This window comes from Ferrovibrio sp. (assembly GCF_017994015.1).
Lineage (GTDB): Bacteria > Pseudomonadota > Alphaproteobacteria > Ferrovibrionales > Ferrovibrionaceae > Ferrovibrio.
Window position 1 is genome coordinate 55,049 of record NZ_JAGOLP010000003.1, and the last position, 57,671, is coordinate 112,719.

Sequence of the window (57,671 nt, forward strand, 5' to 3'; positions counted from 1 at the left end):
ATCAGCAGCCATTTCAGTGCAGCCGGCGGATTAAAACGCTCGTCTCGCGGGCGCAATAGCAGCAGGGCCAGATTATATTGTGATGTTGCCAGGCCCCGGTCAGCCGCCATGTTATACCATTTACAAGCCGCCTTGAAATCCTGCGGCACTCTTGCATCGTTGTGATAATGCTGCCCAAGAAAATGCTGAGCATCGGCAATGCCGTTTTCGGCCGCATCCATCATCAGGGCCATGCCGCGCTCGCGCTCGGCCACCGCATCGCCATCGTGAATGTATAATGCACCCAGATTCGCCTTGGCTTCAGGCAATCCTTGTGCGGCGGCGGTTTCAAACCAGGTGATGGCGCTTTCCCTGTCACGGGCAACGCCATTGCCAATAAGCATCAATTGCGCCAGGGCATTCTGCGCTCGGGCATGGCCTGTCCCCGCTGCGCGCTGAAACAGATGAACTGCCTTCTTCCTGTCTTGCGGAATCAGAGCGCCATGTTGATACAACATGCCCAGCACAAAACATGCGCCAGGGTGATTCTGCATCGCCGCTGCGGAAAGCAGCAGGCGGCATTTTTTCCGCCCAGTAGGACCCAGCTTCCCGACCAGGCCCAATACGCCCAGCCGGTATTGTGCTTCCGCATCGCCGTTATTGGCAGCGCGGATCAAATCCTCCAGATCGTTGAGCGGAAGCGGCGGCATTGTTGCCACGCTACGCTGTGGTGGCGCAGACTGGGCCATGGCACCGAAGCTGCGCCGCGCAATGGCATACATCACCATAGCCAGCATCCAGCGCCCATTCATTGCCGATCCTCCCGCAACCGTCGCCATGGTTCACCTTACGGCTGATTGTTGCTGTTCTTTTGCAGCGCCGTGATCGAGTTATCAATCTTGGTCTTGGTGTCGGCGACTGAATCCTGGTTTCCGGCGCTAGTCTGATCGGCAGTCTGGCCGACACTCGCAGTGGAGCCACCGGTCACGGTCTGGTTGACCTGATTCATATTGGCGATCGAGGTCGAGCTCGAACTGTATTGGGTGACATACTGGTTGAGCGCGCCCATGCCACCGGCCGAGGCAGCACTGTTGCTATCCATACGGCCCTGGAAATCGAATTGAGCAGCCATGCTGGGAGCACGGGCGGGGAAATTGTAACCCTCGCGGCCCATCTGCTGGGCCGTGGCGGATTGACTGATGATCGTTAGTCCGGCCAGTGCGGCAAAGGAAAAGAGCTTTGTCCAAAACATTTGAGCCTCCATTGATGGAATTTGAAAAGTGGCAATGGGAAAGAGAGCAAGAGTGGGGAACATCGCCCTCTTTCCCAAAGCCAAAGGTTGGTTACGGGGTCGCAACCACCGGAGTCTTGACCGTGATGGAGGCATTGTTGCCCACCGCGGTGGCAACCGAGCTCACGACCGGGCGAGTCAAGCTGCCCAGACCGCTGTAGTTGCTCAGCGTCACGCCAGTCACCTTCGAATTCGCCTTCACATCGGCGTAAGCGAACTGAACGACATCGCCGATCAGCAGGCCATCAGCCGCCGTAGCCGGAGCAACGGCAACAGTCAGGTTATTGCCAACCGCCGTGGCCGAGCTATCAACCGAGGCATTGAGAATGTCGCTGACAGTCGACTTGGCTTCGATCTTGGCCTTGGTCAGGCTGCCGTTCAGCGCCAGGGAAGCAAGGGCGCCGGCAACAGTCATGTGGGAGTTGTTGGTGCCGAAATTCGGAATCGCACCAAGCTCGCCACTGCCATCGCCGATGGCAAACTGGCCGATATGCAGTTCAGTCGCCACATCCGACGCGATGCTCATGTTATTGGCAACCGCAGTGGCGGTGCTGAGAACAGAAGCCAGATCGGTAGCAGCCGAGAGCACGGCAGTGGCCGGCACTTCAACCGTGCCAAGCGCCAGCGTGCCAACCACGGTGCCGTTGACATTGGGCATCTCATCGCCCTCATCCACGGTGCCGCTCAGCACATTCGCGCTCTTGAAGCTGTCTTCCAGCACCACCACGCCGGTCCCGCCGAGACCATAATGGAACTGGAAATCGACATTGCCGAGATCCACGGTGCCAGCGGAAGCCGGCTGGGTGTTGGTGGCGCCTTCGACGATCGAGGTCGCTGTCACATCACCAATACTGCCCTGGAGACCTTCAATCATGGTCATGCCGGTCGGCGCGATATTGATATTGACATTGACATTCTTGACCACGGTCTCAGTCACCGTCGCATCCCAGGTCCAATCGACACTGTCGAAAGCGCGAACCGGGGCAGTCGACATCAGCGAGATGGCAACCACAGATACGCTAGCCAGCAGGCCAGCCTTGATAATGCTGTTCATTTCTTCGTTCCTTTGGGTTTCGAGAGGGATTCTTCAGCATAGGTGGTCCGTTCGAGCTGGCACTCGGCCGAACTCGGCAGACCCATGTATTCCGTCATGATTTGGTAAACAGCCATCTCGACGACGGACCTCACACCGAGCTGAAGTGGTTCGTTTTGAATACGCCCCGCATCAAACTCGACGAGCCTTGAGCCGAAGAAACGGAATACGTTTGCTTCGACCTCATAACCAAAAATCTGTTTTTGCAGTGAGCTGACAAAGCGCACATCGAAGCTCTGCGAATTGACCACCCGGACATCCAGCCCAACATTGATCACCACCGTGCGCGCACCACCACCGATGCCGCCAACCGAAAGCCGCGCACCTTCGCTGACAATATTGTAATTCAGTTCCGTCAGCGCCCCCATGACAACAAAGTTGCTGGCACGAATGGGCGCCGCTGTTTGCGCCGGCGCCTGCGCCAGCTTTTGCTCGACCATACGGGCTTCAGCCAATGGAATACGCAGATCAAAGCGTTCCACCAGATTGACGCGCCGTGTCTTGTAGAAGGCGCTCATCATCATTTCCGTGATGCCTTGCGACAGCACCGCGCCGTTATTCGAGCGATCAACCTGGCCGGTCTTGTCTGCCACTTCGCCGATGGTGAATACAGGCAGATTATTGCCTGGCAGTCTGGCCAGCATGGTCAGGCATTGCGAATAAGGTGTGTCATTGTTGGTGACAGGGAGGCCGTAGGTTGGGCGAACGCCCTGGCTTGGATAGACGTCTTGTCCGGAGCATGCGCTCAACGACAAGGCCGCCATGGCTATCATGGGCAAACTGCGCACCGAACTCTCCCGTCTGTTATGGCGTGGGGTGTTTGACCGAATTTGCAATTCCAGGCCTTGCACCAACACCGTGATCTTCTGCCGCCACAATACGGATTGCTGACGAATACAGAAGGAAACAGGTGGTCGGATTTCCGCGCAAAGGGAGTAGGCGTTTTCGCGCCGTTATCTTTAGTGAGTGAAGCGCCCTACCTCTTATGCTTTGCATCCAATGCTGTAGTCGGCAGACGAAGTGACTACAGTGCGGAAGCAGTTTCTGCGTAGAAATACGGGCAGCAATAATGTCCTTGCGGATAGCCTGATGACAAAAATGGGAAAGCAATGTTCACCAGTCGGCGCGTATTGATTGCTTCAAGGAAATCCGATCTTGCCTGGGCCTTGCACCACGAGGTGATGCGTCTGACACAATGGAAATTGATCGGCATCATCGATCCGCGCGTCGGCGATTCATTCGATCACGCCTGCGCCATGGCTGATCTGGTATTGATCGAAGCCGACGATCTGATCTGGCTGTGGGATAACAGATTGGATGAAACGCAGAATACTTTATCAACCGTGCATGCGGTGGTGATCCTGTCTGATCAACAGATGCTGGATATCGTCAGTCGGGCACAGAGGAATTGCGGCCTGTTGCTGCGGCAGAAGTTTGGCGACGTACCGATTGATCTGCTGGAACTGGCGATCAAAGGATATATGTCTATATCGGGTGCGCTATTGCATCGCCTGATTGCCAATCGCCTGCGCCTCGATATCGTGGGCAGCCTGTCGCCGGAAGAGTTGCGTGTGCTGGCCTATATTGGCGCGGCCTTGTCGAACCGGCACATCGCGCAAAGAAGCGGCCTGGCGGAAAGCCGTGTGAAGACACTGGTGCATTTGGTAACGCATAAATTGCGCATGCAGAATCGCACCGCCGTGGCTGTGTTTGCATCTGAGAATGGCCTGGTGCCGACCAAATCCGAGGTAGCCATACCACTTTCTTGAAACCTGCCGATCTGCAATTTCAGCCTATTGCCGACGCAAATGGATGGGGCGGCACTGACTGCCTTCCTGGCTGCAATAAATGCACTAGTTTAAAATCTCATTGATGGGAGAGATATCATGATGCCGATCCTCACCACCCCCCCACTATTGGCCCGCTCAGTATTGGCCCGCCCAGTATTCGCCCGTGCGCTATTGGCTGGAGCCATTCTGATAGCGTCGGCTGTCCTCTACGATGGCGCGGCGCATGCTCAGGCAGGCAATCTGCCCTATCAGGCCGGCGGCGCCGGGATCAGCACTGGAGCACGCCAAGCGATCCTGAATGCCCGCCTGCTCGGCAATCGGCCGGCTAATCTGGTGCGTGATGGTGCTGGCGGGCTGCTGGATGTCTCACGTCGTGGCAATCAGGCCTTTCTGTCATCGCCGGGTAATGGCGCCTTCCTGCCGGGCGCGCGGCCCGGGCGCGGCTGGGCTGCTGGCCTGGGTACTGGCCTGGGCTGGGGGCTGTTTCCCGCCAATGCCAGCCTGGCCAGCTATTACGGCCGCAGCAACCATCCGGCCGAAAGCATGATGCAGTGGATCTCCTTGCTCGGCCCCGGCATCAGCCGAATGTCGGCTGAAGGCATGTCGCCCTTGAGCGACGCTGCCTCACCACTTGATGCCTGGATATTCCAAGCCGATCTGAGTTAGACCTCGAAGCCTAAGCCTGCCGTAATATCCTTGCCGCAGGCTGCTCGGCGGTCACATCCGCGATAATGCCATTCTGCAACGCCCATATGGCTGCCTGGGTACGATTGCTGGCGTGGGTTTTCTTCAAAACGCCCTTCAAATGCACCTTTACTGTGCCTTCGGTGATTTGTAGCTGATTGGCAATTGCCTTGTTGGAATGGCCATTCACCAGGCAGGCTAGAATCTCTGTCTCACGATCCGACAACGCGCCACTGCGCTCGGTTGGCCCACTATTCTGTGCCACAAAGCGATTATTGATAAGCAGATGCGCAAGATCGGTGGGAAACACCTTCTCACCCATCAACACCAGGCGCAGTGACTGTTTCAGCGCATCCGCCGACATGTCCTTCAGCAAATAGCCATCCACACCAGCACTCAACGCTGTGGCGAGGCGTGGAATACCAACCGTATCGGTCAGCACCACCACGCGCGGCGGCACTGCCACAGAGCGCGCACAGAGCATCAGCTCGGGCAACACTTCGCCATAGCCATTGGTATCAATGATCACAATCCCTGGCTTTTGCGCTATTACCTGACTAGCGCCATCCGAGAAAGATGAGGCCTCATAAGAAACATAAAAGGGTGAATCATCCAGGATGCGCCGAAGGCCCTCCCGAAATAGCTGGTTGCGATCTATGTGCAACACCGAAGTTCCGTCCATGCGGCTTCCCCTTTGGGAATGGAAGTAGGAATGGATATGCAAATTCGTGATTGAGCGAGTGGAAATGAACGTAAGGGAATCTCGTTAGATAGCCTAGGGAGCGTTTGGCAGCGGCCTTGTGCATTCGCGCTGTCATTCAGGGCAGCGCCGTCGTGATGAGTACTCCCTTTGGCTGGCATCTCCCTGTTGTCGTCATGATCTACTCTGTTTTATGCATGATGAGAGACCGCGCTGCTGCTTCGCTCTGGGCAAGAAGCAAAAGCTGGATTGTCGATCAGCGACGGCCTGGTGGTTTTGATCGTTTATCGAACCGTGATCAGAAGTACCTCTACCTGATTCTCGCGCCGTAAATCCGGATCGCCAAAGGCGCCGACCTGGATTTTGAAAGCAGGTATACCGGCTTGGATGAGTGCGTCGCGCACAACCTCGACACGACGCTCCCTCAGAACCAAGCTACGCCATTCCGCACTCTTCATATTGGATGAACCGTCAATAGCGAGACGCGCGGTTGGATTTTCGGTCAGATGGGCCGTGATATCAGCGGCCAATTGTGCGGCGGACGGCCGAAGCTCGGCACTATTCTCGTCAAATTCGAAATGCCGATATGGTGTCCAGTTATTAAAAGCACCACTCGGGCTCAGCACATCTTCCAGTCCCGCATATTGTCGCGGCCATATCGGGTCGGAGAAATCACCCGCCGTATTTAGGTTTGGCACAAGCCTCAGCACGGCATCCAGTTGGCTGCCGGCGCCTGCTGCGCTTGGCGCATCGGGCCCAGCTATATTGATTCTGAGCTTTGTCCAATCCCCGGCGCCGTGAACATTGCTGATGCTGTTCACGCTTCCAGTATATCGATCATGCTGATTTTTTATGGTGACAATTGCCAAGGCGACGGCAGCCAAGCATAAAGCGGCTTTCATTGCGCCTGCCCTGCGTTCAATCGTGTTGAAGCGCCGAGTTCAGCCGCATCGATCATCAAATCTGCTACAGCCATATGTCCCATGATTGAACATATGCCTTTATGATAGGCAAAAAAGGTAGGGACGGAAAATACGCAAGGCGCAGCTTTACTTTTGCGACCACTCTACAACAACCTCACCAATGGTTGAGTCAAAGTTCACTGCACTTTGCATTGCCTGGAAGAATACATTTTTTAACGTGATGTTCGAATAGCTGCGAGGCGTCACTGGGAAGCAAGGCCGCTCGCATATTGGATTGATACTTTGCGCTTGCCTGGTTGCGGAATCTACTCATTTTGCATGATGCCATGTCGCTATACCGTGCGAGGGAATGGTAAGCTGCGCGATGTCTGAAAAAACACCAACTGAAACCACGCCGCAACCGCCGCTCAGCCCCTCTCTCTCGCGTTGGGAGGATGAAGGCGGCGCGCCGAGCGAGCCTTGGGTGTTCAATGCCTTGAGCAACAAGGATCGACGCATTCTCGAATCGCTGGGTGCCGCTATTGTCAGCATCTGGAATGATTTGCCCACGGCTATTCAACGCAAAGTTTTCCAACACGCCATTGCCGAGGCCGCCTTCGATCCGACCCTGCTGGCAGAGCATATTGCGCGTTTCCTGCATGACCATAAGGACGATACAGGTGCGGCTTAGAGCCCGCCGGTCATGAACGAGAGCCAGGCCCGCCTGCCCCGGGAGCCGGCTGACTTTTTCACCAAGCCTTTTGCACGTTTCCTACAGATCGAAACCGCCAGTGCCGGTGCCTTGCTGGCCGTCACCCTCTGCGCCGTTATTCTGGCCAACTCGCCCTGGTCAACGCCATTCCTGGATTTTTGGCAGATGCCGCTTGGCGTCAGTATAGGCTACATCGAATTCACCCGATCACTTCAGCATTGGGTCAATGATGCTTTGATGACGCTTTTCTTTTTCATCGTTGCGCTGGAGCTGAAGCGCGAGATGGTGGTGGGGGAATTGCGCAACCCACGCATGGCGGCACTTTCGCTGGCTGCCGCGCTGGGCGGCATGATTGTTCCGGCCACATTGTATTATATTCTGGCGCGTGGCACGCAGGGTGCGCATGGCTGGGGCACAGTAATGGCCACCGACACCGCCTTCGTGATCGGCTGTCTGGCCGTGCTTGGTGCGCGAATTCCGCTCAGCCTGCGGCTGTTTCTGCTGTCGCTTGCGATTTTCGATGATATCGGTGCCATTCTGGTGGTTGCCATTGGCTATGGCGAAACACTGAATTGGCAGGCCCTGGGCCTCACAGCCGCAGGCATCGCCCTGGTGCCGGCAATGACCTGGATGGGCATTCGCAGTATTCCCGTGTATTTCATCGTCGGCGGGCTGATCTGGCTTGCACTTGATGCTTCTGGCATTCATCCAACGCTTGCCGGCGTTATTCTCGGCCTGCTGACGCCGGCGCGCGGCTGGGTCAGCGACAGCCGATTACATGCGATTCTGCATCGGGTTGTAGCACATCCACCAAGCAAAGATTGGAGCGGCGATACCAGCGACCGTCATGATTTGCAGCGCGCCAATATTGCCACGCGCGAAGCATTCTCACCGGTGGAGCGATTGGAAATTCTGCTGCACCCCTGGGTGGCTTTCATCATCATGCCACTCTTTGCGCTAGCCAATGCCGGCATACCGATTTCCCTGGAGAAACTGGATACCGCCCTGGCATCGGCGATTATTGCCGGCCTGGTGGTTGGCAAGCCTGTTGGTGTGGTTCTGTTCAGTTTCCTGGCTGTCAAACTGCACCTGGCGCAGCGGCCGCCGGATATGAACTGGGGTCTGCTCGTCGGCGGCGGCCTGCTTACTGGCATCGGCTTCACAATGTCGCTGTTCATCGCCGGTTTGGCCTATGGGCCTGCCCTGCTGAATTCAGCCAAGATCGGCATCCTGGTGGCATCGAGCTTGGCAGGTATCTGCGGGCTGTTGTTATTGCTATGGCAGACGCGCCATTTTTCACTTCATGTGAAAGGCTAGGGCAGCATGACAACCCGCATAACGGAAACCAGGATCACGTTCACACATCCCTTCAGCCTCAGTTGCTTCAAACAAGCACAGCCTGCCGGCACCTATCTTCTGGTGGTCGAGGAGGAGGAGCTGCTCGGCCTGTCATTTTCAGCCTACAGAAAAACTGCGACAACATTGCATGTGCCGGCACTTTCCGTCATCAGCGGCTCGCGTGCGGCCTATGCGGTAGATGCTACTGAACTTGAAGCGGCCTTGGCCGCAGATACACGCTCGCATCCCGATCCAGTTTAGGATTTGGGGCGCCTGATGCAGAAACAGGGATAGCCATCGACATCATGTCCTGGATAGCCCCGGGAAAGGCGTCCATGCATTCGCTATTTCATAAAATCCTGCAGCACCGCAGGCCGTCGCCGCCCTGGAACAGCACAGCGCCTGTGCGTGAAGAGCTCTTTGGGATTGAGCGGCTGGAGCAACATGCCGCAAGCCTGGCCAATACACAGCCCATAACCAACACACCAATTCGCGTATTCTCGCTGCACAAGCGCCTTGATGACAATGCGGCGGTTCTGCTGGCGGCCTATCTGTCCAGTGCCCGCGAACTGGAAAGTGGCCGCGATGTAGTGCCGGCATCCGAATGGCTGCTCGACAATTACCATCTTGTGGAAGAGCAGATCCGTGAAATTCGCGACGATCTGCCGCCAGGCTATTATCGCCAATTGCCCAAGCTGGCGGATGGCCCCTTCGCCGGCTATCCACGGGTTTTCGGTATTGCCTGGGCCTTCATTGCGCATACCGACAGCCATTTTGATCCCGAAATCCTGCGCCGCTTCATTGTTGCTTATCAGCGCGTACAACCCCTTACGATCGGCGAATTATGGGCGGTGGCCATCACACTGCGTATTGTGTTGATCGAAAATTTGCGCCGGCTGACGGATCAGATCACGTCCGGCCGCGAAGCTCGCGCCGATGCCGATGCATTGGCCGACCGGTTGCTGGTGCCCGGAAACGCCCGCACTGCATTAGAGGCCGATATTGCCTCGCGTGACGCCTCGCCACTATCGGAGCGCTTTGCGGCCCAGCTGGCCAAACGCCTACGTGACCAGGACCCGCATGAAATGCCGGCGCTTGCCTGGCTGGAAGAGCGCCTGAAGCGCCAGGGCGAGACCATAGACGACGCAGTGCAGCACGCACAGCAGCGCCAAGGAGCATCCAATGTAACTGTGCGTAATGTCATCACCAGCATGCGCCTGATATCCGACATCGACTGGGCAGCCTTATTTGAAAGCGTCAGCCTAGTAGACGAGCGGCTTTGTGCTTCCGGTGGCTTCGCTGCTATGGATTTTCCGACCCGCAATCTCTACCGCAGTGCCATTGAGCAGCTTTCGCGCGGATCCCAGGCAACTGAGCTTGAGATTACCGATCAGGCATTGGAAGCGGCACAAGCTAAACCAATCCCTGTTGCTGGCGGTGTAGAAGCCGAGCGCAGCGCTGACCCCGGCTATCATTTGATTGCCGGGGGAAGGCGGGCATTTGAGAAAAAGGTGGGGTTCAAACCGGCACTCCATTTACGTCTGAAACGCTGCATAGCAGATCCTGGAATCAAAGGTTATGTTGCGGCGATATTGCTGGTGACAAGCCTGATTCTTGCTGCTGCGTTATGGCTGCTCTGGTCAGATGGGATTGGTCTTGGCTGGCTTGTCGCGTTTACCTTCGCGGGAATAATCCCGGCGACAGAGCTGGCCGTAGCCCTGGTCAATCGCAGCATGGCCTGGTGTTTCGGCCCTGCGATGCTGCCAGGCCTGGACCTTGCCACTGGCGTGCCATCTGCATTCCGCACATTGGTGGTGGTGCCCACTTTGCTGACGAGCGAAGCCGACCTGATCGAACAGATTGAGCGGCTGGAGGTTCATCATCTTTCCGGTGTCGATGGCGATCTCAGCTTTGCGTTGCTGACGGACGGGATAGATGCCGATCAAGAAATAATGCCTGCCGATACGCCATTGCTCGCCGTGGCCGCAGCAGCCATCGCACAGCTAAACCAACGCCATGCGGCAGCCCCTGGAGGAGAGCGATTCCTGCTGCTGCATCGTCGGCGCTTATTCAATGCCGGCGAGAACAAATGGATGGGCTGGGAACGCAAGCGTGGCAAACTGCATGAGCTGAACCGCCTGTTGCGTGGCGCGACAGATACCAGCTTTGTTGCCATCAATGGCCAAGAGCCAACAGTGCCGGCTGATGTGCGCTATGTCATCACCCTGGATGCCGATACGCGCCTGCCGCGAGATGCCGCGCGCCGGCTGGTTGGAAAAATGGCACATCCGTTAAACCGACCCCGCTTCAACATGGCTGAGCAGCGCGTGGTGGATGGTTATGCCATCCTGCAGCCGCGCGTCACGCCATCACTGCCGATTGGCCGGGATGGCTCGCTTTATCAGCGCATATTCTCCGGCCCCAGCGGCATGGACCCCTACGCAGCCGCAGTTTCGGATGTTTATCAGGATCTGTTGGGCGAAGGCACGTTTACCGGCAAAGGCATCTACGATGTGGATGCCTTTGCCGCCGCGCTGGCCGGCCGGGTGCCCGAGAATACCATGCTGAGCCACGATCTCTTCGAGGGGGTGTTTGCACGTGCCGGTCTGGTCTCCGATATCGAAGTGGTGGAGGATTTCCCATCCCGCTATGATGTAGCCGCCAAGCGCCGCCACCGCTGGAGCCGGGGTGATTGGCAGCTCCTGCCCTGGATTTTTGGGCGTCAGCCGCTGCCGGCTATCGGCCGTTGGAAAATGCTCGACAACCTGCGGCGCTCATTGCAGGCGCCCTGCATGCTGCTGGCGCTCGGCATTTGCAGCCTGCTGCCGCAATCAGTCGGCCTCACCGGCATGCTTCTTGTGTTATCAACAATAGCTATCCCCATTTTCCTGCCGACCGCCTTCGCCATCCTGCCACACCGTACCGGGATGCGACTGCGCAACCATGTTGATATGCTCGCTGGCGATCTGCATGATGCAGTTTTGCAGGCTTTTTTCTCCATCAGCTTTCTGGCTGATCAAGCTTGGCGTATGGGCGATGCGATCATCCGCACGCTGTTTCGGCTGTTCCTCAGCAAACGCCATCTGCTGGAATGGACCACCGCCGCACAGACGGCCGTGGCGCCACGCCTGAATGGGCTTGGCTTCTATCGCGCCATGGCCGGCGGCGTCTTTCTGGCCATATTGGCCTTACTTACCGCCACACCTGTCTTCTGGCCGCTTATACTGCTGTGGCTGGCCGCACCTGCCCTGGCGCTATGGGCCAGCCTGCCACCCAAACCTGCGGCGCATCGGGCCTTGTCAGCAGACGATGCGCGCGACTTGCGCCTTATAGCGCGGCTCACTTGGCGCTACTTCGAAATTTTCGTGACCCCTGCGGATAACATGTTGCCGCCGGATAATTTCCAGGAAGACCCGAAGCCGGTGGTGGCGCATCGCACATCACCCACCAATATCGGGCTTTATCTGCTGTCTGCCATCACCGCCCGCGATTTCGGCTGGGCCGGCATGGTGGAAACCGTGGAGCGGCTGGAAGCAAGCTTCATCACAATGCGGAAAATGCCGCGTTTCAAGGGGCATTTCTTCAATTGGTATGGCACCCGGGATCTGGCCGTGCTGAGCCCCGCCTATGTCTCGTCGGTTGATAGCGGCAACCTGGCCGGCCATCTCATCGTGGTGGCGAATAGCTGCGAGGAATGGGCAAACCTAACCCCCAGCAACAATCTCAAACAAGGTTTTTTGGATACTCTCCAGCTGGCGCGGGAGGCTCTTGATGTTTTGCCAAATCGCGGCGGCGAAGTTCACTGGCATCTGGCCGCCACACTGATGAAAATAGAAACCCTTTTAAACAATGATCAAGCTTTCGACGGGCAATTGGCGCAACTGCACCAGTTGGTGACAGAGGCGGTTGCGGCCAGCATGACAGTGGCACCGGACCATGCCGATCTGGTTTTCTGGGTCGCGGCGTTGCAACACAGATTAGCCGAGCATGAGCGCGACCGGCTGCAACACACCAGCGCCACGGACAATCTGGCCGGTCGCCTACAGGCATTGGCTGATTCGGCGCGGGAAATGGCATTGGCGATGGATTTTGCCTTTCTGCTTGATCCCGAACGAAAGTTATTGTCGATCGGCTTTTCCCACGCCGACTACGCACTCGACCCAAGCTGTTACGACCTGCTGGCTTCGGAAGCGCGCCTTGCTAGCCTGTTCGCCATCGCCAAGGGTGATGCGGCAACAAAGCATTGGTTCAGGCTGGGCCGAGCTGCAACTCCGCTTGGCATCGGCTCGGCGCTGATCTCCTGGTCAGGATCAATGTTTGAATACCTGATGCCGTCGCTGGTGATGCGGGCGCCAATTGGCAGCCTGCTGGAACAAACCAGCTGCCTGGTAGTGCAGCGCCAGAAAGAATATGGCCTGAAACATGGCATGCCCTGGGGTATCTCTGAATCAGCCTATAATGCCCGCGACCTGGAATACACCTACCAGTATTCCAATTTTGGCGTTCCCGGCCTCGGGTTAAAGCGTGGTTTGGCCGACAATATGGTGATCGCGCCTTATGCCACCGGCTTGGCTGCAATGGTGGCGCCAAAAGCAGCGCGGCAGAATTACGCGCGGCTGGCCAGCATCGGCGCGCGCGGCCGCTACGGCTTTTACGAGGCGCTCGATTTTACCCGTAGCCGGCTGCCTGACAACACTGACTTTGCCATTGTGCGCAGCTTCATGGCACATCACCAAGGCATGACCATCGTTGCGATAGCCAATGCGTTGCAGGATGGGCTGATGCGTAGCCGATTCCATCGTGAACCGATGATCCAGGCCGCCGAATTGCTGCTGCAAGAGCGCATGCCGCGGAATGTAGCACTGGCACATCCACGTGCAGAGGAGGTGAAGGGTACGGTCGTTGTGCTGGATAGCGCAACCACGACGCAGCGGCACTTGACTACACCCATGAACGGGCCGCCGGTATCGCATCTGCTGTCGAATGGCCGCTACACCGTGATGCTGACTGCCACCGGGGCGGGTTATAGCCACTGGAATGATATCGCCGTAACCCGCTGGCGCGAGGATGCCAGCCGCGATAATTGCGGGTCATTCATCTTCCTGCGCGACACACAAAGCGGTCAGATATGGTCGGCCAGCGGGCAGCCCATCGGCAGCGCCGCAGATCATTCAGAGGTTATCTTCGCGGAGGATCATGCCGAATTTATTCGCTCGGATGGTCAGCTGACCACAATCCTGGAAATACTGGTATCCGGCGAAGATGATGGCGAGGTGCGCCGTGTCTCATTGACCAATAACAGTCGCCAGGCGCGCAATATTGAACTCACCTCCTATGCCGAATTGGTATTGGCGCCGCCTGCCGCCGATGCTGCTCACCCGGCTTTCTCCAAACTGTTTGTGCAAACCGATTATCTGGCCGAATTTGGCGCGGTGACAGCAACACGCCGGCCACGGTCGCAAGACGAACCGGCAATCTGGGCGGCGCATTTTGCCGTGGTGGAAGGCACAATCATTGCCGAACCACAATATGAATCCGACCGCAGCCGGTTTCTTGAACGCGGACGTGACATCGGCAATGCCGCCGCAATCATGCAGTCCAGGCCCCTGTCAGGTAGCATTGGCACCGTACTCGATCCGATCTTCTCGCTGCGTTATCAGCTGACCGTGCCGCCAGGCGGCATCACGCGCATTGCCTTCTGGACTGTTGCTGCGGCCTCGCAAGCCGAGTTGCTGGCGCAGATTGACAAGCACCAGGACCGCAATGCCTTCGAGCGGGCCAAAACCCTGGCCTGGACTCAGGCTCAGGTGCAATTGCGCCATCTTGACATTGAGCCTGAGGAGGCTGCCGACTTCCAGCGCCTAGCTGCGCCGATCCTCTATGCCGATGCCCGCTTCCGCGCCGCATCAGATACAATCCAACGCGGTGCCGGGCTGCAATCAGCGCTGTGGCGACATGGCATTTCGGGCGATATGCCCATCGTGTTGCTGCGCATCGACGAGATTGAGGATATTGCCCAGGTGCGGCAATTGCTTCGTGCGCATGAATACTGGCGCATGAAAGGCCTGGGGGTTGATCTGGTCATCATCAATGAGCGCGCCTCCTCCTATACGCAGGATTTGCAGATCGCGATTGAGACAGCGGTACGCAGTGGTCAATCACAGCCGCATTTCAGCAAGGCCTATGGAAAAGGTGCGGTTTTTGCTTTGCGTGCCGATCTGATCAGTGCCGAGACACGTGCCCTGTTGCAATCCGTAGCCCGCATAGCCTTTAAGGCACGCCATGGTCCCATCGCCAGCCAGTTGAGCCGCATTCCGCCAGCCACAACCAAACCGGTGCGGTTTCGCCCAGCCCGGCCATTGCCACCGCCATCGCCGCCGGCCCAGCCTAGCGGATTGGAATTCTTCAACGGGTTGGGTGGTTTTGACCAGGAAGGCCGCGAATATGTGATCATTCTCAATGCGGGCCAAACAACGCCGGCACCCTGGATCAATGTAATCGCCAATCCTGGTTTCGGCTTTCAGGTATCAGCGGAAGGTAGCGGCTATAGTTGGGCAGAAAATAGCCGCGAGAACCAGCTTAGCCCATGGTCGAATGATCCGGTCAGCGACCCCAGCGGCGAGACGATCTATATTCGCGACGAAATTTCGGCTGATCTGTGGTGTGCCACGGCACGACCGATTCAGGATGGCGGCAGCTTTGTCATCCGCCATGGCTATGGCTATAGCCGTTTTGAGCATCAGGCCCACGGCATCGCAACAGAGCTGTTGCAGTATGTGCCGCTTGCCGATCCAGTGAAGATATCGCGCCTCACTTTGCGCAATCTTTCTGGCAGGCCGCGCCGTTTATCGGTTACAGCCTATGCTGAATGGGTGCTGGGAACTGCGCGCGGCGCATCCGGCCCTTTCATCATCACCGGGATGGATGAAGCCACTGGCGCAATGCTGGCACATAATCCCTGGAACATAGCTTTTCCTGGCCGCACCGGCTTTGCTGACCTTGGCGGCCAGCAAAGCGCCTGGACGGCAGATCGCACCGAATTCCTCGGCCGCAATGGCAATGCCGCAGCGCCCGCCGCCTTGCTGGGCAAAACCGTGCTTTCAGGGCAAACTGGTGCCGGGCTGGATCCCTGCGCAGCCTTGCAGCAGATGATCGAGCTTGGCGTGGGCGAGACGATCGAGGTTGTCTTTCTGCTTGGGCAAGGTGGATCAGCCGAGCAGGCGCGAACCCTGATCACACGCTATCGCGCTGCCAATCTAGATACCGTTCTCACCGAGGTGACTGAATATTGGCAGGCCCTGGTTGGCTGCATACAGGTCAAGACGCCGGATCGCGCCATGGACATCATGCTGAACGGCTGGCTGCTTTATCAAACCCTGGCCTGCCGCATCTGGGCCCGCGCCGCCTTCTATCAGGCCAGCGGTGCCTATGGCTTCCGCGACCAGCTTCAGGATGGCATGGCGCTGACCTTCACGATGCCGCAGGAGACACGACACCATATCCTGCGCGCTGCGGCGCGGCAGTTTATTGCGGGTGACGTGCAGCATTGGTGGCTGCCACATTCCGGCCAGGGCGTGCGGACGCATATTTCGGATGATCGCGTCTGGCTCGCCTTTGCCACCGCCACCTATATAAATGCCACCAACGACAGCGCCATCCTGGATGAATGCGTGCCGTTTCTTGATGGCCCCGCATTACATGCCGATGAACATGATGCTTTTTTTCAGCCCATGACGGCCGATGTCTCTGCCACATTGTTCGAGCATTGCGCCCGCGCCCTGGATCAATGCCTTGATCTTACCGGCGCGCAGGGCTTGCCGCTGATCGGCACCGGCGATTGGAATGACGGCATGAACCGTGTGGGGGCCGGCGGCAAGGGTGAAAGTGTATGGCTGGGCTGGCTTCTGTTACGCACCATTGCCCTGTTTGCCCCATTCGCCGCTGATCGCGATGCCGCACGCATGGCACGCTGGCAGGCACACGCCACGGCCTTGCAGCAGGCAATTGAACGGGAAGCTTGGGATGGTGCCTGGTATCGCCGGGCCACCTATGACGACGGCTCCTGGCTCGGCTCGCAGCATAGCGAGGCATGCCGGATTGATTCCATAGCGCAATCCTGGGCCGTGCTGTCTGGCGCCGCCGATCCTGCCCGCGCCGCCATGGCAATGGTGTCTTTAGACAAACATCTGGTGCGCCATGCAGATGGCCTGGCATTGCTGTTCACGCCAGCTTTTGAGCAGAACAGCCTGCATGATCCAGGCTATATCAAGGGCTATCCGCCAGGCCTGCGCGAGAATGGCGGCCAATACAGCCATGCCGCTATGTGGGCAATTCTGGCTTTTGCCAAGCTTGGCAACGGCGACAGGGCAGCAGAATTATTCGCGCTGATCAACCCGATCAACCATGCCCGCACCGCCACCGAAGCGGCGCGCTACAAGGTGGAGCCATATGTGGTGGCCGCCGATGTCTATTCAGAAGCGCCGCATGTCGGGCGTGGCGGCTGGACATGGTATACCGGTTCGGCAGGCTGGATGTATCGCGCCGGGATCGAAGGTATCCTGGGTATTCGCCGCGAAGGCGATAGCCTGATTGTGGCCCCATGCCTGCCGCAGGCATGGCCCGGCTTCACGGCTGTGGTGAACCTGGCATCAACCCGCTGCTCGATCACAGTGACGGCCAGCGGGCAGGATCGCGGCAGTATGCAGGCCACGCTTGACGGGCTGCCGCTGACCGGCATCGCGGCCGGCGCCCGCATTCCGCTGGATGGGCGCGTCCATGAACTGCGGATAACGTTTTGATCCTGGCAGCCAAATAAAAAAAATCCCCTCGCGCGGGGGGCGCGCAAGGGGATTCTCTCCTAACAGGAAGCCGGTGGACCCCCGTCAGCTTGTACACTGCCCTAACGGACAGTGATAAGCAGCACTTCAATCTGGTTATCACGCTGAAATTGCGGGGCGCCGAAAGCGCCAATCTGAATCTTGTCGGCAGCTATACCGGCCTGGATCAGCGCCGCACGGACTATGCTGATCCGACGCTCGCCAAGAGCCTGGCTCGGCGCATCTGTGCCCTGCATCGGAGATGAGCCATCCAGGCCCAGACGAGCCGTTGGATTCGCCTTCATGTAGCTGGCAATATCGGCAGCCTGGCGCATGTCGGAAGCGCGAATATCCGCACCGCCTGGTTCAAAGCGGAAACGCTGATAGGGCACCCACTCGTTGACTATGCCACTTGGTCCCTCAACGCTGATGAGGCCGACATGGCGTTGCGCCACAGCTTTGCCTGAAAGGCCTGACCTGTCACTGGCACCAAAAGCAGGGCGAGGCAAACGCGCTGCAGCTCCCGAGCCACCCGCCCTTTTTGCTGCATCAAGCAGTGAAAGCGGCGGGCCGATTTGTTGCTGGTCTGAATGCGTCTCGGCTGCATAGGCAGCGCCAGACGAGGGCGGGCCATGGCCAACGGATAACACTGCGGCAATGGTCAAGAAGAGCTTCATTTTCATGGCAAGGGTTCCTGCAATTTTTTGGCTCGGCTACTGCCGGCCAAGACCTTTCGGCATGGGCGGAAACCGCATGTTAGGATGATGCAGGTTAGTTCAAAGCCGGCAAAGGCGGCAGCATCGGAATATACTCAGAGCATTGGGTTTCTCTGTGTTCGACGCCGCAAGCCGAAGCTGCTATGCTGAAAGCTTCCCGCCAGTTAGCGCGCTGCGCCAGGGTGGGGCTGAAAGACAACATGACCAAACGCCGGCCACTACCGGATGACACCGTTGGGCTGCAACAGCTCCAGCATACCTTGCCGTTGCCCGTTGACCCCGCCATTCCGGTGATAGGCCTGGGCGCTTCTGCCGGCGGCCTCGATGCCTTCCAGAAATTTTTTGGCACCATGCCGCCGGATAGTGGCGCAGCCTTTATCCTGGTGCAGCATCTCGACCCGACACATCCCAGCATGATGGTTGAGCTGCTTTCAGAACATATCGCGATGAAGGTTTGCCATGCCGCCGAAGGCATGCTGGTGGAAAGTGACTGCGTTTATATCATTCCACCCGGCGTTTATATTGCCCTGCAAAGCGGCGCCCTGCGCCTGACCAAGCCGCGTGAGCGTCATGGCACACGCATGCCATTTGATTTTTTGCTGCAATCTCTGGCGATTGAAACCGGCAATAACGCGATGTGTGTGATTCTATCTGGCACAGGCACCGATGGCAGCCTTGGCATAAAGATGGTGAAGCAGCATGGCGGCCTGGTAATTGCCCAGAATCCGGAAGAGGCCAACTATGACGGGATGCCGCAGAATGCGATAGCCACCGGTAGCGTGGATATGGTGCTGCCGGTGGCCGAGATGCCGGCAGCATTGATCAAGCATATGCAATCACTGCCGCAACCCGGCAATCTGAATCATCGAGAATTGCCTAAATCAACGCCGGCCTGGATGGCGAAGGTGATCGATGTTCTGCGCACCGGGACTGCGCATGACTTCACGCTTTATAAACCCGGGACCTTGCAGCGCCGTATCGAGCAGCGCATGGCCATGGTTGGCATAGAGATCAGTGATGTTGAGCAATATATTGATACCTTGCGGCATGACAGCCTGGAAGCCGATGTGCTGGCCAAAGACCTGCTGATCAATGTCACCGGCTTTTTTCGTGACCCGAAAGTGTTTGACATGCTGGAAACCAAGATCATCCCTGATCTTGTCAACAACCGGCTGCTTGATCATCATCTGCGCATCTGGATCGTCGGTTGCAGCACGGGCGAGGAAGCCTATTCGCTTGCCATGCTGTTTCGCGAGCGGATCGCGGCATCCAAACGGAACATAAAACTTCAGGTCTTCGCTTCCGATGTTGATCCCGATGCCATTGCCACGGCGCGCGAAGGACTCTATCCGGAAACTATTACAGTGGATGTTTCACCCGCCCGGCTTGCGCGCTTCTTCGCCAAGGAAACCCATGGCTACAGAGTCTTGCCGGAATTGCGTGCTGCGGTGATCTTCACTGTGCAGGATGTGCTGATCGACCCGCCATTCTCGCGCCTTGATCTTGTTTCCTGCCGCAACCTGCTGATCTACCTGCAACCTGAGGCACAGGCCAAGGTGATCTCATTGTTTCATTTTGCCCTGCGCGAGGGTGGCCTGCTGCTGCTCGGCAACGCGGAAACCATCGGCAGCAATGCCGGCCGCTTCGACATAGTCTCCAAGATCAACCGCATCTACCGGCATATCGGGCCAAGCCGCCCCGGTGATTTTGGCGTGCCGATCAATGCTGGTGGCATGCGCCTTGCCTTGCGGCAGTCACCCGGCTCGGCGCCATCGCAACAGGCTGCATTGGCCGAACTGTGCCGCAAGCTGGTGCTGGATACTTACGCGCCGGCTTCAGTGCTGATCAATCGCAAACGTGAGGTGGTCTATTCGCTTGGGCCGACTGATCTCTACCTGCATATAGTGCCGGGGCATCCAAGCCACGACCTGCTAGCCATGGCGCGCGACGGGCTGCGCACCAAACTCCGCTCGGCGATCCAGCGTGCTGAACAGGAGAATGCTCCGATCAGCCTGATCGGTGGAAGAGTGGGGCATTCTGGTGAGGCAATCGCATTCCGCATCTTGGTGCAGCCGGTTATGCATGAGGCTGAGGCATTCCAGCTGGTTTCCTTCATCGACCAACCAAAGCCGGCAGAGCGCCACAAGCGCGCTATGCTGCCACAGGAGGTTTCGCGCGTCACCGAACTTGAACACGATCTCAAAGCGACGCGCACCGAATTGCAGGGCGCCATTCGCAGCCTGGAAATCTCGATTGAAGCCGAGAAAGAGATAAATGAGGAAGCGCTTTCGGTTAATGAGGAATATCAGGCTGCAAACGAGGAATTGCTGACCTCTAAGGAGGAGTTGCAAACCCTCAACGAGGAACTGACCACCCTCAATACCCAGCTTCAGGAAACCCTGGAGCGGCAGCGCACAACATCGAATGATTTGCAGAATGTGCTGTACAGCACCGATGTGGCAACGATTTTCCTGGATACCAAGCTTAATATTCGTTTCTTCACCCCGACAACACGCGCCTTGTTTGACTTGGTGCAGAGTGATGTTGGGCGGCCGCTGGCAACCTTCAATTCACTATCAGATGACGGCACCTCGCTGGCCGATGCCAAAGCTGTGCTGGATAGCCTGCTGCCCCTGGAACGTGAAGTGGAAACCCAGTCCGGCACCTGGTTTGTCCGCCGCACTCTGCCCTATCGCACCCAGGATAGCGGTGTTGAAGGTGTGGTCATAACCTTCACCGATATCACCGAGCGTAAACGGGCGGGCAATGCACTGGAAGCGGCAAAACTGCAAGCACAACTGGCCAATGCAGCAAAATCCCGCTTCCTGGCAGCGGCCAGCCATGATCTGCGTCAACCGCTCCAGACCTTGTCCTTGTTGCAGGGATTGCTGGCAAAGGTTGTGGTGGGCGAGGCTGCGCCAAAACTGGTTACACGGCTAGGCGAGACCCTCGCCACCATGTCTGGCATGCTCAATGCGTTGCTCGACATCAATCAGATTGAAGCTGGCACGATCCGGGCAGAAATAGAACAATTTCCACTCAACAGTTTGTTCGACCGGCTGCGCGAGGAATTCACCTATTATGCCCAGGTACAGGGCCTGGAATTGCGGGTGCTGCCTTGCAAACAATCAATCCGCAGTGATCCACGCTTGCTGGAGCAGATGATCCGTAATCTGCTCTCGAATGGGTTGAAGTATACGACAAGCGGCAAGGTGTTGCTGGGTTGCCGCCATCATCATGGCGCACTGCATATCGAAGTCTGGGATACCGGCATTGGCATTGCCAAGGAGGAATTGCAGGCCATTTTTGAGGAATACCACCAGATTGACAATCCGGCGCGCGAGCGCAGCCGCGGCCTTGGCCTTGGCCTTTCCATTGTACAGCGCCTGGGCAACCTGCTAGGCCATGCGATCAGCGTGCATTCGGAGCCTGGTAAAGGCTCGGTTTTTGCCATTGAAGTGGCGTTGCCTGCCAATGAACCGGCGTCACGCCGCATTGAGGAGAAACGCACCACACCAGCACCAGCACCAGCACCAGCACCAGCACCAGCAATTATCCCGGCGCTTCGCAAAGGCAATATCCTGGTGATCGAGGATGATCCGGAATTGCGCGACTTGCTGGAAATCATCCTCAGGGATGAAGGCCATGACGTAAGCACCGCCGCCGACGGTGTGATCGCCTTGAAACTGGTTGCCGAAAACAGGCTGCGGCCAGACCTGATTTTGGCGGATTATAATCTGCCGAATGGCCTGAACGGCCTGGAAGTGGCTGTAAAGCTGAGAGAACGACTATTGCACCATATTCCGGTGATTATCCTGACCGGCGATATCTCGACCGAGACGCAAAGCGAAATCACCCGGCAGGCCTGCCTCAAACTCAATAAACCCGTGTTGATGGCGGAGTTGACACAGAGCATCCAGCATCTGCTTGTTGCCCTGCCAACTGAATCAAAATCTACCACGCCGGCAAAGCCTTTGGCTGGGCAGGCCGTGGTGTTTGTTGTTGATGACGACCGCCAGGTGCGCGACAGCATTCGCACTGTGCTGGAAGCAAATGGCCGAGTGGTTGAAACATATGCTTCAGGCGCGGCCTTCCTTGCCGCCTATAAGCCTGGCCGTGAAGCCTGCTTACTGGTTGACGCTTACATGCCCAATATGAGTGGAGTTGATTTACTGCATCATTTGGGCAATGCCGGAGATCGGATTCCTTCGATCATGATCACCGGATACAGCGATGTGCCGATGGCCGTTCAGGCGATGAAGGCCGGCGCCCTGGATTTCATCGAGAAGCCGGTAGGCGAAAACGAGCTGCTGTCCAGTATCGAACGGGCGCTTGAACAGGCCCGTGACTCCACCAAGCTCTCGGCCTGGCAGAATGAGGCGGCCGGCCGCGTCTCCAGTCTCACGCCGCGCCAGCGTCAGATCATGGACCTGGTGCTGGCCGGCCATCCAAGCAAGAATATCGCCGCTGATCTGGGCATCAGCCAGCGCACGGTGGAGAATCACCGCGCCGCAATCATGAAAAATACCGGTTCACAATCGCTCCCGGCGCTGGCGCGTATAGCATTGGCGGCCGCTGAGCGAGGCACGGGTAGGTAATTTCCGATCCTGTCACACCGCCAATATTAGGCGCCTAATCATGTCTCAATCCTAGCCTGCTGACTGATCGCCTGATCATCCAGCCCTCGATTGAACGCGCTACGCCTGCATCCAGCCCTGCATCTCCAGGAGTTTTCCCCATGAGCGTTGGTACCATTCTGCTGATCATCCTGGTGTTGTTTCTGGTCGGCGCCCTGCCGACCTGGTCGCATAGCTCAAGCTGGGGCTACTACCCCAGCGGCGGCATCGGCATCATTCTCATTGTTGTTGTCGTTCTTGTTTTGCTGGGGCGGCTATAGCCCGGAACCATCACTTTAGGGAGTTGCATCATGGATAAGAATCGCATCACCGGCTCGGCCAAACAGGCCAAAGGCTCGCTCAAGGTGGTTGCCGGCAAAGCCCTCGGCGACAGCAAATTGCAGGCTGAAGGCCGGGCCGACAAAGCTGCTGGCAAGTTGCAAAACGCCATCGGCGGGGTCAAGGACGCCCTTAAGAAATGAACCAGCGGATTACCGCTGCTTCCGGCTGGAATCCAGACGGGGGTCCGCTCCCAGTTGCACAGATTTTTCTGGAGCCGCCACCATGATGATCAAAGACGTAATTTTCACCCTCATCCTTGCTTCTCTGCTCGGGCTTAGTGCCTGCGGCGATTCCAAGGGAGATCGTGCGATCTCCGGCGGCGGCATCGGCGCAGCTGTTGGCCTGGTTGGCGGCGCCCTGGTAGGCGCGCCGCTTGAAGGCGCCGTGATCGGCGGTGCCGTTGGTGCCGGTACAGGCGCGCTCACTGATGAAGACCAGATCAACCTGGGCGATCCAGCGTGGAAGAAAAAGTAATCACGCGCCAACTCGCCAGTCGTTTGCCAATTTGCATCATTCGAAAGGCTTTCCCCATGATATCGAATCCAACCCTGCGCATGTTCGTCGCCGCTGCCGCCCTGCTCGCGGCCACCAGCGCCCTGGCGGCCTGCTCCTCCACCCCGCGCCAGGAATCGACCGGCGAATATGTTGATTCCGCCGCCATCACCACCAAGGTGAAGGCCGCGATACTGAACGAGCCGAGCCTGAAGTCGCTGCAAATCAGCGTCGAGACCTTCAAGGATGCGGTACAGTTGAGCGGGTTTGTTGATTCATCTGCCAGCCGCGCCAAAGCCGGCGAAATCACCCGCAATGTCGAGGGTGTAAAGTCGGTGAAGAACGATCTTGTGGTCAAGTAGAGACCGGTCAGCCACCAGGCCGTGGTAGCACGGCACGCGCTTTTCAGTTTCTGGGCATATAATTCCCGCCGCCAAGCTTTCTCTGCGGAATATTTTATGTGAGATTCCTCCCTGACATCTGGCGGCGGGGCAGGGAGATCAATGACACTGGCTACATCTGCCGCCGCCATGGGCGGCAAGCTGTATCTTGATCACCTTACCATCATCGCGCCGAACCTGGCCGAGGGCGTGGCGCATCTGCGCAATTGCCTGGATCTCGATCTCCCCTTCGGCCAGCGCCATGATTATATGGCAACCCATAACCATCTGCTGCAACTCGGCGGGTCGGTCTATCTCGAAATCATTGCACTTGATCCCGCGGCAGCGCCGCCGCCCTGGCCTCGCTGGTTTGGGCTGGATGACCAGGCCGGCATTCGCGCCGCCTGGGACGCCGGCCTGCGCCTGCGCGGCTGGGTGGCGCGCAGCACCAACATCGCCGCCACGCTAGCCAGCCATGCCACGATTTTCGGCCATCCGCTGGCGCTGCCGCCTGCCGCCCCGCTATTCGATTTTGCACAGGGACAGGAAGGCGGCTTGCCACTGGGCGGCGCCGCGCCCTGCATCATTGATCGGCGCGGCAAAGCACGCAACATGGCGACAATTCCCGATCTCGGCGCGCGGCTGGCCTGGCTTGCCCTTGAACATCCCGAGCCAGGCATGGTTGCAGATTTGTATCGCAGCATGGATCTGGATTGCGCCCCCACTGTCACTTGGGCCGCCACGCAGCGTTATCGCGCCGGCATAAACACCCCCGGCGACATAAAGATCCTGACCTAGGGCGCGGACACCGCCCGGTCGCGGCAATCGCTTCATTCCATGGCGCCCGGGATCGCATATTGTCAACAATTGTGTTACCATAACCGGCGAGGTTTAACAGCAGGCAGAGTCGACGATGGCCGCAACAACCAAAACTGCCAGGAAGGCCAGGCCTGTCTCGGCGCCGGGCGCTGATGTGTTGGCGGTATTACGCGACCGCATTGCGTCGCAGGAGCTGGCGCCCGGCAGCAAGCTACGCGAACATGATCTGGCCGATGAATTCAATGTCTCGCGCGCCCGCATCCGCGATGTGTTCAGCACCCTGGAACAGCGCGGCCTGATCGAACGCATCCCCAATCGCGGCGCGGTGGTGATGCGGCTGGAGCCGAAGCAGGTTTTTGAGATTTACGATGTGCGCGAAGTGCTGGAAGGTGTGGCGGTGCGCCGTGCCACCGAGAATTCGCCCCCCGGCTCATGGAGTGGCATGCTGGAAAAATTTGGCGACCGCGCCGAGGCGATGATCCGGGCCGGCGAGCTCGAAACCTATGCCGAATTGATCAACACGTTCCGGCGCGAGATCATCAATCATTGCGACAGCCCGATCCTCACTTCAATGCTCGATTCGCTGTTTGAGCGCACCGGCTTCCTGGTGCGCCGCCTGATCCTGGTGCCAGGCCGCGCCCTGGAAGGCCTACAAGAGCATCGCGGCGTGCTGACCGCGATGAATGAAGGCCGCGCCGATGATGCCGAGCGGCTGAAACGCACCAATATCCGCAACGCGCGTGAATGTTTCCGGCGCTATCAGAAACTGGTGCTCTAAAAATTCACGCTGCCGCCTTTTGAGCCGCCAGCACATCCGCCACCAGCCCGGTATGCACAGTGCCGGCCTGAAAGGCCGGAAAGGCCAGGATGGCCCGCAGCAACGGGATATTGGTTTTCACCCCTTCAATCCGGCTCGCCGCCAGCGCCGCATCCAGGCGCTGGATGGCTTCGGCGCGATCCGCGCCATGTGCGATTACCTTGGCAATCATCGGATCATAATAGGGCGTGATGATATTGCCCTCGGCATAGCCGGTTTCGATCCGGATACCCTCGCCCTGGCCCAGCCGGAATACGGTCAGCGGCCCCGGCGATGGCAGGAAACGCACCGGGTCTTCGGCATAGATGCGGGCCTGAATGGCATGGCCCTGCGGCTCGGGCAGCACCGGCACCACATCGGCCAAAGCCTCACCCGTCGCCAGCCTGATCTGGCAACGCACCAGATCAAGACCAGTTACGGCTTCAGTCACGGCATGTTCAACCTGAAGCCGGGTATTCACTTCCAGAAACCCGAAGCCGGCGCTGGCGCTGTGCAAGGTTTCCACCGTGCCGATCACATCATAGCGCATCGCGCCCATGATGCCGGCAACACGGCCGGCCATATTGCGTGTCACCGCCCGCGCCAGGCCCGGCGCCGGGGCTTCCTCGATCACTTTCTGATGCCGGCGCTGCACGGAGCAATCGCGCTCAAAAACATGCATGGCATTGCCGGCACGATCCGCCAGAATCTGGAATTCGATATGGCGCGGCTGTAGCAGCAGCTTTTCAAGATAAATATCCGCCACGCCAAAACTGCGGCTCGCCATCGAGCGGGCGCGCGATACGGCGCTGAGCAATTCCGCCTCGTCCCTGGCTGCCAGCATGCCGATGCCGCCGCCGCCGCCAGCCGGCTTCACCATCACCGGATAACCGATGGCAGCACCAGCCGCAGCAATCTCGCCAGCATCCTCGCCCAGCACGGCGCTGCTGGCACTCACCGGCATGCCATGCTGCGCCATCAGATCACGCGCCCGCGCCTTATGACCCATGGCATCGATATGATGCGGTGAAGGCCCGACAAATACCGCGCCCATCGCCGCCACTTTGGCTGCGAATTCCGCATTCTCGGACAGGAAACCATAACCCGGATGCAGGGCATCGGCGCCGGATTCGCGCATCGCCGCCAGCAGATTATCCTGGTTGAGATAACTTTCACGCGGCGCGGCGCCGCCAATCGGCAAGGCCTGATCCGCCAGCGCCAGATACGGCAGATCGGCATCGGCTTCGGAATATACCGCCACGCTGCGCAGACCCATTGCCTTGGCGGCACGAATGACACGGATGGCGGCGGCACCGCGATTGGCGACCAGCAGAGTGGAAATCGGGCGCGATGACATGATGGTTCCTTTCCAGGTTATCGAGATGGGTTCAATAGGCTTAGGGTAAAGCCTGATGTCATGACACCCGACCTGCATATGCCAATGCCACCAGCAACAGGCAGGTGAGCATCACGCCCACGGCGACATAGATCAGGTTGCGACCATAGATCAGCTGATGCTTGGCAACACCAAAAGTGGCGGCGGCAATGGACGGCAACAAGCCGGAATAGGACATGATCGAGCCGAACGACCAGGCCACCAGGATCAGCATGGCCGGCAACAGATCGGGTATTTGGCCCGCCACGGTTTGCGTGATTTGCAAGGCCAGGGTTGCGCAGAGGATCGGATGCAGGCCAAGCATTTCAAGCCCGACCATGACCAGGAAGGCGATCAGCAGCACCGTGAAAGGTGCCAGGCCGATCTGCCGCACCCAATCACCGGCCAGCCCGCCAATTGTGGAATATTGCAGGATGGCGCTGAACAGGATCGCCAAGGCAACAACACCGATCTCCTCACCCATACCGGCGGCCCAGCGCGGCGCCTGCTTGAACAAGGCACGCAGATGTGCCGGGCGGCGCCACCATGCGGCCAGCAAGGCCAACGGCGGAATAGCCAACACCATCGCCTCAATGTTGCTGTAGCCCCCCAGGCGATTGAGCAGCAGCACCACCGCAACGGCACTGACGATCGGCAACAACAGCGTGGCCAACGCCGGGATCACTGCGCGTAATGTGCCGGCAACATCATGGATGCCGGCCAACCATGTGTTGATGAACAGGCCAAAAGCCGCAATGCACAAGCCGGCCAGCACAATCTGCCAGATGCCGAGCGCCGGATAGCCATGCGCAACAAAGGCCTGGGCAACAAAGAATGGCGACCACAGCACCGACAGGCCGCCGCCCAGCAAGGCCATCTGCGCCAGCCTTAGCCGCAATGGCGAAGCCTGGCGCGGCAGCAACGGCGCCAGCACGGCAAAGGCGCCGATGGAGAGCATGGCCGATAGCGCATGCGAGGCATAGAGCATCCAGCCCGGCCGGCTCTGCGGCGGCAGACGACAAAAATTGCGCCGAATCCGAATAATTGCCGGATCATGCCGTGCAGCAGCCCGCATCAGCCGCGCCGTGGGCATGAAGGCGGCAAAAACAATCGCCTGGCGCAAGCCGGCTTCCAGCGCCGCCATGCCGGTCTGGCTCAGCAGCAGCAGGATCAGGCCCACCAGCAGCGCCAGCAACAATCGACCAGTCAGGCTGATATCGGGCAGCGCCAGGCAAAGATAGGCCGCCAGCACCAGGCCGCTGGCCAAGGCCAGCCAGCGCCACTGCGTGGCAGCGGCCAAAGTGGCCAAACCCCAGCTCAGCATCATCAAACGCCACAACATGGAGCTTGGCCGCTCTGCCTCAGGCGCGCGCCATGGATGGCATACGATGCCAGACCCACAGGCCGATCAAGGTTGCCAATGCCAGGATATCGGTGGCCCAGCCCGGATCGATGGTGCTGAGTGCGATGGCACCGATCACCAAGCGTAGCGGCAGCGATACCGGACGACGGTAAAACCCGCCGGTGGCCACTGCAAACAACAGGGAAGCAATCACCCCTACGATCAAAACACGGATGATATCGGTGGTGCTGCCACTGAGCAGGATTTCCGGCCGGAAGATGAAATAGAATGGCAGCACAAATTTCATCACTGCCAGCTTCATGCTTTCCACCGCGATCGGCCACCAATCGGTGCGCGTGATCACTGCCGCCGTATAAACCGCCGTACAGACTGGCGGCGTAAGCGCCGAGAGCAAGGCGCCGTAGAAAACAAAGAAATGCGCCGACAAGGCCGGCAGACCAAGCGCAATCATCGGCGGTATGCACACTGCTGCCGCCAGCAGATAGGCTGCCGTGGTGGGCATGCCCATGCCAAGCACCAGAGCTACCAGCATCACCAGCATCACCGTGAGCGCCATGCCCTGGCTGCTGCCAACGCCGAGGATCAGCTCACTGAGCTTAATGCCAATACCAGTGAAGCCGATCAGCGACAGGATGATCTGGGCGCAAACCAGCAACGAGACCAGGCTGATGACATTACGCGCGCCCATCTTGGCGCCTTCCAGCAATCGCCGCAGGCGATCCAGCACAGCCTGCCTGTCCCATGGCCCGAGCAGCATGTAGAGCGAGATATTTGTGACAATGGCCAGGAAGGCCGCCAGGCCGGCCGAGCGGCCGGTGAACATTGCCCCAGCCATCACCAGGATAGTGGCCGCCAGCGGGAATGCCTCGCGGAAATTCAGCACATCGCGCCATTTCGGAATATCGGCCTTATCAACCGGCTTCATGTCTTCGCGGCGCGCTTCCACATCAATTGAGGCCCAGATGCAGACATAAAACAGGAAAGACGGAATCACCGCAGCCGCTGCCACGGCCAGATACGGCATGCGCAGCAATTCCGCCATGATGAAGGCGCCCGCGCCCATCACCGGCGGTGTGATCTGCCCGCCGGAAGATGCCGTGGCCTCCACCGCGCCGGCAAAGGCCGGGCGATAGCCCAGGCGCTTCATCATCGGGATAGTGAAATTGCCCACCGTGGCCACATTGGCCACTGCTGCACCATTGATCATGCCGAACATGGCGCTGGATACATTCGCCACTTTGGCCGCGCCGCCCGGCGAACGGCCGGAAACAATCAAGGCCACCTTCATGAATGTATCAGACGCGCCGGTGGCAAGCAGGAAGCAGCCGAAGATGATGAATATGGCAATCAGGCTGGCCGACAGGCCGGTGACCGTGCCCCACAAGCCCTCGGTGCTGAGATAAAGCTGCTCCATCATGAAATCGAGCGAGAAGCCGGGATGTCCCCAATTGCCGCTCAGCATGTTGCCAAACAAGGTGTAGGCCAGCATGCCAAGCACCATGATCGGCAGAATCCAGCCGGTGGAGCGCCGGGCGCTATCCAGGATCAATGCCAGCAGGGCCACGCCAAGCACCAGTTCATGCGGCCGGATTTCCACCGCTATCTCATTGGTGATGCGTTCATCCTCAACCACCAGATAGCCGCAGGCAACCATCACCAATACGGCCAGCACAACCATCAGCCAGCGGCGGGCGATATTATCCGCAACAGCGGCAACTCCCAGATAAACCAGGCCGATCGACAAGCCGACATGCACACTGCGCTGCACCAGCGGCGGAAACTGGCCGAAGCCGGCGGTGTAGGTCTGGAACAGTACAAAGGCCAAGGCCAGGACGGTCATGAGCCAGCCGATAGTCGCGGTTTTGGCTTCCGGCGGCGGCGCCTCGGCAAACGCATCCTTGTCGATGGTCGACATCTTTTCCCCACTCCCCTGAAATTCAACCGGCCTGCGGCGCCGGCACGATGGCGCCGCAGGTCGTTTGCTTAGTGCTTACTTGGCTTCCGGTGGGATCAAATGATCCGGCACAGTAACGCCGCGCTTCTTGTAGAAGGCCACCGCACCGCGATGCAGCGGCACTAATGTGCCTTTCATCGTGCTCTCGGCGATATCCATGTTCTTGATCTCGGGGAAAGCGGCGCCCTGGATGGCCTGGCCCTTGAAGATGCCGTTCAGAACGGTTTCCACCTGGGCATCATTGAGTGTGTCGCTATAAGCGAATTCACCAATGCTCTGTATCGGCATGGTGACAGCGCCCAGACCTTCGATATCACCCGGCTTGGTGGTGACAAAGGTGACGAAGGGAAAACGATCCTGCACCGTCTTGACTTGCGCCGGGCTGAAGCTCAGCACATTGATCGGGATCAGGGTCTTGAGTTCCAGTGTGGTGCCATCCAGACCAAGGCCGGAACCGGCTTTGACATAACCAATGGAGCGGTTGTTGCGCACCGCCTCCACCGCATCAGACAATGTGGCGACATAATAATCCGGCTTCACATCCATGGCGGCGAGAATCTGTTGCACCATGTTTTCGGTGGCCGAACCGCGCTGCCCAGCGGTGAATTTCTTGCCAGTCAGGTCAGCCAATTGCTTCACACCGGAATCAGCCCGCACGATATAGGGCTGGATCGCCAGCGAATGTACCCACAGGCTGCGCAGCTTGGGCTGTGCCTTGCCTTCAAACTTGTCGATGCCGCGATAGGCCTGATACACGGTTTCGAATGTACCCAGGCCCATTTGAATCTGGCCGCGATGCAGGCGGGCCAGATTGTCCACCGCGCCGCCGGTGGCTATCACGGTCACATTCATCTTGTCGCCGGCTACATCATTGATCGCCTTGGCGGCAGAGACGGCATAGGTGTAATGCACCGATTCGATGGCGGTGGAGCCATAGGCGATGCGGTCGGTGGCCAAAGCCGGCATGGTGGCAAGGCTGGCCGCGACTGCTGCGGCAAATAATTGCGCTTTCATGGTGATGTCCCTTTCGGTTGTTTCCTGCCCAGTTTTTTATTGTTTACGCACGCAGTGATGTATTCGCCTCAGGGTCCGACGCCAAAACGCGGCTTCGGACCCAATGTGGTCGCCAGTCGCTCGCGGCTGAGGCGGATGAAATCAATCAGGACCGGCCGGGTTTCGCGCGGGTCGATCACATCCTCCACCGCAAAAGCCTCGGCGGTGCGGAAGGGGGATGCGAGCAAGCGCAATTCGGCTTCCAGTTCCTGTTCACGCTGCTTGGGATTTTCCGCCGCCTCGATATCGCGCCGGAAAGCGGCAGCCACGCCCCCTTCCACCGGCAGCGATCCCCATTCGCCCGATGGCCAGGCCAGTTTGAGATCAAAGCCATTCTTGTTGCAGGTGGCCATGCCGGCCATGCCATAACATTTGCGGATCACCAGGGTGATAGTGGGCACTGTCAATTGCCCGGCGACGTAAACCGCCCGCATGCCCTCACGCAATGTGGCGGCCTTCTCGGCATCCAATCCCACCATAAAGCCCGGTACATCAACCAGGAAAACCAGCGGAATATGGAATGTGTCGCATAATTCCATGAAGTGAATCTGCTTGCGCGCAGATTTCACATCCATGGCGCCACCGAGATGCATCGGATTATTGGCAATGATGCCGACCACATGGCCATCCAGCCGGGCCAGCGACGTGATCACCGATTTGCCGTAGCTCGGCTGGATTTCAAAGCTTGAGCCTTGATCCACCACCAGCTCGATCAGGCGGCGCATGTTATAGGCCTGCGTGCGCTTGCGCGGCACAATCGAAAGCAAAGCTTCCTCGCGTCGATCCGCTGGATCAGCGCTTTCCACACGCGGCGGCAACTGCCACACATTGCGCGGCATATAGGAGAGAAAGCGGCGGATTTGTTCAAATGCCTCAGTCTCGTTTGCTGCTGCGTTGTGGATTGTGCCGGCGGTATCCACTGTCACAGCCGCACCACCAAGATCCTCCTTGTCGATCTCCTGCCCCAGCGAACGCTTCACCACAGGCGGCCCAGCGGCAAAAATCTGGCTGCTGCCACGCACCATCACCGAAAAATGCGACAGGATGGCGCGGCCGGCCGGGCCACCCGCTGCCGTGCCAAGCACGGCGGATACCACCGGCACTTCACCCAGCAGGGCAACCGACCGCTCGAAGCCATCCACGCCAGGGAATACCGAATAGCCACGCCGCCGCATTGAGGTGACCGTGCCACCGGCGCCATCAATCAGATTGACCAGCGGGATGCGGAATTCATGCGCCAAATCTTCTACAAAGCCACCCTGGCCGCCCTTGCGCCGTGCAGTGCCGCTACTGGTGCCGCCGCGCACGGTGAAATCCTCGCCACCCACCGCCACAGGCTGGCCATCAATCTGCGCCAGGCCCATTACATAGGGTGCCGGCACCACATGCTGCACACGGCCTTCGGCATCATACTTTGCTGCACCAGCCAGGCCGCCAATCTCGCGGAAACTCTGCTGATCACACAGCCTGTCGATACGTTCGCGCACAGTAAGGCGGTCACGTTCGTGATGCCGCGCCACCGCCTCCGCACCGCCCATCTCGCGCGCCCAGGCACGGCGCTGAGCAATTTCATCAGCCTCGGCTTGCCAGCTCATGATTCAGCCTTCAATCACGATCAGCGCCTGGCCTTCGGCAATGGCTTCGCCTTCCGCCACCAGGATTTCCGCTACAGTTCCGGCTATCGGCGCATCCACCGGGATCTCCATTTTCATCGATTCCAGCACAATCAACGTGCTATCGGCAGCAACAGCCGCGCCAACACTGGTTTCGATCTTGAACACCGTGCCGGTGATATCGGCATTGATTACATGACGCGCCATAATACTCTCTCTCCCTTGCTCAATAGGTGGTTGGCCAGTTACGCATCTGGTGTTGGCCCACACCGCGCGTTGGCCGCATTTCGTGGATATCCAGCATGCGCTTCAGATAACGGCGGGTTTCCTGCGGCTTGATCACGGCCTGCACGCCATAGATGCCGGCCAGGTCATAAGCCGACGAATCACGCCGCATCTCGGCTTCGATCCGGGCGATCTCGGCCGGATCGTTGCTGCCCCAGGCCACCACGCGGGCGGCGTAAACCGGGTCCATGAAGCTGACTTCGGCAGTGGGCCAGGCAACGATATCGTCGGAATTACGGCCACCGCCCATATTCAGATAGGCCTGGCCGTAGCTTTTGCGCATTAATACGGAAAGCTTCGGCACGCTGGCCATTTGCAGCGCGGTCATGAAATTCATAATCTTGCCCGGCGCTTTCTGCTTCTCGCCCTCAATACCGATGACAAAGCCGGGCGTATCAACAAACATCAGCAGCGGGATATTGAAGGAATCGCACATCACGATGAAGCGCGTGATCTTTTCGCAGGCCGCCACATCCAGCGCGCCGGCCTTGCCCATCGGATTGTTGGCGATGATGCCGACGCTGCGGCCATCCAGCCGACCGAGGCCGATCACAGCCGGTTTGCCATAGAGCGGCTTCACTTCCATGAAACTGTCGCGGTCCAGCACTGAGCGCAGAATTTTGCGCACGTCGTAAACCCGGGTGCGGTTTTCCGGCAACGCCGCCAGGATGCCATCGCCGGCTTCATCCGAGCCTTCCGGCGCCGCCAGGCGCGGCGGCGCTTCCTTGGCATGGCTAGGCATATAGGCGAGATAGCGCTTGATCGCCGCCATTGCTTCGGCATCGGTATCAACCACGATATCGACGAGGCCGGTCAATTCGGCATGCAGCCGGACACCGCCAAGTTCTTCCGGGTCGACCTTCTGGCCAATCGCCATCGAAGCCAGCGCCGGACTTGCCACCGCCATCACCGCGCCGCGCCGCATCACTACAAAATCCGACAAACAGGCATACCAGGCCGACGAGCCATAACATTGCCCGAGGATGGCCGAGACCCAGGGCGTTTCGCGCATACGCACATATTGCACCGGATCGTTGCCCAGCATGGTGCCCATGCCACGTGCGCCCATATTATCGGGCATACGTGCGCCGGAGCTTTCGCCAAACATCACCAGTGGCAAACCGCGCTGGGTGGCAACACGCTTGATATGGCCCATCTTCTTCATGTTGGTGAGGCTGCTGGAAGCGCCTTTCACCGTGAAATCATTGGAGATGATGCCAACCTCGCGGCCATCAATGCGGCCAAAGCCGGCAACTTTGCCATCTCCTGGCGTATTATCGGCATCACCCGGCATTACCGAGGTGCCGAATAAACCACTTTCCAGAAAACTATCGGCATCCAGCAGTGCATCAATGCGCTCGCGAGCATTCATAATGCCGGCTTCGCGGCGACGCGCCAGCTTTTCCGGCCCGCCCATGGCTAAGGCCCGCTGGCGGCGCTCGTCATATTCCTGCATCAATTGTTCATGCGGCATGGAAATTCCGTTCTCTCACACTTGCTTCATCATCAACGGCGACCGGCGATGATGCCGGCCTGCTGCATCGCTGCGATCTGTTCCGGCGTCAGGCCGAGCAAGTCAGTCAGCACAGCATGGGTATCGCTGCCCACGGCACGGCCGGCCCAGCCGACCTTGCCCGGTGTGCGCGACATTTTCGGCACAATGCCGGTTACTGTCGCTGTGCCGAATTCTTCTGAACTGGCCTGTTGCAGCATCTCGCGCGCCTGGTAATGCGGGTCGCTGAATATATCGGCAATATTGTAGATGCGCGCCGCCGGCACTTCGTTTTCGGCCAGCAGGTGCTCCAGATCGGCCAAGGCCAGGCTGCCGGTCCAGGCGCCAATAACGGCATCCATCGCATCCGGATGCTGTGCCCGCGCTGCCGGCGTGTCAAAACGAACATCCTGGATCAGATCGTCGCGTTGCATGGCGCGCAGCAGGCGGCGAAAGATGCTGTCGCTGGCCGCCACGATCTGCACATAACGCCCATCCGCGGTGGGATAGAGATTGTTCGGCACATGGCCGGGCAGGCGGCTGCCGGCGCGGGTGGCGATGCTGCCCAGTGCCGCATAAGCCGGGATATGCGGCTCGACAAAACTATAGGCCGCTTCATACAAAGCGGCATCGATCACCTGGCCTTTGCCGCTCTGGCGCCGTTCGATCAACGCCATTGCAGCGCCGAATGCAGCATAGAGGCCGGTAATATAGTCGGTGAGCGAGGTGGCAACCCGCGCCGGCGGGCGATCTGGATCGCCGGTCAAATCCCGCAAGCCGCTGATCGCTTCACTGGTGACGCCATAACCGGGCTGCTGGCTATAAGGGCCGGTCTGGCCATAGCCGCTGATCCGCACCATCACCAGGCCGGGATTATCGGCCGACAATATGTCATAACCCAGGCCCCATTTTTCCATCGTGCCAGGGCGGAAATTTTCGATGAACACATCCGCTTCGCGCAGCATGTCGCGCAGCAGCATTTGAGCCTCACGCCGCCGCATATCCAGCGCGATCAGCTTCTTGTTGCGCAGGATACTGGCAGCATAGAGCGAGCGACCATCCTGGCGTTCACCCATGCTGCGCACGGCATCACCCTCTGCCGGCTCGATCTTGATCACCTCGGCGCCAAAATCCGCCAGCAAGCGGCCACAGAACGGGCCCGCCACAGTGGAGGTCAATTCGATCACCCGCATGCCCGCCAATGGGCCATGGCCGGCTTCGGCTTTATTCTTCACGCTATCCATCACAGGCTCCACCGGATGGATCAGGCGCGGCCAAAGCGGCGGCCAATAGCCACCACCAGCAGGCCACCCAGCACAATCTTCACCACCGAGGACAGCAGGAAAGGCATCAGACCGGCGGCAATCGCCCTGTCATAACCGATCAGGCTGCCAAGCCAGGCCACGCCGCAGCCCAGGATGATTGCTGTGCCCAGTGCCTGCACTGCAATGGCACGCGGCAGGCTGGCGCCAAATCCCCGCTCGGCAAGCCAGCCAACACTATAAGCCGCCAGCGCAAAGCCGAGCAGATAGCCGCCGGTAGGCCCAAATAGATAGGCCAGGCCAATGCCGCGCTCCGGACTATTGGCAAAAACCGGCAAACCAAGCAGACCTTCAAAAACATACAGCACAACGATGGCGCAGCCGAGGCGCGCGCCAAACAACATGGCCAGCACCAGAACTGCCAGGGTTTGCATGGTCATCGGCACTGGCCAGAACGGCACCTGCAACCGCGCCGAAATCGCCAGCAGCACAGAGCCGGTCAAGGCGATGAAACAGCCAAGTGTCAGCTTCTCAATCGGCGAGCGGCCAGCCAGCCAGGGATGCGACAAGACAAGCATCGGTTTCCTCCACTCGGCGCGGATTGGTCCGTGCCGTTGCAGGTAGAATGTCAGATGCAAAAAGCTATGTCGACTAAATTGTCGACAATTTGAATAACATTTTTGAAAGCCCGTCTCCACGCGAGCAAAAGCAAGCTACGCAGCGATCTGGAATTCCCATTAATACAATGACTTATCTATATTGTAGTCTACTCGGTGGACAGGCATACCATGTCATAAGACAAACAGGCGACTGCCCGATGGACAGCCGCCTGAAGTCGAAACCCTGAGAGGAATACAACCTTTATAAAGGTGACCTCAGATGAACAGGCGCCGCACCCGTGAGGAAATCAGATCAACCATGCTGACCAGCAGCACAATCATGATCATCACGGCGCAGGTCTGATCAAAGCGGAAGCCGCGGATAACTTCCCACAACACCACGCCGATACCACCGGCGCCAACCATGCCTACCACTGAAGCCGAGCGCACATTGGCTTCAAAACGATACAACGAATAAGACACCCAGAGCGGCATCACCTGCGGGATGACGCCGTAAACGATCTCTTCCAGCACATTGGCACCGGTGGCGCGAATGCCCTCCACCGGCTGCGGATCAATCGCTTCCACCGCTTCGGAAAACAGCTTCGCCAACGTGCCGGTGGTGTGAATCCACAGCGCCAGTGCGCCGGCAAACGGGCCGAGGCCAACCGCCACCACAAACAGCATGGCGAAAACCATTTCATTGATCGAGCGCAGCGCATCCATCAGCCGGCGCACCGGCTGGTAGATCCAGGCCGGCGCAATATTGGACGCCGCCAGCAGGCCAAACGGCACGGCGCAGATCACCGCCAGCACCGTGCCCCAGATGGCGATATGCAGCGTTACCACCAATTCGCTGAGATAGTAGCGCCAGTCAGCAAAATCCGGCGGGAAAAAATCCTGCGCGAATGTCACCATATTGCCGGCATCGGTATACAGCTTGCCCGGTGCGATCTCGGCGCCACGATATGACCAGACGAGAATGGCGGCAATCAGGCCGTAGGCGAGATAGCGCAAAAGCGAGCTTTTCAGGCTGGCTTTCGGCGGATGGATCGGATGTTCCGGCAGCGACACGGCAGCATGCATGGTCATGTATGGCCTCAAAAAAACGCCGGGGCGCAGTTATGGCGCCCCGGCGGAAAACTTAGGAACCAAGCTGCTTGTTCAACTCGGCCAGCTTGGCATCGATCTCGGCCAGCTTCTTGGCCTTCTCGTCGGCCGCCATGTTGGCATCGGCTTCCAGCCTGATCTTGTCGCGGAACAGGGCAAGCTGGCGGATCGGCAGCAACTGCTTGTTGGACGATTCCTTGAACGGCGCCCATTGCAGGCCCGCCAACACCTTCTTCTCACTTTCTTCCTTGGTGCCATAGTTCAGGAAGAAATTTTTGATCTTGGCCTTGTCCTCAGCCGATAAATCCTTGCGCCACACAATCGGGTCGGACGGGATCAACGGCGATTTCCACAACACGCGCAATTGCGCGGCCTTTTCCGGCGCGGTCTTTTGCAGGCGCTCCATATTCTCGGTATTGCCGGTGGCAACATCCACCTGCTTGTTGGCCACCGCAAGCGAATTGGTTTCATGGCCGCCGCTGGTCATGCGGGTGAAATGCTTGCGGATGTCGATATTGTTCTGGCCCCAGGCATAATAGCTCGGCACCAGGAAGCCGGAGGTGGAATTTGGATCACCGTTGCCAAACGAATACTTGCCCGGCGACTTGAGCAAATCCTCAAACGACTTGATCGGGCTGTCCTTGTGCACCACCAGCAGCGACCAGTAGCCCGGCGAACCATCGGATGCCACAGTCTGCACAAAAATCTCGCCATCGGCGCGATCCACCGCCTGCATGGCCGAAGCATTGCCAAACCAGGCGATCTGCACTTTGTTGAAGCGCATGCCTTCGATGATGCCAGCGTAATCTGGCGCGAAGAAGGCGTTGATCTTCATGCCAAGCTGCTTTTCCATATCGGCCAGGAAAGGCTGCCAAATAGTTTTCAGGTTGGAACTCGCCTCGGTGGAGATGATACCGAAGTTCAGTTCCTTCAGGTTTTGCGCTTGGGCCGTGCCGGCAAAGCCGAGCAACAGCAGCGAGGCGGATAGTTTCAACAGCGAGCGGCGCAGCATACGATTCTCCAGGTTGACGGGCAGGGGATTTTCAAGCCAGCGCGGCTTGCAGCGGCGGCGACAGGCGGCGCTCGGCTACCTGCGGCAATTCTTCGGCGGTGGGGCGATAAGGCGGCACAGCCAGCGCACCAAAATCCAGGTCGCTATCTTCGCCATACAGGCCACGCAGCATCTCCGCGCTGACATCGGCGGCGGCGCCATCGAACAACACGCGGCCATCACGCAAAGCCACCACACGGCGGCAAAATTTCAGGGCAAAATCCACCTGATGCAGCGAAACCACCACGGTAACGCCATCGGTGCGATTGATATCAGCCAGTGTCGCCATCACGCGGCGCGAGGATTCCGGATCAAGCGAGGCAATCGGTTCATCCGCCAGGATCACGCCCGCCTTCTGCACCAGGGCGCGGGCAATCGCGGCGCGCTGCTGCTGGCCACCGGATAATGTCGAGGCACGCTGAAAGGCACAGGCGGCAATACCAACACGGCCCAGCGCATGTACCGCTTCGCGGCGTTCCGCATCGGTGAACCAGCGCAACAGGCTGCGCCACAAAGGCAGGCGGCCAAGATTGCCGGCCAGCACATTGGTGATCACCGGCAAACGGCCCACCAGATTGAATTGCTGAAACACAAAGCCGATGCCGGCGCGGGTCTGACGGATGCCGCGGCCGATGCGGCCACCCTGCTGCACCATGCGGCCATTCACCGCCAATTGCGCCTGCGGCTCGCGGTCGCCTGGCATCAGGCCGGCAATATGGCGCAGCAAGGTGGATTTGCCTGAACCGGAAGCACCGATCAATGCCACCATTTCACCTTGTTCGATCGTGAGATTGATCTTGTCGAGAGCGCTCTTGCCTGTGCCGAAGGTTTTCGATAGATGAACAATCTCGATGGCGGCGCCCATGCGTCTCTCCTATGCCCACTTGGCCTGGGACCGCTCATAGCAATGCTGTATGACAGTTCGATTTCGCTTTGGCGACGGGATGGTGAAATAACCCATCCGGGCTGCGCCATCCATGATACCCACAGGATGAGTAAGCCACTTGTCTAGCTCCGGCCCGCGTTATGCGCTTTATGTCGCCCCGGCGACCAACGATCCGCTGCATGAATTTGCCGCGCGCTGGCTCGGCTGGGATGCGGCCAGCGGGCAGGCTCATGCTGCCACAGCAGCGACTGGCCTGGACGCAAGACAACAAGCCGCGCTTACCACTGAGCCGCGCCGCTATGGCTTCCATGGCACCCTTAAGCCGCCTTTCCGCCTGGCGCCAGACAGGGACGAAGCCGGCTTGCTGGCTGCGCTGGAGCAATTCACGCAAAGCCGCGCGGCCTTTGCCCTGCCTGCGCTGCGCGTGGCGGCACTTGGCCAGTTTCTGGCCTTGCAGCCAAGTGCGCCCTGCTCCCTGGCTGACCAGCTTGCCGCCGATTCTGTGCGTCAGTTTGATATTTTTCGCGCCGCAGCCAGCGCTGCCGAATTGGCCAAACGCCGCGCTGCCGGCTTGTCAGCGCGCCAGGAAGCCTACCTGCTGGCCTGGGGTTATCCCTATGTGCTGGAAGAATTCCGCCTCCATTTCACGCTGACCAGCCGCATCGCTGACCCTGCCGAACGCGAGCAGATTCGGGCCTATCTGCATGCAGCCACCGCAGACTTCACGCGGCATGAATTTCCCGTATCCGACATCTGCCTGTTTGTGCAACGCGAGCCTGACCAGCCATTTCGCATTGAGCAGCGCTTTGCCCTAAGGGGTTAACCCCGCAACAAGGCCAGCAGCCGCGCCACACCCTGTTCCAGCGGGCCATCATTGCTCAGTTCAACCACGTCGGGCTCCCCGCCCAGATCAAAGGCGGCAGCGCGTGCCAGACGCTGGGCAATATCGACCGGGCTTTCGCGACCGCGGGCTTCCAGCCTTTGACGTAGCAAGGCCGGCGGCGCCGTAATGGCAATCACCTGCAAACCAGGATAGGCGCGACGGGCTTCAGCTATTATGGCGCGTGAGACATTCACCACCACCTGGCGCCCGGCCTGCAATTCAGCCTCAATGGCTATCGGCACACCATAGCGCAGACCATGCGCCAGCCAGTAAAGCGCAAATTCGCCATTCTTGCGCATGGCCTCAAACCTGGCATCGTCGATGGCAATATAATCCTCGCCGCCCATATTGGCAGCCCGGGTGATCACACGGCGCGGGAAAACAACGGCAGGATCATCACGCAGCGCCTGCTGCGCCGCGTTCATCAGGCTATCCTTGCCCACGCCGCTCGGCCCCACCACCAAGGTAAGCCGACCAGCAAAACGCGGCCGTTTGGCCGGTACCATGCTCATTGCAAGGCAGCGGCCAATATGGGCCGGTAATGCGTCAGATCCGGCGTGTGCAGGCGCGGCGATTTGGCGGCATCATCCCAGCGCCGCAGCATCACCGCATCGGCGGCATAGGGCTGCGCGATAAAGGCTTCAGCTTCTGCCACGCTATAAATGCCGCCTTGCACCTCCAGGCTGGTTTTTGACGCCTGCGACAACCCGGCCCAATATTGCGGCTCGGCCTGGCACAGATAGCGTTTGGCATTGACATGCAGCCGCACCGGCTGCACCACGGCGGCAGAAAAATATTGCGCCAGCCAATTTGCCGCAATTTCCTCATGGCAGGCATCGATGCCACGCTCGGCCAGGCCTTCATCGCCGGCATCCACCAGATGGCCGATATCATGCAGCAGGCAGGCAGCTATCAGAGCCGGGGGCGCTTCCATCCGCTCGGCATGCATGGCGCATTGCAGGGCATGTTCCAACTGGCTGACCGGCTCCATGCCATAGCGCTCGGCACCAGCCTTGGCGAGCAATTCCATAATCATGTCCAGAATTGGCATCTTCATTTCCGCAAGCTGAGGTTTTCTGGATCACATCACACGCTGGCCGGCACGCCATACACTGCGCACCACCGGTGTATCCTCCACCACACTGACCCGGATCATGTCCGCCCGGCGGCCCGGCTCCAGCACACCGCGATCCATCAGGCCAATTGATTCGGCCGGATTGGCCGCCACCATGGCGATGGCCGCCGGCAAGCTGATGCCCGGCACCTGCTGCGGCAGCAGGAAAGCCGAATGCAGCAGGCTGCTTGGCACATAATCCGAGGATATAATGTCAAGCTCGCCCATTTCAGCCAGCTTGCGCGCGGAAATATTGCCCGAATGCGAGCCACCGCGCACCACATTCGGCCCACCCATCATCACCTTCATCCCATTGTGGCGTGAGAGCGATGCGGCTTCCAGCGTGGTGGGAAATTCCGCCACCACCATGCCATCGGCGGCAGCCTCGGCCACATGTTCGGCGGTAGCATCGTCATGGCTCGCCAGCGGCAGGCCTTTGGCGCGGCAAAGCTCAACCACAGCGCGGCGATTTCGGCCGCCATTGGCAGCAGCGGCAGCGATCTGATCATTCATGAAGCGATCCATCTGTTCGTCGCTCATGCCGTATTTGCCTTGATAATATTCGCGGTATTTCATCGGGTTGACAAATTGCCGCTGGCCCGGCGTGTGATCCATGATCGAGATCAGCTTGAGCCAATCCAACTCAGTCATCGGCTCGACCAGGGCCATCAAATCCTTGAACGAAATTTCGCAACGCAGATGCAGCAGATGCTCAGCGCGCAGGATGCCGGCCTGCTGCGCGGCGTCAATGGCCGCGATCATTTCACGCAGGATATCCATCCGCACGGCGCCATCGCGCACATCGCCCACCGCCACGGCATCCAGCACCGTGGTAATGCCGGCAGCGGCAATCTGCGCATCATGGCTCAGCACCGCCAACCGGCTCGGCCAGCGCACGCCGGGGCGTGGGGCAAAATGTTTCTCCAGATTGTCGGTATGCAATTCCACCAGGCCCGGCAGCAGGTAATCGCCCTCAAAATCAATTGCATGGGATACAGCAGAGGCGCCGGTATCAACAGCGGTAATCAAGCCATCCAGCACTTGCAGGCTGCCGCCGCTTATCTCGGCATCGCGGCCGATGATACGGGCATTACGGACAATCATCTCGGCATTCATGCGGCGGCTCCCAGAGCTTGCAGCGGCAACAGGCGGGTGGCGATGGCGGCGCGGGTTTCATCGTCGTGCACAATCGCCACGATTGCGGTGCCGCGCCGGCGCGCATCATCAATCAGATTTATGACAATTGTGCGATTGGCCCCATCCAGCGAGGCGGTTGGTTCATCCAGCAGCAGGATTGGATGATCGGCGCAGAAGCCGCGTGCGATATTGATACGCTGCTGCTCGCCGCCCGAGAAAGTGGCCGGCGGCAGGTTCCACAGCTTTTCCGGGATATGCAGGATATGCAGCAATTCTGCCGCGCGCGCGCGGGCATCGGCCTGGGCAACGCCCCGCGCCAGCATTGGCTCGGCCACCACATCCAGTGTCGGCACACGCGGGATAACGCGCAGGAATTGCGTAACATAGCCTAATGTGCGGCGGCGAATATCCAGTATCTGCCGCGGCGCGGCCTGCATGATATCCACCATGCGGCCATCATGGCGCAGCAGGATGCGGCCCTGTTGCGGCCGGTAATTGCCGTAGATCGAACGCAGCAGAGTGGATTTTCCGGCGCCTGAAGGGCCATGCAGCACCACGCATTCACCAGCAGCCACCGTCAGTGCCGCATCGCGCAACACCGGCAGGGCAACGCCGCCGCGCAGATGCAGAGTGAAAGTTTTACTCAGGTCTGCAACACGTATCATGTCCATGCCGGCCTCACACATTCAGCACCGAGGAAACCAGCAACTGCGTATAGGCATGTTGCGGATCGTCGAGTAATTGATCGGTCAGGCCGGTTTCCACCACTTCGCCGCGCCGCATCACCATCAGGCGATGCGCCAGCAGACGGGCTACACCCAGGTCATGCGTCACCACGATCACCGCCACATTATGTTCCTGCACCAGCCGCCGCAGCAGATCGAGCAACCTGGCCTGCACCGAAACATCAAGCCCGCCGGTTGGCTCGTCCATCAGCACAATGCGTGGCCGGGTCACCAGATTGCGCGCAATCTGCAAACGCTGCTGCATGCCTCCGGAAAAATTGCGCGGCAGATCGTCGATCCGCTCGGCAGCGATCTCCACCGCAGCAAGCCATTCCAATGCAGCGCCCCGCAATTCGCCATAATGTTTGTGGCCCAGCGCCATCATGCGTTCGCCGATATTGGCGCCGGCCGAAAAGGCCATACGCAGGCCATCGCGGGCATGCTGCTGCACAAAACCCCATTCCGTGCGCATGAGCTGTCGGCGCTGTGCTTCGCTGGCGGTCAGCAGGTCTGCGATGGTTTCCGCCTGAGTGCGATACAGCACCCGGCCGGCATCAGCCTGGATACGGCCGGCGAGGATATTCAGCAGCGTGGATTTTCCTGACCCCGATTCGCCAACAATGCCCAGCACCTCGCCCGGCCAGAGATCAAATGAAATATCGCGGCAGGCCGGCTGGCGACCAAAGCTCTTGTGCACTTCCTCAACGCTGAGCAAGGGCAGCGTGGCATCAAACATTATCTCGCCGGTCATTGCGCTGCCTCCTGGGCAAAAGGCGCCGATTGGCTGCCATGATGACCCGCGGCGCGGCGGTCACCGCAATAATCCGTGTCGGAGCAGACAAACATGCGCCCCCCTTTATCGTCGAGAATCACTTCATCAAGGAAGCTGTCGGTGGCGCCACACAGCGCACACGGTTCCGGCCAATGTTCAATACGGAACGGGTGATCGGCAAAATCCAGCGGCTGCACCTCGGTGTAAGGCGGCACGGCATAGATACGTTTCTCGCGCCCGGCGCCGAAGAGCTGCAAGGCGGCATTCATATGCAGTTTCGGCGTATCAAATTTTGGAATCGGCGAGCAGCGCATCAGATAGCGCCCATTCACCAGCACCGGATAATCATAGGCGGTGGCGATATGACCATGCTGGGCGATATCTTCATACAGCTTCACATGCATCACGCCATATTCCGACAAGGCGTGCATCACGCGGGTTTCACTTTCCCGCGGCTCCAGCCACCGCAGCGGCTCCGGGATCGGCACCTGATAAACCAGGATCTGGCCCTCGGCCAATGGTATTTCCGGCACACGATGCCGGGTCTGGATCAGCGTGGCCTCTCGTGTCCGCTCGGTGGTGGCAACGCCGGTCATACGGGCGAAGAAGCGTCGGATCGACACAGCATTGGTGGTGTCATCGGCGCCCTGATCAATTACCTTCAGCACATCCGCCGCGCCGATCACCGCCGCCGTCACCTGCATGCCGCCCGTGCCCCAGCCATAAGGCAGCGGCATCTCACGGCTGCCAAACGGCACCTGATAACCCGGGATCGCCACCGCCTTGAGGATGGCACGGCGCAGCATGCGCTTGGTCTGCTCATCCAGAAAGGCGAAGTTATAGCCGGCCACGCTCATGCCGGTCTGATACTGCTGCTGGCTCATTGTGCCGCCTCCGCAAAATCGCTATCGCCGGCTTGCGTAATTTCGCTGCGCATGGTGCGGATCAGGGTCAGTTCCGACTGGAAATCGACATGATGCGGCAGCTTCAAATGCTGCACAAAACCTGAAGCTTCCACATTATCGGCATGCGACAGCACAAATTCCTGATCCTGCGCCGGCGCGGTGATATCCTCCCCCAGCTCCTCGGCGCGCAACGCCCGATCCACCAGCGCCATCGCCATCGCCTTGCGCTCGGCAAAGCCGAAGGCCAAGCCATAACCCCGGGTGAATTTTGGCGGCTCCAGCCGTGAGCCACGGAACTGGTTGATCATCTGGCATTCGGTCAGCGTGATATCGCCGATATCAACCGTGAAACCGAGTTCGGGAATATCCAGCTCAACCGCAACATTGCCGCTGCGGATTTCGCCGACAAATGGATGCGACTTGGCATAGCCGCGCTGGGTGGAATAACCCAAGGCCAGCAGATAACCTTCATCACCCCGCGCCAGATTCTGTAGCCTTAGGGCACGATCGGCAGGAAACATAAGCGGCTCCCGCGTCAGATCGCCCACCGGCGCCGCCTCGGCATCGGCAATTTCCGGCTCGATCAGCCCCTCGGCATTCAGCAGATCAACCACCTGCGGCATGGTTTCTGCCAAGACGCCCTTACCTGCTGCTGGCGGCACCGGCACTGCTTGAGTTTCCATCAGGCCAAAATCCAGCAGGCGATGGGTGTAATCGAAGGTTGGGCCGAGCAATTGGCCGCCGGGCAGGTCTTTGAAGGTTGAGGAAATCCGCCGCGCCACCTGCATGCGGCTGGTGTTTATCGGCTCTGACACACCGATACGCGGCAACGTGGTGCGATAGGCGCGCAGCAGAAAGATGGCTTCCACCTGATCGCCACGCGCCTGTTTCAAAGCCAAAGCCGCTAGGTCTGGATCGTAGAGCGACCCTTCGGTCATCACACGATCCACGCCCAGGCTCTGCTGCTCGCGGATTTGCGCCACGCTCAATTCCGGCACCATCGGATCGCCGCGCCGGACTTCAGCCAGCAATGTGTGGGCATTCTCGATGGCAGCTTCGCCGCCCTTCACCGCCACATACATGTCAATTCTCCTGCCTGCCGATTAGTGTTGAGCGCGGCAGTCCGATCAATTCGCCGTCGCGGCCCAGATAAAGATCAACACCACGCGGAAAGGCCGTCGCCATGGCGGCGCGCTGCTGCCAGAAATCGCGGCCCAGGCCGCAATTCGGCACGGTTATCGCGTTTCTGATCCCGGGACCGCGCCCTTGCAGCATTGGCTCGTCGGTAAAATCCACCACCTGAATGAGCAGGCTGGCGCCGCGCTCCGGTGCCGCATCGCTGCCCCAGTCGAAGCTATGCAGCGGCGGCAGTTGATCGGCATGCAGCAGCACAATGGCCGCCTGCGCCGGTTCCTGCACCAGCGGCGCGCCGGTATGAAAGCGCAGCCAGCTTGATACCATGACTTCATCGAAGCCCGGCCCGATCCATACCGGTGTGTCAAGATCGCACAGTGCCAGCAATGCTGCTGCAAGCACCGGTGCCAGGCCGGCGGGATGACCGGACCTTGCCGGCATCGGCACCACACGGCCGGGATGCGACATGGCTTCCAGCAAAGCGCGAAAAGCCTCCTGGCTCTGTTGCACCGGATCATCAAAACCGGCAGCGGGCGGGGTTTGGCTCAACGGCTTGCTCATCTCAATCCTCACCACGCACCAGCGTGAAAAAATCCACCTTGGTGGCCGCCACTTTGCTGGCCCAGGCTTGCTGCTTTGCTGCCAGTTCGGCTTCCAAGGCTGAGAGCAGCAGCGTTTCCAGCCATTCGGCGCCGGCAGCGTCCTGTGCCAGCGCATCGCACAAAGCCACCATCTCGGCCTTGCGCTGATCCCGGCCCTGCACATAACCCACCCCCATGGCACCATCATTCTCCAGCACCACAACGCAGCGGCTCACCGTCATCTCACCCAGATTGAAGCGCTGGCCAACCCCGCCGGCACGGGCACGCAGCATGGCCAGCCCGGTTTCCGGTGGCTTGAGGCGGCGATAGACCGGCAGTGCCGGCCAGGCTTGCAGCACGCTTTGCAGCCGTGCCGCATCGGCGCGCGCCAGCAGCCGCAAACGGCGCTGCCGGGCAATCTGGCCAGCCTGCGGGGCGGGCTGCGGGGCAGGCTGTTGCTGGTCTTGTTGTGGCAGGACGGACATCCGGACCTCTTGCGCAAACATCTATATTTGTCTAGACATCTAAATGTCTACGCCGATCCATGGTCTACTATCAAGCCAGTTTTCGGCGAAGTTTTTATGACAGGATCCACATTTCCTGGAGGCAGACATATGGTTGAGCGTGGCAGCGGCATGGCGGTGTGGCGACAAATCGCCAGCGAGATCGAGCAGGCAATCCGGCGCGGCCAGCATGCACCAGGTGCGCAATTGCCCACCGAGAAACAGCTTTCCGAACAATTCGGCGTTAATCGCCATACCGTACGCCAGGCGATGAACCGGCTGGCCGAGACCGGCCTGGTGAGCATCGAACAGGGCCGCGGCATGTTTGTGGCGGAGCGCGCCCTGGATTATGCCCTGGGCGCCCGCACCCGCTTTACCGAGAATCTGCTGACCAAGCAGAAGCAGCCTCTGCGGGAACTGGTTTCGGCCATGCAGATTGCCGCACCGGCAGATATTGCGCGGGCGCTGGGCCTGCCCACCGGCAGCGGCTTATGGCAACTGGAAACGCTCAATCGCGCCGATGGCAAAAAGATCAGCGTCAGCAGCCATTATTTTCCGGTGGATCGTTTTCCCGCCATGCCAGAGCTGTTTCGCCGTCACGGCTCGATCACCGGCGCGCTTAAAGCCGGCGGTGTGCCGGATTATCGCCGCCGCTTCACCCGGGTGGCCGCCAAACTGATTGCCGCTTCTGATGCACGCCTGCTTGACCTGCCGCGCAGCCGGCCCGTGCTGCAAAGCGAAACCGTGAATGTGGATGAGCGCGGCCGGCCGGTGGAGTTTGTGCGCGCCCGCTTTGCCGCCGATCATGTGGTGCTCACCATCGAGCATGACTAGTTTTTATATATTAAAATCAATGAGATAAATCGTTTCATCGGAAAAGCGAGCGACCCGCCAATTACACATGGATAATTTGTTTTGTCTGTTTAAATACATTTTCTCATGAGTATTTATGCCGCCAGTCGCTAAATTTAGGCATTGTCCGTCGCATCTCAGGATACTGCCCGCATGTATCACGCAATCCGCAATGTCGAGCCTGCAACAGCCTTCCCAGGCATAGAAATCCATGGCCTGGACCTGCAACAACGGCTTGGCGAAGTGGCGCTGGCCAGCCTGCTTGATCAATGGCATCAGCAGCCGGTTCTGGTTTTCCGCAACCAGCATCTCAGCGATAGCGAATTGCTCAGCTTCAGCCATCGCCTGGGCCAGCTTGATCCGGCGCCGGATACTAAAAGCAATGATCCGCCCGCTGCCTGCCTGCTATATGCGCGTGAAGTGCCGCCTGATGGCGGTGACATCCAGTTTCTCAACCTGCAAGCCGCCTACGAAACCCTGCCGCATGAAACCAGGCGCAAGATCGCCCGCTTGCGCTTGTTGCACGATAACGGCTTGCACGATGGCGGGCCGGGCAATTGGCATCCGCTGGTTACCAGTGATCCACTTAGCGGCCGCGCTGCTTTGCTGCTGGGTAGCCGCCGCAACACCAAGGTGGAAGGGCTGGATGCTGTTGCCGCCCAGGCCTTGCTGAACCAGTTATGGCAACATGCGACACAGCCGCAATTCACGCTGCGCCATATCTGGCGCCCGGGTGATCTGGTGCTATGGAACAATGTCAGCGTGATGCAGCGCAGCGAGGTTGTCGATCCGGCCTCAAGCCACCAATTGCGCGGCATCCGATTGCGCCGGCTCTATAGCAGCTGGGAACGCTATGCTGCCTATGCTTAAGCCGGCTCGCCCGGGCTGGCATCGCTGATGAAGCTGTTGAGCAGCTTCTTCAATTGCTGCACCCGGGTATGGCTGACATTGGCCAGCAAGGCCTCGCCACTGGCCTGGATATCCGGCTGTAGCCGCTGATAAACGCTGAGACCGTGGTCGGAAACAAACACCAACACCTTGCGGCGGTCGCTCTGGTCCGGGGCGCGAAACAGCAAGGCGCGGGAAACCAGCCGGTCAACCAGTTTTGACAAGGCCGGCAGGTTGAACACCGCCTCGGCAGCCAGATCGCTCATCACCCGGCCCTGGCCATCGCTGAGGATATCCAGCACGCGCCATTCCTCGGCCGACAGATTCTCATCACGCAGGGCAGCGGCAAGCTGCGCGTCTATAAGGCGTTCTGCCCGCTTTAACAGCAATGAGAGGTCAGTATTCATGCTAATCCTGTTCCGGATTGGCTATAGCACCAGTTTTGCCGCAGCGACAAGACAGTTTCTGTGATTCGCGCGTGACATTGCCGTGTGGTCGGCGTTTTAATGGCGGACATGTTGCAGGCGCAGATAACGGGGGTTGAGCGACTGGCCGCTGGAATGGCATTTCCAGCGCCGTCCGGTCGCCGCCATGGCGCCAACCACACCACGCCGGGCAGCAGCCACCATCCTTACCGGGTGGGCTTGTTTGTGCCGCTGAGCAGTGCTGCCGCCGTATGGGGGCCAAGCTGCATGGCCTGTGCCGAATTGGCAGCGGAGGAAATCAATCGTGCCGGCGGCCTCAAGGGCCGCGAAGTGCAGCTGATTACCGTCGATGCCGGTGCGGCGCCCATGGCAGTGGCGGATGCGGCCGAACGGCTGCTGGATGACGAGGCGATTGACGTGGTGCTGGGCATGCATATCAGCGCTGTGCGCAATGCCCTGGCGCCACGGGTTTCCGGCCGCGCACCCTATATCTATACGCCGCTTTATGAAGGCGGCGAAGCGCGGCAAGGGGTTTACGCCATCGGCGAAACGCCGGAGGACCAGCTACGCCCCGCCCTGGCCTGGGCGGCGACGCAGCGCGGCGCCAAACGCTGGGCGCTGGTGGGCAATGATTATGTCTGGCCGCGCGCCAGCCATGCCCAGGCGCGGCGCTTCATCGCTGAATTCGGCGGCAGCGTAGTGGGCGAAGCGTATCTGCCGCTTGGCACCGAGGATTTTGATCATTGCCTGGAAGCCCTGGCAGCATTGGATGCAGATGCCGTGCTGCTGTCGCTGGTTGGCCAGGATGCCATCACCTTCAACCGCGCCTTTGGTGATCGCGGCCTGCATCGCCGCATGATCCGGCTGTCGATGTGTATCGACGAGAATACCCTACTCGGGATCGGCGCCGAGAATTCGCTCAATCTCTATGCCGCTTCGGGCTATTTCACTTCACTCGATACCGATGCCAATCATGCCTTCATCGAGCGGTATCGCGGCCGCTTCGGTGACCGCGCCCCGGTGCCGAGCGCACTTGGCCAATCGATATACGAGGGCTTTGCCTTCCTCAATGCCGCCAGCAGCAGCGGCATGGACAGGCCATTGCGCATCCCGGGCGCCCGCGGCGCGGTCTATCTCAACAATGGCTGCAAACTGAACCCGATCTATCTGGCGGAAGCCGATGGCATCGAATTCCGTGTGCTGCCGCAGGCGCTGTCGCTGCCGCGCCAGGCAGCTGCCTCGCACTGGACCTGATCCAATCGAAATATTCATTGCACCGGAAATAGTTTCCTGGTTAAGTATTTTTCATCGGAACCGTTCGCTGACGCGAGCGGCCTTGTCCGGCATTGGCATTTCGCCTGCCGGATAATGATGGGGGAGAAATCGGCGTGGCCTGGATCATCTATCTGATCATCGCGGTGGTGGTGCTGGCCGTGGTGATACTGTTCCTCAACCGATTCTATCGCAAGGCAACCCGCGACACGGCCCTGATCCGCACCGGTGCCGGTGGCCAGCGCGTGGTGATGGATGGCGGCTGTCTGGCGCTGCCCTTCCTGCATCAGGTTTCCGAAGTCAATATGAAGACCACGCGCATCGAAGTGGCGCGCAACGGCCCCAAGGCCCTGATCACCGGCGACCGCCTGCGTGTTGATATCGAAGTGGAACTGACCGTGCGGGTGACGCCGACCGCCGATGGCGTGGCCACCGCCGCCCAGGCATTGGGCAGCAAGGCATTCCGGCCACAGGATTTGGCCGATCTGATCGAAGGCCGCCTGATTGATGCGATGCAGAGTGTGGCGGCGCGCGAAACCATGGATCACCTGCATGAAAATCGCGGCAGCTATGTGCGTGAAGTGAAGGCGCTGGTGGCCGAAAGCCTGGCGCAGAACGGCCTGAGCCTGGAATCCGTGGCCTTGCGCCGCTTCGACCAGACGCCATTTTCCTCCATCGACGACAACAACGCCTTCAACGCCGTGGGTTTGCGCCGCCTGGCCGAAGTGGTGGCGGCCAACAAGAAGCAGCGTGCCGCCATCGAAGCCGATGCCGATGTGGCAGTGCGGCAGAGCCAGCTTGATGCCATCAAGCAGGTGCTGATCATCGAGCGTGAGCAGGAAGAAGCCAAGATCCTGCAAAACCGTGAGATCGAACGGCTGCGTTCCGAAAGCGAAGCCCAGGTTGCCGAATTCGGCGCCGAAAGCCGCCGCCGCGCCGAACTGGCCCGCATCGGCCAGGAGCGCGAAGTGCGCATGCTGGAGATCGAGCGCGACAAGCAGTTGAAGCAGAGTGATCTGCAATCCAGCCTGTCGACCGAAATCACCCGGCGCGACAATGCCATTCTGCTGGCCAAGAAGCGCGGCGACGAGGCGGTGGCCGAAGCCGCTGCCGAGCAGGCACGGGTGCAGGTGGTGCTGGCGCAGGAAGGGCTGCAAACTGAAAAAGACAAAGCGGTGGCCGAGCGCATGCGCTTGCTGGCCGTGTTGCGCGCCGAGGAAGCCGCCGAGGTGGACAACACCCGCACGCGCAGCGAAACCGACACCATCCGCGAACAGGCACGCGCCGAAGCTGATGCTGCAACGCTCAAGGCTGGCGCCCAGCGCACGGCGATGCTGGCCGAATCGGAAGGCAAGGCGGCGCTGATCGCGGCCGAGAACAGCCTGTCGGAAGCCGTGATCCGCATGCGCCTGGAAAAGAAACGTATGGACACATTGCCGGTGCTGGTTGGCCAGATGATGAAGCCGGTGGAGAAAATCGATTCGATCCGCATCAGCCAGATTGGTGGCTTGGGCCTGAGCAATGGCAATTCCGGCAATGGCAGCCAGGGTGGCGGTACCGCCGGCAATGGCGCAGGCCCGAATGGAACTGGCCCGAATGGCAGCCTGGTCAATCAGGCGGTGGATGGCATCCTGGCCATGGCGCTGCAATTGCCCGCCGTGCAGAAGCTGGGCCAGGAGATCGGCATTGATATCGCCGATGGCCTGGGCGGTATCAGCCGCGCCATCGACACCACGCCGCGCCATGGCACAGCCGCAAAATCCTGATTCCCGTAGAGATTAGTCTGATACCTGCTTTCACCCCATCGCGAAACCATATGGAGATTTGTCATGCAGTTTGATCGCCGTGCTTTCCTGCAATCCACTGCCGCAATCTCGGGCCTGGCGGCCACGGGCCTGGCCGGCCGCGCCTTCGCCGCCAATGGCGAAATCAAGCTGGGCAGCATCCACGATCTGTCTGGCATCTTCGATCTCTACGGCAAGCCGATGGATCAGGCCGTGATCCTGGCGCTGGATGAGATCAATGCCGCGGGCGGCCTGCTGGGCCAGAAGGTGGGCCAGACCACCTACGACACCCAATCGCAAATCCCGCTCTACACCCAGTTCGGCCAGCAGGCTGCGCTGAAGGACAAGGTGGCCGTGGTGCATGGCGGCATCCTTTCCGCCTCGCGCGAGGCAATCCGGCCGACACTTGGCCGCTTCAAGACGCTGTATTTCTACAACACGCAATATGAAGGCGGCGTCTGCGACCGCAACATCTTCTGCACCGGTGTCACCCCGGCGCAATCGGTGGAAGCGCTGATGCCCTATGCCATCGGCAAGTTCGGCAAGAAGATTTACACCCTGGCCGCAGACTACAATTACGGCCAGATCATCTCGAAATGGGTGGCGCATTACGCCAAGCTGAATGGCGGCGAAGTGATCCAGACCGACTTCTTCCCGCTGGATGTCTCGGATTTCGGCGCCACCATCGCCAAGATCCAGAGCGCCAAGCCGGATATGGTAATGTCGGCGCTGGTTGGTGGCGCGCATCTTTCCTTTTACCGGCAATGGGCTGCTTCGGGCATGAAGTCGAAAATCCCGATGGCCTCCACCACGTTGGGCGTCGGCAACGAACAGGTGGTGCTGACCAAGGAGGAAGGCGACGGTATCCTGTTGGCCTATAACTACTCCAAGGAACTCGCCACACCGGCCAACAAGGCTTTCCTCGACAAGTGGCAGAAGAAATTCGGCGATACCAAGCCGATCCATGAACTGGCCGTGGCGACCTATCAGGGCGTGATGCTGTGGGCCGCCGGCGTGAAGAAGGCCGGCAGTATCGACCGCATGAAGGTGATCGAAGCGCTGGAAAGTGGCATTTCCATCGAAGGCCCGGCCGGCAAGGTGACCGTTGATCCAAAAACCCATCACTGCATCCTGGATGTGCATGTGCTGGAAGTTCGGGACCAGAAAATGAATGTGGTGAAGAGCCTGTCGCAGGTGCCGCCCAAGGATACGCAATCGGTTTGCGATCTGAAGGCCAATCCGAACGACACCACCCAGTACGAAATCAAGATCTGAGCCCCATCGATGGACTTCGCCGCCGTCATTGTCCTCGAAGTCCTCTATGCCATTGCGAGCCTGGCGCTGATCAGCGCCGGGCTCGCCGTGGTTTTCGGCATGATGCGGGTGATAAACCTGGCCCATGGCGAATTTCTCATGCTAGGCGGTTATGCCGCCATTGTCTCGGTGAAGGCCGGGATCAATATCTACATCGCCATGCTGATCGTGGCCCCCCTGGTGGTGGGCCTGATCGGCCTGATCATCGAACGCTGCGTGATCCAGTTCCTGTATGGCCGCATGCTTGATTCGATGCTGGCCACCTGGGGCCTCAGCCTGCTGCTGACCGGCGCCGCCACAATGATCTTCGGCAATACCACCACCGGCATTTCAACCCCGATTGGCGGCTTTGCCATCGGTGGCTATCGTGCCAGCGGCTACAATATCTTCATCATGCTGGCCGGCTTTGCCGTGATGGCCGGTATCTTTGTGGTGCTGAAAACCACCCGGCTTGGCCTGGTGGCACGCGGCGCGATGCAGAGCGCCGACATGGCCTCCGGCCTGGGGCATAACCCGCGCCGCATCTATATGCTGACCTTCACCATCGGCGCCGCGCTTTCCGGCCTGGCTGGCGGCATCCTGGCGCCGCTGACCGGGCTGACGCCCACCAGCGGCGGCCTTTATGTGGCCAAGGCTTTCATCACGGTGATTTCCGGTGGCGCGGCGGTGGTCACCGGCACGCTCTCAAGCTCGGTGCTGTTTGGCAGCCTGACGCAATTGACCACACTGGCCTCCACTCCGGTCTGGGGTGACGTGGCGATGCTGCTGGCGGCCATTGTGCTGTTGCGCCTGTTACCACGCGGCATTACCGGCCGTTTCTTCACACGGCAGGTTTGAACATGCTGGAAAATGCGCGCAACCGGCACATCCTGGTGGCGGTGATTGGCATCGCCATCCTGCTGGGGCTGCCAGTGGTGGTTGACCTGATCACCCTGCTGGAACTCAGCGTTTATGTGGTCTACGCCATCCTGGCGCTCAGCCTGGGCTTCATCTGGGGCTATGGCGGCATCCTGTGTTTTGGACAGGCTGCCTTTTTCGGCCTGGGCGCCTATAGCTATGCCGTGGCAGCGATCAATGTGGGCGAAAGCACCGGGCCGTTCCTGCTGGCGATCCTGCTGCCGCTGATCTTTGCCGCCCTGCTTGGCGCAATGATGTTTTATGGCCGGATCAGCGATGTGTATATGGGCGTCATCACCCTGGTAGTGACATTGATCCTGTTCAAATTCATCAATTCCACCGCCAACGAAACCTGGATCATTGGCAAGGCACGCCTGGGCGGCTTCAACGGCATTCCCGGTTTCCCGACGCTGAACATGCCCGGCGATCCCGGCAACCTGCTCGATCCGGAACAATTCTTCTATGTCGCCATGGGTTTGCTGCTGCTGGTGTATTTCGGCCTGCATTGGCTGATGACCACGCGCTTTGGCCGCGTGGTGGTGGCGATCCGCGAGAATGAAACCCGCGCCGAATTGCTGGGTTATGACGTGCGGCTCTACAAGACCATGATCTTCGCCATCGGCGGCGGCATCGGCGGCATGGCTGGCGCGCTGTTTGCCAATTGGGGCAACTTTGTCAGCCCAGGCCTGTTTGGCCTGGCGCAATCGGCCACCATCATCATCTGGGTGATCGTGGGTGGCCTGGGCACCCTGATCGGCCCAGTGATCGGCGCCGTGCTGATCCAGTTCATCATCACCCAGCTTGGCCAGCAGAGCGTGGTGAACAACGCCTTTGTGCTGGGTGGCATACTGGTGTTGTTTGTGCTGCTGCTGCCCAAGGGGCTGATGCCCACGCTGGCCGCCCTGCTGCGCCCCAGGCAACGTTCAGGCCGCCGGCCATTACGCCAGCAGGGAGGCAAGGATGGCCAGCAATAGGCGCGGCAGCGTAGTGCTGGAAACCCGCAATCTGAGCATGCGTTTCGGCGGCGTGACGGCCGTGGATAATGTGGATTTTGAATTGCGCGAAGGCGAATTGCGCTGCCTGATCGGGCCGAATGGCGCCGGCAAGTCCACCTTCTTCAAATGCCTGACCGGGCAATTGCGGCCCACAGCCGGCAGCATCCTGATCCAGGACAAGCCGATGCTGGGCGAGCCGCCCTGCCGCATTGCCCAGGCCGGGGTTGGCGTGAAAACCCAGACACCCAGCCTGTTCAATGGCCTGACGGCGCGCGAACATATCGCCCTGGCGGTGGAGCGCCATCATGGCAATGAGCGCGCCCGCAGCAAAACCGATGATGTGATCGAACGTTTTGGCCTGAATGACCTGGCCGGACGCATCGTCGGCCAATTGGCGCATGGTCAACGCCAGCGGGTGGAAATCGCCATGGTGGTGGCCGCCGATCCCTGGCTGGTGCTGCTGGATGAGCCGGCCGCCGGCATGACGCATGAGGAAGTGGATCGCATGGTGGCGCTGATCCGTGACATCAACCGCGAAGCCACCATGATCATCGTGGAGCATGACATGCAGTTCATCCGCCTGATCGCCGATCAGGTGACGGTGTTCCACCAGGGCGCCATCCTGATCGAGGATCATGTGGAAGCCGTGCTGAATGATCCGCGCGTGCGCGAAGTCTATCTCGGAGCCTGAGCATGACCAGCCGCAGCGACCCCCGCTCTGCCGACAAGCCATTACTGGAACTGCGTGGCCTGTCTGCCGGTTATGGCGCCATCCCGATCCTGCATGACCTGAATTTTGTGGTGCGGCCGGGCGAGACAGTGGGCGTGCTGGGCCATAATGGCATGGGAAAATCCACCCTGCTGAAAACCCTGATGGGCTATATCCAGCCCAGCGCCGGCCAGATCCTGTTCAACGGCACTGAAATCACCAGCCTTTCGCCGCATGCCCGCAGCCGGCTTGGCCTGGGTTATGTGCCGCAGGGACGCGGCATTTTCCCTGACCTGACGGCGCTGGAAAACCTGCGCATGGCGCTGCCTGGCAGCAACGAGGCGCCAATCGATCAGATCCTGGGCGAAATTCCCCGCCTGGAGCGGTTGCTGGATCGCCGCGGCGGCAGCCTGAGCGGCGGCGAACAGCAATTGCTGGCCCTGGCGCGCTGCCTGGTGGCGGAACCCAGGCTTGCCCTGCTGGATGAGCCGACCGAGGGCATTCAGCCTTCGATCATCAAGGAAATTGCCGTGTTGCTGAAGCAACTGGTGAAGGCGCGTGGCCTGACCGTGCTGCTGGTGGAACAGAATCTGGATTTTATCGCCCAGCTTTCCGACCGTGTATTGATCCTGCAAAAAGGCCGCATCACCGGCGAGGTGAAGGGCAGCGAGATTCACAGCGCCGGCATCATTGAGGAATTCGCCGGCTTTGGCCGGGTTGCGGCCCTTGCCAAAAGTGGCGAGAACACCGCTGCGCCTGCCTTGCCGGCAATGACGGCCCTGGCCATGCCGATGCCGCAACGGCCGATGTCGACGAATAGTGCTGTATCGGCGGCACCGTCTCAGCAGACATATCAAAACTACCAGTCGGCGCCATTGCAGCGCCCGCTTCCCGCATCGGCCATGCCAGCCGCCACCCCTTCTGCCGCAAGGACGAGTTACATGACGGTAAAACGCCCGACCGAATCACAACTGCGCGATATCGTCAGCGAATTTGGCATGGCGATGAGCGACGATACCTTGCGCCGCTATCTGGCGCTGATGGAAGGCACCATCCAGTCTTACGACATTGTTGATTCGCTGCCGGATTTCCTGCCGCCAGTGGATTATCCGCGCACGCCGGGTTATCGCCCGCAGCCTGCCGAAAATCCGCTCAATGCCTGGTATGTCAAGGCCGAGGTGCGCGGTGCGCCGCGCGGCCCGCTGGCCGGCAAGAAGGTGGTGCTGAAGGATAACATCTGCCTGGCCGGCGTGCCGATGATGAATGGTGCCT

52 protein-coding genes (2 of these 52 running past the window's edge) are annotated in these 57,671 nt (G+C 59.5%); 23 read left to right on the forward strand and 29 right to left on the reverse strand.

The window, feature by feature from the left end:
- The 4 genes in view from KBB36_RS03170 to KBB36_RS03185 are tightly spaced (at most 35 nt apart) and all read right to left on the reverse strand, a layout consistent with a single transcriptional unit that may run on beyond the window.
- Positions 1-791, reverse strand: the 5' portion of a protein-coding gene (locus KBB36_RS03170; RefSeq protein ID WP_290976766.1) for a tetratricopeptide repeat protein. It extends 163 nt beyond the left edge of the window; 791 of the gene's 954 nt are visible here — the first part of the coding sequence; the start codon lies at positions 789-791; its stop codon lies off the left edge, out of view.
- A 35-nt stretch (positions 792-826) separates the two neighbouring features.
- Positions 827-1,294: a hypothetical protein gene (locus KBB36_RS03175; protein ID WP_290976769.1), complete on the reverse strand. Its 468-nt coding sequence runs from the start codon at positions 1,292-1,294 to the stop codon at positions 827-829.
- 28 nt (positions 1,295-1,322) lie between these two features.
- A complete protein-coding gene (locus KBB36_RS03180) occupies positions 1,323-2,324 on the reverse strand; it encodes a hypothetical protein (RefSeq protein ID WP_290976771.1) in 1,002 nt (333 codons plus the stop codon).
- Positions 2,321-3,151 (reverse strand): CsgG/HfaB family protein, encoded by an 831-nt coding sequence (locus KBB36_RS03185; protein WP_290976774.1) that lies wholly within the window; start codon positions 3,149-3,151, stop codon positions 2,321-2,323. The genes KBB36_RS03180 and KBB36_RS03185 overlap by 4 nt, the downstream gene beginning before the upstream one ends.
- A 321-nt stretch (positions 3,152-3,472) precedes the next feature.
- Between KBB36_RS03185 and KBB36_RS03190 the strand changes: the two genes are divergently transcribed.
- Together KBB36_RS03190 and KBB36_RS03195 are read left to right on the forward strand one after the other, a co-directional pair.
- Positions 3,473-4,132 carry a LuxR C-terminal-related transcriptional regulator gene (locus tag KBB36_RS03190; protein ID WP_290976777.1) on the forward strand — a complete coding sequence of 220 codons (660 nt, stop codon included), beginning with the start codon at positions 3,473-3,475 and terminating at the stop codon, positions 4,130-4,132.
- A 117-nt stretch (positions 4,133-4,249) separates the two neighbouring features.
- Complete coding sequence (locus tag KBB36_RS03195) at positions 4,250-4,819, forward strand: hypothetical protein (protein WP_290976780.1); 570 nt, start codon at positions 4,250-4,252, stop codon at positions 4,817-4,819.
- 10 nt (positions 4,820-4,829) lie between these two features.
- On the opposite strand, the gene KBB36_RS03200 is transcribed toward KBB36_RS03195, so the two are convergent.
- Together KBB36_RS03200 and KBB36_RS03205 are read right to left on the reverse strand one after the other, a co-directional pair.
- Positions 4,830-5,519: a response regulator transcription factor gene (locus KBB36_RS03200; RefSeq protein WP_290976783.1), complete on the reverse strand. Its 690-nt coding sequence runs from the start codon at positions 5,517-5,519 to the stop codon at positions 4,830-4,832.
- A 302-nt stretch (positions 5,520-5,821) separates the two neighbouring features.
- A complete protein-coding gene (locus tag KBB36_RS03205) occupies positions 5,822-6,439 on the reverse strand; it encodes an OmpA family protein (RefSeq protein WP_290976786.1) in 618 nt (205 codons plus the stop codon).
- A gap of 385 nt (positions 6,440-6,824) precedes the next feature.
- Between KBB36_RS03205 and KBB36_RS03210 the strand changes: the two genes are divergently transcribed.
- From KBB36_RS03210 to KBB36_RS03225, 4 genes are all read left to right on the forward strand, one after another.
- The gene (locus KBB36_RS03210; protein WP_290976789.1) at positions 6,825-7,130 is read left to right on the forward strand and encodes a hypothetical protein; all 306 of its coding nucleotides are present in this window, start codon (positions 6,825-6,827) and stop codon (positions 7,128-7,130) included.
- A gap of 12 nt (positions 7,131-7,142) precedes the next feature.
- On the forward strand, positions 7,143-8,468 hold the full coding sequence (gene nhaA / locus KBB36_RS03215) for a Na+/H+ antiporter NhaA (protein ID WP_290976792.1): 1,326 nt from the start codon (positions 7,143-7,145) through the stop codon (positions 8,466-8,468).
- 6 nt (positions 8,469-8,474) lie between these two features.
- The gene (locus KBB36_RS03220; protein WP_290976795.1) at positions 8,475-8,750 is read left to right on the forward strand and encodes a hypothetical protein; all 276 of its coding nucleotides are present in this window, start codon (positions 8,475-8,477) and stop codon (positions 8,748-8,750) included.
- A gap of 143 nt (positions 8,751-8,893) precedes the next feature.
- Positions 8,894-17,287 (forward strand): glucoamylase family protein, encoded by an 8,394-nt coding sequence (locus KBB36_RS03225; RefSeq protein ID WP_290976798.1) that lies wholly within the window; start codon positions 8,894-8,896, stop codon positions 17,285-17,287.
- 101 nt (positions 17,288-17,388) lie between these two features.
- Here KBB36_RS03225 and KBB36_RS03230 read toward each other — a convergent pair whose 3' ends face one another.
- Complete coding sequence (locus KBB36_RS03230) at positions 17,389-17,988, reverse strand: OmpA family protein (RefSeq protein ID WP_290976802.1); 600 nt, start codon at positions 17,986-17,988, stop codon at positions 17,389-17,391.
- Positions 17,989-18,221: 233 nt separating this feature from the next.
- Between KBB36_RS03230 and KBB36_RS03235 the strand changes: the two genes are divergently transcribed.
- The 7 genes from KBB36_RS03235 to KBB36_RS03265 all read left to right on the forward strand — a co-directional run bounded on the left by KBB36_RS03235 (position 18,222) and on the right by KBB36_RS03265 (position 25,448).
- The gene (locus tag KBB36_RS03235) at positions 18,222-22,619 is read left to right on the forward strand and encodes a chemotaxis protein CheB (protein ID WP_290976805.1); all 4,398 of its coding nucleotides are present in this window, start codon (positions 18,222-18,224) and stop codon (positions 22,617-22,619) included.
- Between the two features lie 140 nt (positions 22,620-22,759).
- On the forward strand, positions 22,760-22,918 hold the full coding sequence (locus KBB36_RS03240; RefSeq protein WP_290976808.1) for a DUF3309 family protein: 159 nt from the start codon (positions 22,760-22,762) through the stop codon (positions 22,916-22,918).
- A gap of 30 nt (positions 22,919-22,948) precedes the next feature.
- Positions 22,949-23,119 (forward strand): CsbD family protein, encoded by a 171-nt coding sequence (locus tag KBB36_RS03245; RefSeq protein WP_290976812.1) that lies wholly within the window; start codon positions 22,949-22,951, stop codon positions 23,117-23,119.
- A gap of 82 nt (positions 23,120-23,201) precedes the next feature.
- Positions 23,202-23,453, forward strand: a complete 252-nt coding sequence (locus KBB36_RS03250; protein WP_290976815.1) for a YMGG-like glycine zipper-containing protein — start codon at positions 23,202-23,204, stop codon at positions 23,451-23,453.
- Positions 23,454-23,509: 56 nt separating this feature from the next.
- Complete coding sequence (locus KBB36_RS03255) at positions 23,510-23,833, forward strand: BON domain-containing protein (protein ID WP_290976818.1); 324 nt, start codon at positions 23,510-23,512, stop codon at positions 23,831-23,833.
- A gap of 141 nt (positions 23,834-23,974) precedes the next feature.
- Positions 23,975-24,649 carry a VOC family protein gene (locus tag KBB36_RS03260; protein ID WP_290976820.1) on the forward strand — a complete coding sequence of 225 codons (675 nt, stop codon included), beginning with the start codon at positions 23,975-23,977 and terminating at the stop codon, positions 24,647-24,649.
- A gap of 115 nt (positions 24,650-24,764) precedes the next feature.
- Positions 24,765-25,448 (forward strand): GntR family transcriptional regulator, encoded by a 684-nt coding sequence (locus tag KBB36_RS03265; RefSeq protein ID WP_290976823.1) that lies wholly within the window; start codon positions 24,765-24,767, stop codon positions 25,446-25,448.
- A gap of 4 nt (positions 25,449-25,452) precedes the next feature.
- On the opposite strand, the gene KBB36_RS03270 is transcribed toward KBB36_RS03265, so the two are convergent.
- From KBB36_RS03270 to phnC, 12 genes are all read right to left on the reverse strand, one after another.
- Entirely contained in the window at positions 25,453-26,823 is a 1,371-nt protein-coding gene (locus KBB36_RS03270; RefSeq protein ID WP_290976826.1) for a biotin carboxylase N-terminal domain-containing protein, read from the reverse strand.
- 58 nt (positions 26,824-26,881) lie between these two features.
- The gene (locus KBB36_RS03275; RefSeq protein ID WP_290976829.1) at positions 26,882-28,183 is read right to left on the reverse strand and encodes a hypothetical protein; all 1,302 of its coding nucleotides are present in this window, start codon (positions 28,181-28,183) and stop codon (positions 26,882-26,884) included.
- A gap of 19 nt (positions 28,184-28,202) precedes the next feature.
- Positions 28,203-30,119, reverse strand: a complete 1,917-nt coding sequence (locus KBB36_RS03280) for a TRAP transporter fused permease subunit (protein WP_290976832.1) — start codon at positions 30,117-30,119, stop codon at positions 28,203-28,205.
- Positions 30,120-30,194: 75 nt separating this feature from the next.
- Positions 30,195-31,172, reverse strand: a complete 978-nt coding sequence (locus tag KBB36_RS03285; RefSeq protein WP_290976834.1) for a TAXI family TRAP transporter solute-binding subunit — start codon at positions 31,170-31,172, stop codon at positions 30,195-30,197.
- A gap of 68 nt (positions 31,173-31,240) precedes the next feature.
- A complete protein-coding gene (locus KBB36_RS03290) occupies positions 31,241-32,806 on the reverse strand; it encodes a carboxyl transferase domain-containing protein (protein WP_290976836.1) in 1,566 nt (521 codons plus the stop codon).
- A gap of 3 nt (positions 32,807-32,809) precedes the next feature.
- Positions 32,810-33,031, reverse strand: coding sequence for an acetyl-CoA carboxylase biotin carboxyl carrier protein subunit (locus KBB36_RS03295; RefSeq protein ID WP_290976838.1), 222 nt, complete (start codon positions 33,029-33,031; stop codon positions 32,810-32,812).
- A 19-nt stretch (positions 33,032-33,050) separates the two neighbouring features.
- A complete protein-coding gene (locus KBB36_RS03300) occupies positions 33,051-34,583 on the reverse strand; it encodes a carboxyl transferase domain-containing protein (protein ID WP_290976841.1) in 1,533 nt (510 codons plus the stop codon).
- Positions 34,584-34,615: 32 nt separating this feature from the next.
- Entirely contained in the window at positions 34,616-35,845 is a 1,230-nt protein-coding gene (locus KBB36_RS03305; protein WP_290976844.1) for a CoA transferase, read from the reverse strand.
- 20 nt (positions 35,846-35,865) lie between these two features.
- Positions 35,866-36,441: a biotin transporter BioY gene (locus KBB36_RS03310; RefSeq protein ID WP_290976846.1), complete on the reverse strand. Its 576-nt coding sequence runs from the start codon at positions 36,439-36,441 to the stop codon at positions 35,866-35,868.
- A 297-nt stretch (positions 36,442-36,738) separates the two neighbouring features.
- Positions 36,739-37,554, reverse strand: coding sequence for a phosphonate ABC transporter, permease protein PhnE (gene phnE / locus KBB36_RS03315; protein WP_290976849.1), 816 nt, complete (start codon positions 37,552-37,554; stop codon positions 36,739-36,741).
- 52 nt (positions 37,555-37,606) lie between these two features.
- A complete protein-coding gene (phnD, locus tag KBB36_RS03320; RefSeq protein WP_290976852.1) occupies positions 37,607-38,584 on the reverse strand; it encodes a phosphonate ABC transporter substrate-binding protein in 978 nt (325 codons plus the stop codon).
- A gap of 31 nt (positions 38,585-38,615) precedes the next feature.
- Positions 38,616-39,488, reverse strand: a complete 873-nt coding sequence (gene phnC / locus KBB36_RS03325) for a phosphonate ABC transporter ATP-binding protein (protein WP_290976854.1) — start codon at positions 39,486-39,488, stop codon at positions 38,616-38,618.
- Between the two features lie 139 nt (positions 39,489-39,627).
- Between phnC and KBB36_RS03330 the strand changes: the two genes are divergently transcribed.
- A complete protein-coding gene (locus KBB36_RS03330) occupies positions 39,628-40,332 on the forward strand; it encodes a DUF1045 domain-containing protein (protein WP_290976857.1) in 705 nt (234 codons plus the stop codon).
- Here the strand turns inward: KBB36_RS03330 and phnN are convergent.
- Genes phnN through phnG form a run of 9 tightly spaced genes read right to left on the reverse strand, consistent with a single transcriptional unit; the run spans position 40,329 to position 47,245 of the window.
- Positions 40,329-40,904 (reverse strand): phosphonate metabolism protein/1,5-bisphosphokinase (PRPP-forming) PhnN, encoded by a 576-nt coding sequence (gene phnN / locus KBB36_RS03335; RefSeq protein ID WP_290976860.1) that lies wholly within the window; start codon positions 40,902-40,904, stop codon positions 40,329-40,331. The two genes, KBB36_RS03330 and phnN, sit on opposite strands and share 4 nt — an antisense overlap.
- The gene (locus tag KBB36_RS03340) at positions 40,901-41,443 is read right to left on the reverse strand and encodes a phosphonate degradation HD-domain oxygenase (protein ID WP_290976863.1); all 543 of its coding nucleotides are present in this window, start codon (positions 41,441-41,443) and stop codon (positions 40,901-40,903) included. Before KBB36_RS03340 ends, phnN begins: the two co-directional genes overlap by 4 nt.
- Positions 41,444-41,473: 30 nt before the next feature.
- The gene (locus KBB36_RS03345; protein WP_290976866.1) at positions 41,474-42,622 is read right to left on the reverse strand and encodes an alpha-D-ribose 1-methylphosphonate 5-triphosphate diphosphatase; all 1,149 of its coding nucleotides are present in this window, start codon (positions 42,620-42,622) and stop codon (positions 41,474-41,476) included.
- Complete coding sequence (gene phnL / locus KBB36_RS03350; RefSeq protein WP_366933165.1) at positions 42,619-43,314, reverse strand: phosphonate C-P lyase system protein PhnL; 696 nt, start codon at positions 43,312-43,314, stop codon at positions 42,619-42,621. Before phnL ends, KBB36_RS03345 begins: the two co-directional genes overlap by 4 nt.
- Positions 43,315-43,321: 7 nt before the next feature.
- On the reverse strand, positions 43,322-44,119 hold the full coding sequence (gene phnK / locus KBB36_RS03355) for a phosphonate C-P lyase system protein PhnK (protein ID WP_290976869.1): 798 nt from the start codon (positions 44,117-44,119) through the stop codon (positions 43,322-43,324).
- The gene (locus KBB36_RS03360; protein ID WP_290977161.1) at positions 44,116-44,997 is read right to left on the reverse strand and encodes an alpha-D-ribose 1-methylphosphonate 5-phosphate C-P-lyase PhnJ; all 882 of its coding nucleotides are present in this window, start codon (positions 44,995-44,997) and stop codon (positions 44,116-44,118) included. Before KBB36_RS03360 ends, phnK begins: the two co-directional genes overlap by 4 nt.
- Before the next feature lie 23 nt (positions 44,998-45,020).
- Positions 45,021-46,127 (reverse strand): carbon-phosphorus lyase complex subunit PhnI, encoded by a 1,107-nt coding sequence (locus tag KBB36_RS03365; protein ID WP_290976871.1) that lies wholly within the window; start codon positions 46,125-46,127, stop codon positions 45,021-45,023.
- A 1-nt stretch (position 46,128) separates the two neighbouring features.
- A complete protein-coding gene (gene phnH / locus KBB36_RS03370; RefSeq protein ID WP_290976873.1) occupies positions 46,129-46,740 on the reverse strand; it encodes a phosphonate C-P lyase system protein PhnH in 612 nt (203 codons plus the stop codon).
- A gap of 1 nt (position 46,741) precedes the next feature.
- Positions 46,742-47,245, reverse strand: coding sequence for a phosphonate C-P lyase system protein PhnG (phnG, locus tag KBB36_RS03375; protein WP_290976876.1), 504 nt, complete (start codon positions 47,243-47,245; stop codon positions 46,742-46,744).
- 129 nt (positions 47,246-47,374) lie between these two features.
- On the opposite strand from phnG, the gene phnF reads away from it, so the two are divergent.
- Positions 47,375-48,097, forward strand: coding sequence for a phosphonate metabolism transcriptional regulator PhnF (phnF, locus tag KBB36_RS03380; protein WP_290976878.1), 723 nt, complete (start codon positions 47,375-47,377; stop codon positions 48,095-48,097).
- A gap of 171 nt (positions 48,098-48,268) precedes the next feature.
- Positions 48,269-48,985: a TauD/TfdA family dioxygenase gene (locus KBB36_RS03385; protein ID WP_290976881.1), complete on the forward strand. Its 717-nt coding sequence runs from the start codon at positions 48,269-48,271 to the stop codon at positions 48,983-48,985.
- Here KBB36_RS03385 and KBB36_RS03390 read toward each other — a convergent pair.
- Positions 48,982-49,410, reverse strand: coding sequence for a MarR family transcriptional regulator (locus KBB36_RS03390; protein WP_290976883.1), 429 nt, complete (start codon positions 49,408-49,410; stop codon positions 48,982-48,984). The genes KBB36_RS03385 and KBB36_RS03390 overlap by 4 nt on opposite strands.
- A 153-nt stretch (positions 49,411-49,563) precedes the next feature.
- Here KBB36_RS03390 and KBB36_RS03395 point away from each other — a divergent pair, with 153 nt between their 5' ends.
- The 7 genes from KBB36_RS03395 to KBB36_RS03425 form a co-directional block, all read left to right on the forward strand.
- Positions 49,564-50,682 (forward strand): substrate-binding domain-containing protein, encoded by a 1,119-nt coding sequence (locus KBB36_RS03395; RefSeq protein WP_290976886.1) that lies wholly within the window; start codon positions 49,564-49,566, stop codon positions 50,680-50,682.
- A gap of 134 nt (positions 50,683-50,816) precedes the next feature.
- Complete coding sequence (locus tag KBB36_RS03400) at positions 50,817-52,466, forward strand: flotillin domain-containing protein (RefSeq protein WP_290976889.1); 1,650 nt, start codon at positions 50,817-50,819, stop codon at positions 52,464-52,466.
- Between the two features lie 63 nt (positions 52,467-52,529).
- Positions 52,530-53,759 (forward strand): ABC transporter substrate-binding protein, encoded by a 1,230-nt coding sequence (locus KBB36_RS03405; RefSeq protein ID WP_290976891.1) that lies wholly within the window; start codon positions 52,530-52,532, stop codon positions 53,757-53,759.
- Between the two features lie 9 nt (positions 53,760-53,768).
- A complete protein-coding gene (locus KBB36_RS03410; protein ID WP_290976894.1) occupies positions 53,769-54,635 on the forward strand; it encodes a branched-chain amino acid ABC transporter permease in 867 nt (288 codons plus the stop codon).
- A gap of 2 nt (positions 54,636-54,637) precedes the next feature.
- Complete coding sequence (locus KBB36_RS03415) at positions 54,638-55,669, forward strand: branched-chain amino acid ABC transporter permease (protein ID WP_290976896.1); 1,032 nt, start codon at positions 54,638-54,640, stop codon at positions 55,667-55,669.
- Positions 55,656-56,381, forward strand: a complete 726-nt coding sequence (locus KBB36_RS03420) for an ABC transporter ATP-binding protein (protein WP_290976898.1) — start codon at positions 55,656-55,658, stop codon at positions 56,379-56,381. Before KBB36_RS03415 ends, KBB36_RS03420 begins: the two co-directional genes overlap by 14 nt.
- 2 nt (positions 56,382-56,383) lie before the next feature.
- A protein-coding gene (locus KBB36_RS03425) for an amidase (protein WP_290976901.1) crosses the window boundary here: on the forward strand, positions 56,384-57,671 show its 5' portion. The gene runs 1,184 nt beyond the window's last position; the window shows 1,288 of its 2,472 coding nt (coding positions 1-1,288); its start codon is at positions 56,384-56,386; its stop codon lies beyond the right edge, outside the window.

Bases quoted from the DNA above. Each gene is read 5' to 3' on its own strand.
- KBB36_RS03280 (WP_290976832.1), bottom strand. From the start codon at position 30,119: ATGTCGACCATCGACAAGGATGCGTTTGCCGAGGCGCCGCCGCCGGAA.
- KBB36_RS03310 (WP_290976846.1), bottom strand. From the start codon at position 36,441: ATGCTTGTCTTGTCGCATCCCTGGCTGGCTGGCCGCTCGCCGATTGAG.
- KBB36_RS03305 (WP_290976844.1), bottom strand. From the start codon at position 35,845: ATGGATAGCGTGAAGAATAAAGCCGAAGCCGGCCATGGCCCATTGGCG.
- KBB36_RS03390 (WP_290976883.1), bottom strand. From the start codon at position 49,410: ATGAATACTGACCTCTCATTGCTGTTAAAGCGGGCAGAACGCCTTATA.
- KBB36_RS03275 (WP_290976829.1), bottom strand. From the start codon at position 28,183: ATGTTGTGGCGTTTGATGATGCTGAGCTGGGGTTTGGCCACTTTGGCC.
- phnL (WP_366933165.1), bottom strand. From the start codon at position 43,314: ATGGACATGATACGTGTTGCAGACCTGAGTAAAACTTTCACTCTGCAT.
- KBB36_RS03195 (WP_290976780.1), top strand. From the start codon at position 4,250: ATGATGCCGATCCTCACCACCCCCCCACTATTGGCCCGCTCAGTATTG.
- phnN (WP_290976860.1), bottom strand. From the start codon at position 40,904: ATGAGCATGGTACCGGCCAAACGGCCGCGTTTTGCTGGTCGGCTTACC.
- KBB36_RS03295 (WP_290976838.1), bottom strand. From the start codon at position 33,031: ATGGCGCGTCATGTAATCAATGCCGATATCACCGGCACGGTGTTCAAG.
- KBB36_RS03205 (WP_290976786.1), bottom strand. From the start codon at position 6,439: ATGAAAGCCGCTTTATGCTTGGCTGCCGTCGCCTTGGCAATTGTCACC.
- KBB36_RS03395 (WP_290976886.1), top strand. From the start codon at position 49,564: ATGGCATTTCCAGCGCCGTCCGGTCGCCGCCATGGCGCCAACCACACC.
- phnD (WP_290976852.1), bottom strand. From the start codon at position 38,584: ATGCTGCGCCGCTCGCTGTTGAAACTATCCGCCTCGCTGCTGTTGCTC.
- KBB36_RS03270 (WP_290976826.1), bottom strand. From the start codon at position 26,823: ATGTCATCGCGCCCGATTTCCACTCTGCTGGTCGCCAATCGCGGTGCC.
- KBB36_RS03405 (WP_290976891.1), top strand. From the start codon at position 52,530: ATGCAGTTTGATCGCCGTGCTTTCCTGCAATCCACTGCCGCAATCTCG.
- phnK (WP_290976869.1), bottom strand. From the start codon at position 44,119: ATGACCGGCGAGATAATGTTTGATGCCACGCTGCCCTTGCTCAGCGTT.
- KBB36_RS03360 (WP_290977161.1), bottom strand. From the start codon at position 44,997: ATGAGCGTGGCCGGCTATAACTTCGCCTTTCTGGATGAGCAGACCAAG.
- KBB36_RS03230 (WP_290976802.1), bottom strand. From the start codon at position 17,988: ATGAAAATGAAGCTCTTCTTGACCATTGCCGCAGTGTTATCCGTTGGC.
- KBB36_RS03385 (WP_290976881.1), top strand. From the start codon at position 48,269: ATGTATCACGCAATCCGCAATGTCGAGCCTGCAACAGCCTTCCCAGGC.
- phnF (WP_290976878.1), top strand. From the start codon at position 47,375: ATGGTTGAGCGTGGCAGCGGCATGGCGGTGTGGCGACAAATCGCCAGC.
- phnG (WP_290976876.1), bottom strand. From the start codon at position 47,245: ATGTCCGTCCTGCCACAACAAGACCAGCAACAGCCTGCCCCGCAGCCC.
- KBB36_RS03245 (WP_290976812.1), top strand. From the start codon at position 22,949: ATGGATAAGAATCGCATCACCGGCTCGGCCAAACAGGCCAAAGGCTCG.
- KBB36_RS03300 (WP_290976841.1), bottom strand. From the start codon at position 34,583: ATGCCGCATGAACAATTGATGCAGGAATATGACGAGCGCCGCCAGCGG.
- KBB36_RS03220 (WP_290976795.1), top strand. From the start codon at position 8,475: ATGACAACCCGCATAACGGAAACCAGGATCACGTTCACACATCCCTTC.
- KBB36_RS03190 (WP_290976777.1), top strand. From the start codon at position 3,473: ATGTTCACCAGTCGGCGCGTATTGATTGCTTCAAGGAAATCCGATCTT.
- KBB36_RS03240 (WP_290976808.1), top strand. From the start codon at position 22,760: ATGAGCGTTGGTACCATTCTGCTGATCATCCTGGTGTTGTTTCTGGTC.
- KBB36_RS03365 (WP_290976871.1), bottom strand. From the start codon at position 46,127: ATGTATGTGGCGGTGAAGGGCGGCGAAGCTGCCATCGAGAATGCCCAC.
- KBB36_RS03415 (WP_290976896.1), top strand. From the start codon at position 54,638: ATGCTGGAAAATGCGCGCAACCGGCACATCCTGGTGGCGGTGATTGGC.
- KBB36_RS03290 (WP_290976836.1), bottom strand. From the start codon at position 32,806: ATGAGCTGGCAAGCCGAGGCTGATGAAATTGCTCAGCGCCGTGCCTGG.
- KBB36_RS03340 (WP_290976863.1), bottom strand. From the start codon at position 41,443: ATGCCAATTCTGGACATGATTATGGAATTGCTCGCCAAGGCTGGTGCC.
- phnC (WP_290976854.1), bottom strand. From the start codon at position 39,488: ATGGGCGCCGCCATCGAGATTGTTCATCTATCGAAAACCTTCGGCACA.
- KBB36_RS03265 (WP_290976823.1), top strand. From the start codon at position 24,765: ATGGCCGCAACAACCAAAACTGCCAGGAAGGCCAGGCCTGTCTCGGCG.
- KBB36_RS03420 (WP_290976898.1), top strand. From the start codon at position 55,656: ATGGCCAGCAATAGGCGCGGCAGCGTAGTGCTGGAAACCCGCAATCTG.
- KBB36_RS03235 (WP_290976805.1), top strand. From the start codon at position 18,222: ATGACCAAACGCCGGCCACTACCGGATGACACCGTTGGGCTGCAACAG.
- KBB36_RS03260 (WP_290976820.1), top strand. From the start codon at position 23,975: ATGACACTGGCTACATCTGCCGCCGCCATGGGCGGCAAGCTGTATCTT.
- phnH (WP_290976873.1), bottom strand. From the start codon at position 46,740: ATGAGCAAGCCGTTGAGCCAAACCCCGCCCGCTGCCGGTTTTGATGAT.
- KBB36_RS03410 (WP_290976894.1), top strand. From the start codon at position 53,769: ATGGACTTCGCCGCCGTCATTGTCCTCGAAGTCCTCTATGCCATTGCG.
- KBB36_RS03200 (WP_290976783.1), bottom strand. From the start codon at position 5,519: ATGGACGGAACTTCGGTGTTGCACATAGATCGCAACCAGCTATTTCGG.
- KBB36_RS03175 (WP_290976769.1), bottom strand. From the start codon at position 1,294: ATGTTCCCCACTCTTGCTCTCTTTCCCATTGCCACTTTTCAAATTCCA.
- KBB36_RS03180 (WP_290976771.1), bottom strand. From the start codon at position 2,324: ATGAACAGCATTATCAAGGCTGGCCTGCTGGCTAGCGTATCTGTGGTT.
- KBB36_RS03285 (WP_290976834.1), bottom strand. From the start codon at position 31,172: ATGAAAGCGCAATTATTTGCCGCAGCAGTCGCGGCCAGCCTTGCCACC.
- KBB36_RS03250 (WP_290976815.1), top strand. From the start codon at position 23,202: ATGATGATCAAAGACGTAATTTTCACCCTCATCCTTGCTTCTCTGCTC.
- KBB36_RS03255 (WP_290976818.1), top strand. From the start codon at position 23,510: ATGATATCGAATCCAACCCTGCGCATGTTCGTCGCCGCTGCCGCCCTG.
- KBB36_RS03210 (WP_290976789.1), top strand. From the start codon at position 6,825: ATGTCTGAAAAAACACCAACTGAAACCACGCCGCAACCGCCGCTCAGC.
- nhaA (WP_290976792.1), top strand. From the start codon at position 7,143: ATGAACGAGAGCCAGGCCCGCCTGCCCCGGGAGCCGGCTGACTTTTTC.
- phnE (WP_290976849.1), bottom strand. From the start codon at position 37,554: ATGACCATGCATGCTGCCGTGTCGCTGCCGGAACATCCGATCCATCCG.
- KBB36_RS03345 (WP_290976866.1), bottom strand. From the start codon at position 42,622: ATGAATGCCGAGATGATTGTCCGTAATGCCCGTATCATCGGCCGCGAT.